This is a genomic window from Salinibacillus xinjiangensis, assembly GCF_009649735.1.
GTDB lineage: Bacteria > Bacillota > Bacilli > Bacillales > Alkalibacillaceae > Salinibacillus > Salinibacillus xinjiangensis.
The window spans coordinates 1-57,671 of the sequence record NZ_WJNH01000014.1; the positions used below are offsets into that span (position 1 = coordinate 1).

At 37.7% G+C, this 57,671-nt stretch carries 54 protein-coding genes, 2 tRNA genes, 1 other RNA gene and 1 other annotated feature; of the genes, 25 read left to right on the top strand and 32 right to left on the bottom strand.

All coding sequences use genetic code 11. The annotated features are described in order from the left end of the window. Nucleotides 1-411 precede the first annotated feature (411 nt). The 7 genes from GH754_RS16715 to tadA form a co-directional block, all read right to left on the bottom strand. Nucleotides 412-684, bottom strand: a complete 273-nt coding sequence (locus GH754_RS16715) for a pro-sigmaK processing inhibitor BofA family protein (protein WP_153729867.1) — start codon at nucleotides 682-684, stop codon at nucleotides 412-414. 60 nt (nucleotides 685-744) lie between these two features. Further along, complete coding sequence (locus tag GH754_RS16720) at nucleotides 745-960, bottom strand: YaaL family protein (protein ID WP_153729810.1); 216 nt, start codon at nucleotides 958-960, stop codon at nucleotides 745-747. Between the two features lie 13 nt (nucleotides 961-973). Continuing rightward, on the bottom strand, nucleotides 974-1,570 hold the full coding sequence (gene recR / locus GH754_RS16725; RefSeq protein WP_323742079.1) for a recombination mediator RecR: 597 nt from the start codon (nucleotides 1,568-1,570) through the stop codon (nucleotides 974-976). Nucleotides 1,571-1,581: 11 nt separating this feature from the next. Then, on the bottom strand, nucleotides 1,582-1,902 hold the full coding sequence (locus GH754_RS16730) for a YbaB/EbfC family nucleoid-associated protein (RefSeq protein WP_153729811.1): 321 nt from the start codon (nucleotides 1,900-1,902) through the stop codon (nucleotides 1,582-1,584). A 12-nt stretch (nucleotides 1,903-1,914) separates the two neighbouring features. Further along, a complete protein-coding gene (dnaX, locus tag GH754_RS16735) occupies nucleotides 1,915-3,612 on the bottom strand; it encodes a DNA polymerase III subunit gamma/tau (RefSeq protein ID WP_153729812.1) in 1,698 nt (565 codons plus the stop codon). Between the two features lie 169 nt (nucleotides 3,613-3,781). Next, an RNA gene (ffs, locus tag GH754_RS16740) (signal recognition particle sRNA large type) lies at nucleotides 3,782-4,047 on the bottom strand. A gap of 97 nt (nucleotides 4,048-4,144) precedes the next feature. Further along, the gene (tadA, locus tag GH754_RS16745) at nucleotides 4,145-4,609 is read right to left on the bottom strand and encodes a tRNA adenosine(34) deaminase TadA (protein WP_153729813.1); all 465 of its coding nucleotides are present in this window, start codon (nucleotides 4,607-4,609) and stop codon (nucleotides 4,145-4,147) included. A 151-nt stretch (nucleotides 4,610-4,760) separates the two neighbouring features. On the opposite strand from tadA, the gene GH754_RS16750 reads away from it, so the two are divergent. Further along, nucleotides 4,761-6,041 carry a LysM peptidoglycan-binding domain-containing protein gene (locus GH754_RS16750; protein WP_153729814.1) on the top strand — a complete coding sequence of 427 codons (1,281 nt, stop codon included), beginning with the start codon at nucleotides 4,761-4,763 and terminating at the stop codon, nucleotides 6,039-6,041. Nucleotides 6,042-6,078: 37 nt separating this feature from the next. Here the strand turns inward: GH754_RS16750 and GH754_RS16755 are convergent, their stop codons facing one another. The 10 genes from GH754_RS16755 to proC all read right to left on the bottom strand — a co-directional run bounded on the left by GH754_RS16755 (nucleotide 6,079) and on the right by proC (nucleotide 16,525). Further along, nucleotides 6,079-6,843 (bottom strand): DUF3891 family protein, encoded by a 765-nt coding sequence (locus GH754_RS16755; protein ID WP_153729815.1) that lies wholly within the window; start codon nucleotides 6,841-6,843, stop codon nucleotides 6,079-6,081. Between the two features lie 29 nt (nucleotides 6,844-6,872). Then, entirely contained in the window at nucleotides 6,873-8,189 is a 1,317-nt protein-coding gene (locus GH754_RS16760) for a purine/pyrimidine permease (RefSeq protein WP_228550294.1), read from the bottom strand. Nucleotides 8,190-8,419: 230 nt separating this feature from the next. Continuing rightward, nucleotides 8,420-10,132: an acetate--CoA ligase gene (gene acsA / locus GH754_RS16765; protein ID WP_153729816.1), complete on the bottom strand. Its 1,713-nt coding sequence runs from the start codon at nucleotides 10,130-10,132 to the stop codon at nucleotides 8,420-8,422. Nucleotides 10,133-10,317: 185 nt separating this feature from the next. Next, on the bottom strand, nucleotides 10,318-10,815 hold the full coding sequence (locus tag GH754_RS19505; RefSeq protein WP_194841392.1) for a phage holin family protein: 498 nt from the start codon (nucleotides 10,813-10,815) through the stop codon (nucleotides 10,318-10,320). 89 nt (nucleotides 10,816-10,904) lie between these two features. Further along, nucleotides 10,905-12,002, bottom strand: a complete 1,098-nt coding sequence (locus GH754_RS16775) for a Ger(x)C family spore germination protein (protein WP_153729817.1) — start codon at nucleotides 12,000-12,002, stop codon at nucleotides 10,905-10,907. Beyond that, on the bottom strand, nucleotides 11,999-13,093 hold the full coding sequence (locus GH754_RS16780) for a GerAB/ArcD/ProY family transporter (RefSeq protein ID WP_194841393.1): 1,095 nt from the start codon (nucleotides 13,091-13,093) through the stop codon (nucleotides 11,999-12,001). Before GH754_RS16780 ends, GH754_RS16775 begins: the two co-directional genes overlap by 4 nt. Nucleotides 13,094-13,109: 16 nt before the next feature. After that, on the bottom strand, nucleotides 13,110-14,459 hold the full coding sequence (locus GH754_RS16785; protein WP_153729819.1) for a spore germination protein: 1,350 nt from the start codon (nucleotides 14,457-14,459) through the stop codon (nucleotides 13,110-13,112). A 93-nt stretch (nucleotides 14,460-14,552) separates the two neighbouring features. Continuing rightward, on the bottom strand, nucleotides 14,553-15,368 hold the full coding sequence (locus tag GH754_RS16790; protein ID WP_153729820.1) for a Cof-type HAD-IIB family hydrolase: 816 nt from the start codon (nucleotides 15,366-15,368) through the stop codon (nucleotides 14,553-14,555). 151 nt (nucleotides 15,369-15,519) lie between these two features. Beyond that, nucleotides 15,520-15,592, bottom strand: a tRNA-Arg gene (locus GH754_RS16795). 99 nt (nucleotides 15,593-15,691) lie between these two features. Further along, nucleotides 15,692-16,525 (bottom strand): pyrroline-5-carboxylate reductase, encoded by an 834-nt coding sequence (gene proC / locus GH754_RS16800; protein ID WP_153729821.1) that lies wholly within the window; start codon nucleotides 16,523-16,525, stop codon nucleotides 15,692-15,694. A gap of 537 nt (nucleotides 16,526-17,062) precedes the next feature. Here proC and GH754_RS16805 point away from each other — a divergent pair. Together GH754_RS16805 and GH754_RS16810 are read left to right on the top strand one after the other, a co-directional pair. Then, the gene (locus tag GH754_RS16805) at nucleotides 17,063-17,704 is read left to right on the top strand and encodes a deoxynucleoside kinase (protein ID WP_153729822.1); all 642 of its coding nucleotides are present in this window, start codon (nucleotides 17,063-17,065) and stop codon (nucleotides 17,702-17,704) included. Continuing rightward, nucleotides 17,704-18,393 (top strand): deoxynucleoside kinase, encoded by a 690-nt coding sequence (locus GH754_RS16810; RefSeq protein ID WP_153729870.1) that lies wholly within the window; start codon nucleotides 17,704-17,706, stop codon nucleotides 18,391-18,393. Before GH754_RS16805 ends, GH754_RS16810 begins: the two co-directional genes overlap by 1 nt. Nucleotides 18,394-18,628: 235 nt before the next feature. On the opposite strand, the gene GH754_RS16815 is transcribed toward GH754_RS16810, so the two are convergent. The 6 genes from GH754_RS16815 to guaB all read right to left on the bottom strand — a co-directional run bounded on the left by GH754_RS16815 (nucleotide 18,629) and on the right by guaB (nucleotide 25,017). After that, nucleotides 18,629-18,721, bottom strand: a tRNA-Ser gene (locus GH754_RS16815). A gap of 128 nt (nucleotides 18,722-18,849) precedes the next feature. Next, complete coding sequence (serS, locus tag GH754_RS16820) at nucleotides 18,850-20,124, bottom strand: serine--tRNA ligase (protein ID WP_153729823.1); 1,275 nt, start codon at nucleotides 20,122-20,124, stop codon at nucleotides 18,850-18,852. A gap of 60 nt (nucleotides 20,125-20,184) precedes the next feature. After that, nucleotides 20,185-20,407, bottom strand: a binding site (T-box leader). 57 nt (nucleotides 20,408-20,464) lie between these two features. After that, complete coding sequence (gene pdxT, locus GH754_RS16825) at nucleotides 20,465-21,058, bottom strand: pyridoxal 5'-phosphate synthase glutaminase subunit PdxT (RefSeq protein ID WP_153729824.1); 594 nt, start codon at nucleotides 21,056-21,058, stop codon at nucleotides 20,465-20,467. A 13-nt stretch (nucleotides 21,059-21,071) separates the two neighbouring features. Beyond that, on the bottom strand, nucleotides 21,072-21,956 hold the full coding sequence (gene pdxS / locus GH754_RS16830; RefSeq protein WP_153729825.1) for a pyridoxal 5'-phosphate synthase lyase subunit PdxS: 885 nt from the start codon (nucleotides 21,954-21,956) through the stop codon (nucleotides 21,072-21,074). Nucleotides 21,957-22,047: 91 nt separating this feature from the next. Continuing rightward, on the bottom strand, nucleotides 22,048-23,388 hold the full coding sequence (locus tag GH754_RS16835; RefSeq protein WP_153729826.1) for a D-alanyl-D-alanine carboxypeptidase family protein: 1,341 nt from the start codon (nucleotides 23,386-23,388) through the stop codon (nucleotides 22,048-22,050). Between the two features lie 159 nt (nucleotides 23,389-23,547). Continuing rightward, nucleotides 23,548-25,017, bottom strand: a complete 1,470-nt coding sequence (gene guaB, locus GH754_RS16840; RefSeq protein ID WP_153729827.1) for an IMP dehydrogenase — start codon at nucleotides 25,015-25,017, stop codon at nucleotides 23,548-23,550. Nucleotides 25,018-25,166: 149 nt separating this feature from the next. On the opposite strand from guaB, the gene GH754_RS16845 reads away from it, so the two are divergent. Next, a complete protein-coding gene (locus GH754_RS16845) occupies nucleotides 25,167-26,153 on the top strand; it encodes a YaaC family protein (protein WP_153729828.1) in 987 nt (328 codons plus the stop codon). Here GH754_RS16845 and GH754_RS16850 read toward each other — a convergent pair. From GH754_RS16850 to dnaA, 8 genes are all read right to left on the bottom strand, one after another. After that, nucleotides 26,145-27,224, bottom strand: a complete 1,080-nt coding sequence (locus GH754_RS16850) for an HD-GYP domain-containing protein (RefSeq protein WP_194841394.1) — start codon at nucleotides 27,222-27,224, stop codon at nucleotides 26,145-26,147. The genes GH754_RS16845 and GH754_RS16850 overlap by 9 nt on opposite strands. A gap of 83 nt (nucleotides 27,225-27,307) precedes the next feature. Then, nucleotides 27,308-29,866: a DNA gyrase subunit A gene (gene gyrA / locus GH754_RS16855; protein WP_153729830.1), complete on the bottom strand. Its 2,559-nt coding sequence runs from the start codon at nucleotides 29,864-29,866 to the stop codon at nucleotides 27,308-27,310. A 96-nt stretch (nucleotides 29,867-29,962) separates the two neighbouring features. Then, nucleotides 29,963-31,879, bottom strand: coding sequence for a DNA topoisomerase (ATP-hydrolyzing) subunit B (gyrB, locus tag GH754_RS16860; RefSeq protein ID WP_153729871.1), 1,917 nt, complete (start codon nucleotides 31,877-31,879; stop codon nucleotides 29,963-29,965). 62 nt (nucleotides 31,880-31,941) lie between these two features. Then, the gene (gene remB, locus GH754_RS16865) at nucleotides 31,942-32,226 is read right to left on the bottom strand and encodes an extracellular matrix regulator RemB (protein WP_153729831.1); all 285 of its coding nucleotides are present in this window, start codon (nucleotides 32,224-32,226) and stop codon (nucleotides 31,942-31,944) included. An 8-nt stretch (nucleotides 32,227-32,234) separates the two neighbouring features. Further along, nucleotides 32,235-33,353 carry a DNA replication/repair protein RecF gene (gene recF / locus GH754_RS16870; RefSeq protein ID WP_153729832.1) on the bottom strand — a complete coding sequence of 373 codons (1,119 nt, stop codon included), beginning with the start codon at nucleotides 33,351-33,353 and terminating at the stop codon, nucleotides 32,235-32,237. 26 nt (nucleotides 33,354-33,379) lie between these two features. Further along, on the bottom strand, nucleotides 33,380-33,601 hold the full coding sequence (yaaA, locus tag GH754_RS16875; RefSeq protein ID WP_153729833.1) for a S4 domain-containing protein YaaA: 222 nt from the start codon (nucleotides 33,599-33,601) through the stop codon (nucleotides 33,380-33,382). 152 nt (nucleotides 33,602-33,753) lie between these two features. Beyond that, the gene (gene dnaN, locus GH754_RS16880) at nucleotides 33,754-34,899 is read right to left on the bottom strand and encodes a DNA polymerase III subunit beta (RefSeq protein WP_153729834.1); all 1,146 of its coding nucleotides are present in this window, start codon (nucleotides 34,897-34,899) and stop codon (nucleotides 33,754-33,756) included. Between the two features lie 177 nt (nucleotides 34,900-35,076). After that, the gene (gene dnaA / locus GH754_RS16885; protein WP_153729835.1) at nucleotides 35,077-36,423 is read right to left on the bottom strand and encodes a chromosomal replication initiator protein DnaA; all 1,347 of its coding nucleotides are present in this window, start codon (nucleotides 36,421-36,423) and stop codon (nucleotides 35,077-35,079) included. Between the two features lie 717 nt (nucleotides 36,424-37,140). Here dnaA and rpmH point away from each other — a divergent pair. The 11 genes from rpmH (at nucleotide 37,141) to GH754_RS16940 (ending at nucleotide 47,286) form a co-directional block, all read left to right on the top strand. Continuing rightward, nucleotides 37,141-37,275, top strand: a complete 135-nt coding sequence (gene rpmH, locus GH754_RS16890; RefSeq protein ID WP_153729836.1) for a 50S ribosomal protein L34 — start codon at nucleotides 37,141-37,143, stop codon at nucleotides 37,273-37,275. 139 nt (nucleotides 37,276-37,414) lie between these two features. After that, on the top strand, nucleotides 37,415-37,765 hold the full coding sequence (rnpA, locus tag GH754_RS16895; RefSeq protein ID WP_153729837.1) for a ribonuclease P protein component: 351 nt from the start codon (nucleotides 37,415-37,417) through the stop codon (nucleotides 37,763-37,765). 85 nt (nucleotides 37,766-37,850) lie between these two features. Further along, complete coding sequence (gene spoIIIJ, locus GH754_RS16900; RefSeq protein ID WP_153729838.1) at nucleotides 37,851-38,615, top strand: YidC family membrane integrase SpoIIIJ; 765 nt, start codon at nucleotides 37,851-37,853, stop codon at nucleotides 38,613-38,615. Beyond that, nucleotides 38,612-39,229 carry an RNA-binding cell elongation regulator Jag/EloR gene (gene jag, locus GH754_RS16905; protein WP_323742080.1) on the top strand — a complete coding sequence of 206 codons (618 nt, stop codon included), beginning with the start codon at nucleotides 38,612-38,614 and terminating at the stop codon, nucleotides 39,227-39,229. Before spoIIIJ ends, jag begins: the two co-directional genes overlap by 4 nt. Nucleotides 39,230-39,517: 288 nt before the next feature. Then, on the top strand, nucleotides 39,518-40,894 hold the full coding sequence (gene mnmE, locus GH754_RS16910) for a tRNA uridine-5-carboxymethylaminomethyl(34) synthesis GTPase MnmE (protein ID WP_323742081.1): 1,377 nt from the start codon (nucleotides 39,518-39,520) through the stop codon (nucleotides 40,892-40,894). Between the two features lie 24 nt (nucleotides 40,895-40,918). Continuing rightward, entirely contained in the window at nucleotides 40,919-42,805 is a 1,887-nt protein-coding gene (gene mnmG, locus GH754_RS16915) for a tRNA uridine-5-carboxymethylaminomethyl(34) synthesis enzyme MnmG (protein ID WP_153729839.1), read from the top strand. Nucleotides 42,806-42,820: 15 nt separating this feature from the next. After that, nucleotides 42,821-43,537, top strand: a complete 717-nt coding sequence (gene rsmG / locus GH754_RS16920) for a 16S rRNA (guanine(527)-N(7))-methyltransferase RsmG (RefSeq protein ID WP_153729840.1) — start codon at nucleotides 42,821-42,823, stop codon at nucleotides 43,535-43,537. Nucleotides 43,538-43,817: 280 nt separating this feature from the next. Continuing rightward, on the top strand, nucleotides 43,818-44,675 hold the full coding sequence (noc, locus tag GH754_RS16925) for a nucleoid occlusion protein (protein ID WP_153729841.1): 858 nt from the start codon (nucleotides 43,818-43,820) through the stop codon (nucleotides 44,673-44,675). A 121-nt stretch (nucleotides 44,676-44,796) separates the two neighbouring features. Next, the gene (locus GH754_RS16930) at nucleotides 44,797-45,570 is read left to right on the top strand and encodes a ParA family protein (protein ID WP_153729842.1); all 774 of its coding nucleotides are present in this window, start codon (nucleotides 44,797-44,799) and stop codon (nucleotides 45,568-45,570) included. Further along, nucleotides 45,551-46,399 carry a ParB/RepB/Spo0J family partition protein gene (locus tag GH754_RS16935; RefSeq protein ID WP_153729843.1) on the top strand — a complete coding sequence of 283 codons (849 nt, stop codon included), beginning with the start codon at nucleotides 45,551-45,553 and terminating at the stop codon, nucleotides 46,397-46,399. Before GH754_RS16930 ends, GH754_RS16935 begins: the two co-directional genes overlap by 20 nt. Nucleotides 46,400-46,578: 179 nt before the next feature. Further along, nucleotides 46,579-47,286 carry a DUF554 domain-containing protein gene (locus GH754_RS16940; RefSeq protein ID WP_153729844.1) on the top strand — a complete coding sequence of 236 codons (708 nt, stop codon included), beginning with the start codon at nucleotides 46,579-46,581 and terminating at the stop codon, nucleotides 47,284-47,286. Between the two features lie 72 nt (nucleotides 47,287-47,358). Here GH754_RS16940 and yyaC read toward each other — a convergent pair whose 3' ends face one another. Next, nucleotides 47,359-47,970 (bottom strand): spore protease YyaC, encoded by a 612-nt coding sequence (gene yyaC, locus GH754_RS16945; protein ID WP_153729845.1) that lies wholly within the window; start codon nucleotides 47,968-47,970, stop codon nucleotides 47,359-47,361. 113 nt (nucleotides 47,971-48,083) lie between these two features. Between yyaC and GH754_RS16950 the strand changes: the two genes are divergently transcribed. The 10 genes from GH754_RS16950 (at nucleotide 48,084) to dnaB (ending at nucleotide 57,521) form a co-directional block, all read left to right on the top strand. Next, nucleotides 48,084-49,112, top strand: a complete 1,029-nt coding sequence (locus tag GH754_RS16950) for a YkvI family membrane protein (protein WP_153729846.1) — start codon at nucleotides 48,084-48,086, stop codon at nucleotides 49,110-49,112. A 748-nt stretch (nucleotides 49,113-49,860) separates the two neighbouring features. Then, a complete protein-coding gene (locus tag GH754_RS16955) occupies nucleotides 49,861-50,061 on the top strand; it encodes a DUF951 domain-containing protein (RefSeq protein ID WP_153729847.1) in 201 nt (66 codons plus the stop codon). A gap of 215 nt (nucleotides 50,062-50,276) precedes the next feature. Next, a complete protein-coding gene (gene ychF / locus GH754_RS16960; protein ID WP_153729848.1) occupies nucleotides 50,277-51,377 on the top strand; it encodes a redox-regulated ATPase YchF in 1,101 nt (366 codons plus the stop codon). A gap of 120 nt (nucleotides 51,378-51,497) precedes the next feature. Next, complete coding sequence (gene rpsF, locus GH754_RS16965) at nucleotides 51,498-51,785, top strand: 30S ribosomal protein S6 (protein ID WP_153729849.1); 288 nt, start codon at nucleotides 51,498-51,500, stop codon at nucleotides 51,783-51,785. Nucleotides 51,786-51,800: 15 nt separating this feature from the next. Beyond that, the gene (gene ssb / locus GH754_RS16970; RefSeq protein ID WP_153729850.1) at nucleotides 51,801-52,268 is read left to right on the top strand and encodes a single-stranded DNA-binding protein; all 468 of its coding nucleotides are present in this window, start codon (nucleotides 51,801-51,803) and stop codon (nucleotides 52,266-52,268) included. A gap of 55 nt (nucleotides 52,269-52,323) precedes the next feature. Then, nucleotides 52,324-52,548: a 30S ribosomal protein S18 gene (gene rpsR / locus GH754_RS16975; RefSeq protein WP_153729851.1), complete on the top strand. Its 225-nt coding sequence runs from the start codon at nucleotides 52,324-52,326 to the stop codon at nucleotides 52,546-52,548. Between the two features lie 192 nt (nucleotides 52,549-52,740). Beyond that, a complete protein-coding gene (locus tag GH754_RS16980; RefSeq protein WP_153729852.1) occupies nucleotides 52,741-53,676 on the top strand; it encodes a YybS family protein in 936 nt (311 codons plus the stop codon). 31 nt (nucleotides 53,677-53,707) lie between these two features. Further along, a complete protein-coding gene (locus tag GH754_RS16985; RefSeq protein ID WP_153729853.1) occupies nucleotides 53,708-55,684 on the top strand; it encodes a DHH family phosphoesterase in 1,977 nt (658 codons plus the stop codon). Further along, nucleotides 55,681-56,127, top strand: coding sequence for a 50S ribosomal protein L9 (rplI, locus tag GH754_RS16990; RefSeq protein ID WP_153729854.1), 447 nt, complete (start codon nucleotides 55,681-55,683; stop codon nucleotides 56,125-56,127). Before GH754_RS16985 ends, rplI begins: the two co-directional genes overlap by 4 nt. Before the next feature lie 29 nt (nucleotides 56,128-56,156). Further along, nucleotides 56,157-57,521 (top strand): replicative DNA helicase, encoded by a 1,365-nt coding sequence (gene dnaB, locus GH754_RS16995; RefSeq protein ID WP_153729855.1) that lies wholly within the window; start codon nucleotides 56,157-56,159, stop codon nucleotides 57,519-57,521. Nucleotides 57,522-57,671: the final 150 nt, after the last annotated feature.

Sequence of the window (57,671 nt, forward strand, 5' to 3'; positions counted from 1 at the left end):
AGCGTTCGTCCTGAGCCAAGATCAAACTCTCCAAAATAGTATTGGATGTTTAAAATCCAAAAAGCTCATAATTAAATCAAATTGCTATTAAAATAGCGAATTGACGTACTGGTTGGTTTGTTCAGTTTTCAAGGTTCGAACGATGTCGCCTCTCAAAACAGCGACTTTATTAATATAACAAATTATCATTTGGAAGTCAATGACTTTTTTAAAAATTTGTTTGTTTGCGCATCGCTTTTGATAGCGACAAAAACCATCTTATCATGGCTGTATATTATTTTCAACAACCAATTACTGGATAAAACATTTATTTATTTGCTGTGTGAAACACTGCGTTTTCAACAGCCAAATAAATATATCATGGTACATTTACTTTTGCAATACAATTGGGCTACTTTAAAGCAGCCCAATTTATGGAAGTAATATGAAATGGATTGCAAATAATGAAGCAACACCTGGTATGCCTAAGAACCCAGATATTACGGTAGTGAATAAATTAATTGGAATGTGCAGCCCGAAGTTAGCTCCAAATATGTTGATAAAGAAAAGTATAAGAGCTCCTATTAATACTTTGACAATCCCCTGTGATAGATATTGAAGACCCCGCATAGGCAACCCTTTTATTAAAATAAGCAAAATAACTGCCAGAATAACGCCTATAATTATATACGAATTCACATCCATAACCCCTTTCGCTTGTCCTACTAGTTTCATATTATGACAGCGAAAGTAGATTTAGAACTATTAGTGCATTCCTTTAACCTGACGATACCTCGCTTCTTTTAATAGAAAAAAATATTTTCCTTTTAAACAGGATTGTTCAACATCTGCCTGATCACTTAAGTCAATACGATTCTTCAATAAATCACTCATCGTATTCCATTCATTCTTTAAAACGCCAATTTTATAGATTAGCTCTTTATCCAATTCCTTTTTCTTCACTCTTTTTTTGCGAAACATTCCAATCACCACCTCACAGTTCTCTTCTACCTTCTAATGCCTTTGATAAGGTTACTTCATCTGCATATTCAAGATCTCCACCAACCGGGAGACCATGCGCAATACGTGTAATTTTAATCCCCGCTGGTTTTACAAGTCTAGAAATATACATAGCTGTAGCTTCCCCTTCTATATTAGGGTTGGTTGCTAATATTAGTTCCTGGACATTTTCATCCTTTAAACGGTTGATTAACGAAGCTACATTAATATCTTCAGGTCCAATACCATCCATTGGAGAAATAGCTCCATGAAGGACGTGATATTTTCCAGTGAAGTCCTTCATCTTTTCCATTGCAATCACATCTTTAGGATCTTGGACTACACAAATAACTGATTCATCTCTATGCTCATCCTGGCAAATTGCGCATGGATCTTGGTCTGTAATGTGGCCACAGATGGAGCAGTGTGTTAACTCTCTTTTAGCATTGGCGAGAGATTTCGCAAAGTCCAAAACATCGTCTTCCTTCATATTTAAAACAAAAAAGGCCAGGCGTACCGCCGTTTTTGGCCCTATTCCTGGCAATTTTGTAAAGCTATCGATTAATTTTGATATAGGTTCAGGATAGTACACGAAAAATCCCCCTAGAATCCTGGGATGTTCATACCTTTAGTGAATTGTCCCATGGTTTGATTTGTTTCATCTTCCACTTGTTTAATTACATCATTTACAGCGGCTAACACTAAATCTTGTAGCATTTCTACATCATCAGGGTCAACTGCTTCTTCTTTAATTTCAATGTCTACAATTTCCTTCTTTCCATTCGCTACAACTTTAACCATTCCTCCACCAGAGGTTGCTTCAAAACTTCTTTCATGTAGTTCCTCTTGAGCCTGCATCATCTTTTTTTGCATCTTTTGCATTTGTTTCATCATATTATTCATATTACCCATTCCACCACGCATTGTGATTCCTCCTTAATTATCTTGTATTTCTAATAAGTCATCGCCAACTAGTTTTCTCGCCTCTGTAATCAAAGGATCATCTTCGTCCTGATTTTGCGAGGACTCACCCTCAGTGTCATCCTGTTGACGTTGTTTCTTCACGTACTCCTCTCTAAGCCCCTTCCAATCCTCTTCAGGAATCGGAATAATAGTCACTTGTTTCCCAAGATAGCTAGATAGTTGGGATTCAATAACATCCTGATTTTCTAACATGAGGGAGCAGTGAATTTCATATTTAAATGAAAGCACTAGCGCCTCTTCTGAAGCTGCCCTAGGTTTACTGTTAATTAACTTAGCATATGCAGGAGGGCTGTCTTTCTTTAGTGAATCCATAAAGGAAGCCCAATGATTCGCAATATTTTTCAATTCCGTTTTGGATGCTTGATCCAACACATTACGAATCCTTTCAAATGGTATTCGATATTTCCGTCCATTACTAGATCGTCTAGGTGACCGTGTCTCTGCCTTCTTTTGATCAGCCGGCTGAGAAACTCCTGACTGTTTTAAAGCCTTCAGTTCTTTCTCAAGCTGTTCGAGTTTTTGAGTGACTTGTGGCGTGATTTGTGCAGCTGGTTTACTTTCGCTTTTCGTATCCGCAATATTTAACATTGCAATTTCAATAAACACCTTTGGGCTATTCGTCCAGCGCATTTCCTGTTGGCATTCATTCAGTTGCCTAATGGCAGATTGTACCCACTCTGAGTCACAGCTTTCTGTTAGCTTTTTAAAACGTTCATCCGGAATGGCTCTTTCCAAAAACTCACCCATTTCATTGGATGACTGATACAACAATAGGTCTCTCAAATAGTAAATCAAATCAAAAACGAGTCGACCTGAATCCTTTCCTTCTTCCAGAAATTCATCAATTAATTGAAGTGCACTTTTAACATTTTTCTCAAAAAGGGACTCTAAAACCTCTCCTAGTTTACTTTGAGACACAGACCCCGTTACGGCAAGTACATCCTGGGTTGTAACATGATTTTCTTCACTGTATGAAATAGCTTGATCGAGAAGACTTAACGCATCTCTCATTCCACCTTCAGCGGCAAGAGCTACGGTTTGCAAGGCTTCTTTATCTACTTCTACATTCTCAGCGTCCATAATGTTTTGTAATCGATCGACAATTGCCGCTTGAGATATGCGTTTAAAATCAAAGCGCTGGCAACGTGATATAATTGTGAGCGGTATTTTATGAGGCTCAGTAGTAGCCAGAATAAAAATTACATGCTGCGGGGGTTCTTCTAACGTTTTTAACAATGCATTAAAAGCTCCTGTTGATAGCATGTGAACCTCATCCACAATATAAACCTTATACTTAATGGAACTTGGTGCATATTTCACTTTATCCCGTATATCTCGGATATCATCGACACCATTATTTGATGCGGCATCAATTTCAATAACATCTGAAATGGTTCCATCTTGGATTCCACGACATGCTGAGCATTCACCGCATGGTTCTTTAACTGGAGAACGTTCGCAGTTTACGGCTTTAGCAAAAATTTTAGCTGCACTCGTTTTCCCTGTTCCTCTTGGACCAGAGAATAAATAGGCATGCGAAAACTTTTCTTTATAAATAGCATTTTGTAACGTTCTTGTTATATGAGATTGTCCGACTACATCTTCAAATGTTTTCGGTCGCCATACCCTGTACAATGCTTGATAGCTCATATCCACGTTCTCCTCCTGCGGTTTCCTTCTTTCATTATAACCGATAGAAATCCACCATTCAAAAACTATATTCGTTTTGTTTAACTTTTTCTCTATTCAACACTTACTAATCGGATTAGACAATAAAAAAACTCACCCTAAATTGGATGAGTTGTCTTATTATGTAACGCCGTGCACCTATCGTCGATGAAACATTCCTAAGCGTTACGCAAGCTCATAGCTCGACCCAGGCTATCCCGCGGCACACAGGAATGACCGCTTACTGCTGCTTCCTTCCGGACCTGACAGGGTTCACGGGTTCCCGTTGCGCAGGACCCAGGTGTCAACACTATTCACTTGCGGCAGACCTTAAAAATGTCCACCTCGGATAGGGATTCAGCCTCGCTATAGCGGATTGCGAGTGACAAGGCACCGCTACCTCCCCACCTAGCACGGCAAATCTGTTAACAATTATGATGTGCACAACGAATGTGCACTACTTAGTATAGCTACTTTAGAACAAAAATGCAATGGTTTGTTACTTCCAATTTTTTCAAGACTTTCGTTTTTGGTCTCTTAAACGCCGAAAAAAATCACTCAACAAGTTGCCACACTCCTCTTCCAATACACCTGGAACAAGGTCAACATAATGATTAAAACGAGAATCCTGAACCAAATTTAGTAACGAGCCACAACTTCCGGCTTTCGGATCATAGGCCCCAAACACAACAGTTGGGATACGAGCCTGCATGATTGCACCTGCACACATCGGGCAAGGTTCAAGCGTCACATATAAAATACACTCTTCTAGTCTCCAGCTATTTAGATGCTCATTTGCTTGTTCTATAGCCAAAAATTCCGCATGAGCTTTTGCCTTTTGTGAGCTTTCTCGTACATTATACGCTTTTCCAATAATCTCGTCATTTTTTACGATTACGGCGCCTATTGGTACTTCGTGTATTGATTCAGCCTTTTTCGCCTCTTCAATGGCCATTTTCATATATTTTTCATGTGTCATTCAATCACTTCTTTTTTTCATCAGTGTGTGTATTTTAACACATTTCCAAACGAAAAAAGAGATTTAATCAAGCTTGGCCATAGAATACTTCTATTTTATTGCCATAAATATGTAAGAGAGCAAACTATGGAAAAGAAAGGATGTCATCTTATTGATTATTTATGTAGTTAAAGCAGGGGAATCATTGTTTGATATTGCCCAGCGCTTTCAAGTTCCAATGGATCAAATTATTAATTTAAATGAACTTGACCAGCCTAGTCAGCTCGTTGTTGGGCAGGCACTCGTTATTCCATCTAATCAGTATAGGGTTCAGCCTGGGGAATCGTTATATGTGATTGGTCAAAAGTTTAATATTCCATATCAGCAGCTGGCTGAAGCCAATCAAATTCCTTTGGATGGAACTCTCCAAATAGGTCAAACCATTACACTTCCACAGCAACCTAAAGTAAGTAAGGAGTTTAATGCCTACGTGGAACCAACTGGTGGTGAAGTAAGTCCAGAATTAGAACAATCAGCCAGGTCAAAGGCACAATACTTAACCTATTTAGCCCCATTTAGTTATCAAATTAATCGTGACGGTACATTAGTTCCTCCTCCACTTAACCAATTTCCTCAAATTGCTTCTGATAATGGGGCCTTGTTAATGATGGTTTTAACTAATTTAGAGGAAGGGGAATTTAGCGACGAATTAGGAAGGATCATTGTCACTGACGAAAATTTTCAAGATCAATTTTTAAGCAATGTAATTGAAACAGCCAATAACGTTGGTTTCGGGGACATTCATTTCGATTTTGAATTTTTACCACCTGAGGTCAGAGAGGACTACAACAATTTCTTGAGGAAGGCAAAACAAAGATTATCTGAAGCTGGATTACTTTTATCAACTGCACTGGCTCCAAAAACATCAGCTGAACAGGAAGGTGCCTGGTATACAGCACATGATTACGCCGCTCATGGGGAAATAGTCGATTTTGTGGTTCTGATGACATATGAGTGGGGCTACAGTGGAGGACCCGCCATGGCTGTTTCACCAATTGGACCAGTAAGAGATGTAGTAGAATACGCTTTGTCGGTTATGCCTTCTGAAAAAATCTTTCTCGGGCAGAATTTATATGGTTATGATTGGACACTGCCATATGAGCCTGGTGGAGACTACGCTGAGGCCTTAAGTCCACAAGCTGCCATTCAGCGAGCTAGGGAAAATAATACAGAAATTCAATTCGATGAAGAAGCACAGGCGCCTTTTTATTTTTATAATGACCAAGAAGGGAATCGACATGAGGTTTGGTTTGAAGATGCCAGGTCTATTCAAGCAAAATTTGACTTGGTAAAGGAATTAAATTTACGAGGGATTAGTTATTGGAAATTAGGGCTTGCGTTTCCACAGAACTGGGTCTTACTAGATAACCAATTTAACGTTGTGAAAAGATAGAAGAGAGACGCCCCTTTATAACACAGCAAAGGGGCGTTTATTTTGGTTGTATTTGTATGTTCAAAAGTTCCTGTTTTGTTTCTTTATAAGCCTTTTCTAAACCCTTCCCCATCACTTTATCCTTGGAAAGTCGTTTATATGGAATATCTACTTCAAATGAGGTTGTGAACGGAAAAGGAGAAACAACCACCACATATTCATTTTCCCAATGAGCATGCATTCCATCCTCTGCAAAATTAAATTTTTGCCTAAAGCCATCCCGAAACCACGCAATTTCCTCTTCCTTTGTAGCTCCAGGTTTATTCATACACAAATACAATGATAAATCATCACAAAATTGAAGTAGCTTAAAATGAAAATCAACCGTATGAGCATCTTGAACCGCCTGATTTCGACTTGCAATCTCATTTCTTCTGTCGATTTCCTGGGAAATAAATGACTTTGTATATATATCTGTCGAATCTGCTGAAAAGAAGAATGTGTAATGCTTACTACATAAATAGGCAGCGTAGACTGATGTTTGTTGAATATCATTAATTCCCTTTTGATAACTTTTCACCTTATCCTCTAAAGGGTAATCCATAAAGGAATACGGCTTACCCGTTTCCTTATTCCACAATGGCTTTTTATCGATATCAAACCAAGCATAATCATGATTGGTAATGGCAAATTCTACTTCCGTTCGTAGTTTTTTCCCTAAAAAGTTGCCTGCTTTAAGGTGATTAGCTATTGCCCCGGAAATCTTACCATGCTCATGTTGTTCAATCATACAAAAGTCATTTTTGCCTTCTACAACAATCATGAAACAATCCCCCTATGTAAGAAGTGTTTCTATTTATACTTTCCATCTTTCGCTTGATCTTCCTTCCAAAGTTGTTCTAGCAAAATAATCAAAATCGTACCCATTAACAAGCCATTTCCAACTACATTCTGAATAATGCTTGGCATCCCTTGAAAGGTTTCTGATGGCATAAACATTAACCCAATCCCAAGTAAAAAGGTGATTCCTAAAATAGTCATTTTTCGTTGATCTAAGGTTTGACTCGTAATGTTTCCTAAACCAATTCCCATCAATTGCACAAAGGTTGCCAATAAGGCCGCATTAGCCACAGGAGAAGGAATCATCGATACAAAGCTTACTATTGGTGGAAATAACGATACAAAAACAAGTAGCAAGGACGCAAACATAAACGGTGACTTTCTTCTTTGGCCGGTTAACTCCATAAAACCAGAAGATGACGCTAAGGTTACGACGGCTACACTTGAAAATAAAGCAGATAAACCATGATTTATACCTAGTGTATAGCTTCCTTTATTCATCTGCTGCGGACGAAATGACGGTTCGCCTTTCAATACATACCCTGCCGCTCCTAAAGAAGCAACGATGTTAGACAATAAAATAATGGCAATAAAAAAGGCGATAGGAAGAGTCCCTATATCCCATTTTGGTAAACCCCATGCAAAAATTTCAGGAAATTGTACAAGAGGCATCGACTGTTCAACCGTTTCACGGCCACGAATGATCCAGTCCAAAATCCAACCGATACCAATCCCAATTAAAACTGCGTAGTTTTTCAGTGGTCCCCTCCAAAAGGTTGAAAATCCTAATACAAAGAAAAAGACAAAAAAAGCGATAAAAGCCGCATCTAGCTGGGCTACATTTTCATCGCCACTCATCCCGAGCATTCCCTCTAAAAAAGTACCACTTAATTGAATGGTAAGCATAAATAAAAAGGCACCAGTAACAAGTGGGGTGAAAATGGTAATCAATTTTTGCGATAAACGAAATACACCGAATATAACCAAAAATAATCCTGTTAATAGCATAGCTGTTTCTAGCACTTGTAAAGTTTCTCGTAAACTACTCCCATGTTGAAGAGCTGTTATAGCATAGATTGTAAATGTACTTATCCAAATACCAGCTGGTCCATCTGCTATCGGTAAGCGGTGTCCCATTAACCCTTGTAAAAAACATGCTAAACCGACTACAAAAAAGGTTCGTTGCATTAAACCTGATATCTCTATGAATGATAGTTCATAAACAGATCCGATAACAATCGGAATGGCTACTGAACTTGCTAATAGAAAAATAAACCATTGTAGTGTTTCTAGAGATATTCTCTGAAATGATTGCAGTTGTTGATTCAAAATGGTTCCACCCACCTTAAAAGTTTTACTATTCACTAGATTAAACGAACAGTTATAAGGATACAACCAATTGAATCTTTCGGAGATTTTTATTAGAAAAACACGAATTTCGCCATAAATGGCGAAATTCGATGTCTTTTCTTATACTTTAATCCGACTAATCTTAGACTTTCTTAAAGTGCAAGAAAAAGGGGTAGGTCCGAGTTGGAACCCTATCCCCATTTCTCAATTTATTCTTCTAAAGTAGATGTATCCCCTGTAGGAAGGCCAAGCTCCCAGGATTTTAGTAAACGACGCATGATCTTTCCGCTTCGTGTTTTTGGAATCGTATCCTTAATTTCAATTTCTCTAGGTGCAGCATGTGCACTTAGTCCCTTTTTCACAAATAGACGAATTTCCTCAAGTAATTCATCTGATTGCGAGTAGCCTTCACGAAGGGTAATAAATGCTTTAATAATTTCCCCACGCTCTGGATCTGGCTTTCCAATAACTCCTGCTTCCGCAACGGCAGGATGCTCAATTAGTTTACTTTCAACCTCAAATGGCCCTACACGTTCACCAGATGTGTTAATCACATCGTCTAAACGTCCTTGGAACCAGAAGTAGCCATCCTCATCCATATAGGCACTGTCTCCTGATACATACCAACCATTAATAAAATAGCTTTCATATTTTTCAGGACGCTTCCAAATTTGACGCATCATAGATGGCCAACCCTTTTTAATGGCAAGGTTCCCCATTTGTTTTGGTGGTAGCACATTCCCTTCATTATCTACAATTGCTGCTTCCACTCCTGGAATTGGTTTACCCATTGAACCGGGTTTAATAGGTAGACTAGGGAAATTACTGATCAACTGCGCACCTGTTTCAGTCATCCACCAGTTATCATGAATTCGCTTATCAAATGCCTCTAATCCCCAATGCACAACCTCAGGATTTAACGGCTCCCCAACACTTAGAATATGGCGCAATGAAGATAGGTCAAATTTATTTGCTACCTCACTACCTGCACTTAGTAGTTTACGGAAGGCAGTAGGAGCAGAATACCAAACGGTCACTTTATATTTTTCAAGAGTTCCATACCAATCCTCAGGTGTAAATCGTCCACCACGAATGACATTGGTTACTCCGTTTAACCAAGGAGCAAATATCCCATAACTTGTACCAGTTACCCAGCCTGGGTCTGCTGTACACCAATATACATCATCCTCTTTCAAGTCTAATACCCAGCGACCTGTAGCATACTGCTGAATCATTGCATTATGGACATGATAAACCCCTTTAGGCTTCCCTGTAGAACCTGATGTATAGTGAATGACCATTCCATCCTCTAAATCTACCCATTCGATTTCCAATTCATCTGAAGCTTGTTTCATTTCTTGTTCGAAATCGATGTACTGGTTCCCTTCACGCATTCCGCCGACCAGAACAATTTGTTTTAAATGCGGGAGTTTATCTTGAGGTACTCGATCTAACAATTCAGGTGTTGTAACTAACATTTTGGCTTCACTATCTTCTAGACGATCATGAACTGCCTGCTCCATAAAGGCCTCAAATAGTGGGCCTGCAATGGCACCAACCTTTAAAATACCAAGGAAACTCATATAAAATTCCGGACTTCTTGGCATAAAAAGAAATACGCGATCTCCCTTTTCTACATTATGCTTTTTCAAAACGTTTGCAAACTGATTACTCTTTTCCTTTAACTGTGCAAAGGTTAAGCTTTCTTCACGATCTGGTGAAGAATACAAGAGGGCAACCTTATCCTTTTTATTAGGATCCTCCGCATGTCTGTCAACGGCCTCATAAGCAATGTTAACCTTCCCTGTCGTATCCCAGCTAAATTGGTTGTTTATTTCTTTCCAGTCAAAATTCTTATACACTTGTTCATAGTCTTTTAAATTATGGTTTCCTTCTCTAGCTGCTATAGGTTTCATATGCATATTTCCCCACCCCTTATTTGTAATCGTTTTCAACATTTGTGTACCTGTATGGTACTACAAACTTATGCAACAATCACTATTTTTATTAAAATTTATAATATTTGGTTAATTACTATTTTACCTAAAAATAGAACAAATTTAAAGTAGCTATATGATTAACTATAGACTCAAAAAAAGAGGCAGAACTATATGTCTGCCTCTCCACTTACTGGAAGCTCTCTATCTTGGTTGTTTGACTTATTTGAAGGGTTTTCCTCGTTATTTTGACTACCATTACTATTTCCGTTTTGATTGGAGTTGGTTTCATTAGGATTTGGATCCTGTGGCTCCACATTGTTTTGATTATTGCCATTTGATTTCTTTTTTCGTCCTTTTCCTCTGATTGTATCAACTAGTAGTTTAATTTCACTCATTAACTGGCTTTTTCCAGATTTATTTCTTCCCTCTCGTGAATACTTAACACCTGCAAGTGTACCCACACTGTATAAGGCGTATTTCAACCCCTGCATTAGTACATCAAAATTAAGTCCTTTTAGTTTAAAAGCGGCAAATCCAATTCCTAACACAACAGCTACCAATGGGATATAACGATTACTTACTCTACTGGCTCGGCGAATTGCATAAAGGAGAAAGGTAAGAGCGACATATCCAGTAAACTCAACATTCATCAATTGTTCAAGCACGCCATTCACCCTCTCTTAAAAGCAAAGGTCGCTTCCTTTACATTCAATGCAGAGAGGGTTGCTTATGTGTATGTCATAGCCTAAACATTTTATTCAATTACACCTGTGCCTGTTATATTTGCCTTCACGTTAACATCAAATCGAATTTGGTCATAAATGTTTTGCCATTCTTTTACCTTTACATTTTCATCTCCACTATGATTGGCTCTATATCTTAGTCCAAACCCGAGGGGGTCATAGTGTGAATCCTGCAGCTTTTTAAATAAAGCTTCCGTTCGCTTTTTTACTACTTGTTCAACCAATTGATTGTATTGATCCATCTTCTCTTCTTTAATTTCTACCATTGATTCTTCTATATTACCCTTTATATTTACTTTATATTTAATAACTGGTTTTTGAGAATCTGTCGATAGGATTTGGTAGCTACTGCTCAATTGATCAATAGATAGAATAAAATGCTGCTTCACTCCCTGAATCTTAATGCTCACTTTGTCATATCCCCTGTTTAACAAATTAAACAACTCGGTTTCATCATCCTTTAAGGGAAGTGGCTTTTCACCTTTCTTAACTAAACACATAGTCATAATTGAAAAAATATCATCTTTGACTTCAATAATAGGTAAATACCCATCAATGCCTCTTTCCTCTAAGTTACGGCGAAAGTGAAAGAGATAATTGGTTGTAACATAGGGAGATTCAGTTCCCGTTTCACCAAAAAATAAAAATAATTCGTTTGAAGGTAATCGTTCTCCCTTTGGCTCATGTGCCAACACTTCTCTAGCTGTTGGCTTTCCTACGCCTATAAAAGCAATTTGCTGAATATCACGTCTTCTCGTAAACCAGTCCATGGTTTGGCCAATATCTCTTTCTAAAATTTTCTCACCCAACACAATTATTTTCATATGCCCAAAATCTAACTCATTGCTTGTTTTGGCTTTTATTCGACTTACAGCCTCTGCAATGGTACGCCCTGTTTCCGTAGCTAATTGAAAGTTTTTTCCTTGTTCATTTGCTTCAGAGCTAGGAAAAGCAATTTTCAAAATGACCTCATAATTTTTCTCATTTTCCTGTGATTGATCAATTCCCATGCTAACGACAAAGGAACGCTTATCTATATCCTTAAAGCCGCAGCTAGACAGGACTACTAATGTACATATCAACATGCATGTTTGAAAGAGGGTCTTCATTTACTTTTTGACCTCCTAACCGCATAAAGCAGCACACTACAGGAGATGGCGCCTACCAATAATAACAAGCTAAAATAAAACTTTGAGAAATCAAAAATGTGTACCTGACTAAATAAATATGGACTAGATATTGTAAATACGGAGAAAACCAATAAGATCATACTTGGAACCATGGCGATTCCCTTCCACTTTTTCTTCGGTAAAATGCTTTTTAAGGTTTCCACTCCTACGTGGCAAGTAATCGTTGCTGTACTTATTGAAATTCCAATATAAAGGAGAAGAAAAATAAATAATACTCGCTCAATAAATCCAAATTCCATTCGAATGGAATCTGCAGTCGAAAACCAAGGATAAATATAGTTTTCTGAACCATCCACCCCATTAAAACCAATCGGAATTAAAAAAGATGTAAAAATATTGACCGTTGCTAAGATTCCAAGCAGTAAAAATGGAATAAGCTTGAGTTTATTTACTTTTGGCTTTAGTACACGGTTATAAATGGAGATAAAATAAAAGCCAATCATTGAATAGGATGCAGCACCGATTGTACTAATAGAAGGCTTCTCAAAAGAATGTATAAAAACAACTTTTATGGCATCCCAACTTAATAATTGATTAAAATAGGCTTTAAAGAATATCGCTATAATAAGCGGAAGACTGATTAGTAGAACGATCTCTAGTGCATATAAGGTTTTTTCTGTTTTCATTAAGGCTCCAAAACTTACTAGAGCAAGAAAAACAGCACCGATTAAAAATGAGGGCATCTCTGGATTTATAAAAATATTGGTAATATCAATAAAGGACACGAGAATAAACCAAGCAGAGCAAAAATACAAGATCGCCACGAAAAATAGATAGGTAAAGGCAAACCACTTAGGAGTATAGGTAAGGACAATTTCTGGTTGCCCTTTACCAGGAAACTTTAACATAGAATTGGTGAAAATATAGAAATAGAACATCGTCAGTACAATAGCTATGACCAGTGCCATTACAGTCCCATTTAAGCGGTCTTGAATGAGGATACGAGGAACAAGGGCAACAACATTCGCCAGCATATAGAGAACAACTAAGTAGTAGAAATAGCGGCTCACCCTACTTCCTCCTCCCTTACGATTGTTGTTTGCTTTCTCCATAAAATAGTTTTAGATAAGGATGTCCAACACTGTCTAATGACACCAAATAATAAATGAGAGCTATCGTTCCAATGACAAGTCCAATTAGCCCCGTAAACGTTGTGAGAGCTAACAAAATATACTTCATCACTCTCATCGCAAAGCTCATTTCGTTAATTGGGATAATAAAATTGGAAATGGCAACTGCCGCCACAATGATAATCATAATATTCGATACTAATCCCGCTTCTGTTGCTGCTTGTCCTAATATCAACCCACCAACAGTTGTAGCCGTAGAACCTATCGTTTTAGGTAAACGAATAGATGCCTCGGTAAGCATTTCCATCATGAGTAACATGAACAGAACCTCTAGATAGGAAGGATACGGAACTGGTACTCGGCTCCCAGCAATGGAAAAAGCTAATTGAATCCGCAGAACCTCTGGATTATAAGACGTTACCCCTACATAAGCAGATGGTAGAAATAAACTGATTCCTAAGCCAAGATAACGAAGTGAGAGCAAAAACTTAGACACCCAATATGGCTGATAAAAATCCTCCATAGAACTCATAAAATCAAAAAAGACAGTCGGAGCAATTAACACGAACGGCAAGCCCTCAATCATGATAATAATCTTGCCTTGGGACAGATTATATGCAATGCGATCCGGACGCTCCGTAACTAGCATCGTAGGAAATAGTCGTTTTTTCTTATTGGTTAGTGCGCGGTGAAGCTCTCCCGCTGATTGAACTATGGGACGATTGGCTTTGTCTAATTTCTTTTGTACTTCTTCCACTACCTTAGCATCCACTTTTTCAGCATCATAAACCACGGCCACCTCAATATTGGATTTACTACCTATATTGGGAGCATTCTCAATTTTTAAGCTCTTTTCATGATATCGATGACGAATTAAATTGATATTGGTATTAATATCTTCGCTTAAAGCTTTTTGCGGGCCAATAATTGTGGTTTCAACACTTGCATCTAATACGGCTGTGTTTTCTTGATGCCTTAACCCTACTAGGTGTACCTCATCTTGAATCAACAGTACAACTGTACCATGAAGCATTTCCTTAATGGTTTCTTGTTCATCTACAAAGCTTTTATAGTAAGGCAGACTTTGAACGTAGCTTTCAAACTTTTCTAGATTGGCATACTCAAAAAAAGGTCGATAAAACAAATCATGAATTTGAGATTGATCGACAATGGTAGAAATATAAATGATTTCTGCTTTTTCTTTACCTGTATTCAAGGTTTGAAAATTAACATCTTGAGTTGATTTAAAATTACTCTCAATTAATGGTTTTACTCTTTCTACATCACTTTTCTTTTTTTGGAACAATAGTCCATTCCCCTTTGAGTGTTATTCCACGAACTTCCTTACATATAAAGTTTTCACTAAAGAGGAATGGTTATACAATTTAGACCCGATAAATCAATCTGTTACTTTATGTTGATTCGTAATGAGTCCTTGACTGAATAAATCATGGATAGCCTCATAAACATGTCTCACTTCATGGGAGGCATGTTGTTTCACTTTGTCTTCAGCCTGTGGCATGACATAACTATGTGGTGTGAGGTCAAACATAGAGATATCATTAAATGAATCGCCAATACAAGCAATCTCATTCGGTTCAATATGTAGCGAATCTAGAATAGCCTGAACCCCATTTCCTTTATTAATATGTTTCGGCATAATATCTAAGCAATGTGGATCAGAAATAAAGGTATCGACTTGCTCTGTAAATGGCTGAAGCTGCTTCTGTACCTGTTTTAGCGTTTCATTCTCTGCGTTTAAGGATATTTTGGATATTTCAAGTCCATTGTTAACCTTTTCTAAAATATGAGGATCCGCTATGATTGGGAAAAACAAGCGTGCGTCATCAATAGCATTTAACATCGACTCATCTTGGACAATGGCCTGATTTTCTGAAAAAAGGGTAACTTTAATATCGTCTATTTCCGTTAAAAATTGATATACATCCCTTACGATATCTGCGGAAAATATTTTCCCCATAAGTCTTTCTCCATTATTGGAATATACATAGGCACCATTTTGGCTAATACGATGACCTTTGTAGCCAATAATATCGAGAACTTCTTTGATTTCAACATCCATACGACCACTAGCTATCCCAACATCAACCCCATAATCAATCGCTTTACGAATAGCCTGTTTGTCTTTTTCTATGATTTCTTTATGATGAGTTAAAAGTGTTCCATCTAAATCGCTTATAATCATTTTTATCATCAAAATTCCTCCTAGTAGTACGTATAAGCACTATTAATAGTCTAAATAGTATTCTTGTTTTCATGCAAAAAGGGTTTATGATAGAGGAAAATAAAAAGGCCCAACATTCTTGGGCGTGAATGTTGGGCTAGAAAGCTTAATCATAAACAAACGGCCCCGACAGGATTCGAACCTGTGACGCACGGTTTAGGAAACCGACGCTCTATCCCCTGAGCTACGGAGCCAATAGAAACATCAACTATTATACAAAATATTACTCAAGTTGAAAAGGGGGCTTTAACACTTTAAAGCGTGTGGGGACAGACCCCACTTACGCTAAAGTGTTAAAGGGATGGGTTTCGTTGGTATGGACGACCAAGCTCTTGGGAACGCTCTGTGGCGCTTTTTACGCATTCAATTAGCGCTTCTTGGTAATTGTATTTTTGTAGCGTTTCAAGCCCAGCTTGTGTAGTGCCCCCAGGACTTGTAATTTTTTTACGTAAGTCTTCAGGTCGCTCATTAGTTGTTTTTAGCATTTCTGCTGCTCCTACAAGGGTCTGAACAATCAGCTCTTTAGAAACCTTTTCCTGTAGCCCTGCTTGCTTTGCTGCCGTTTCCATTGCTTCCACAAGATAGTAGATATAGGCAGGACCACTCCCAGAAATCCCTGTTACTGCGTGGAGATCATCCTCGTCTACCACGGTTGTCGTTCCTATGTTTGTAAATAATTGCTTTGCGGCTTCAACATGCTGTGGATAGGCATATTCCCCAGCAGCAATCGCCGTGGCCGAAAAGCCAATTGTAGCAGATGTATTTGGCATCGCTCGAATCACAGGTACGTTTTTCCCTAATTCTGCCGTTATAAAATCAGTAGAAATTCCCGCCAATACAGATACGACTAACTGATTTTCCTTAATTTCGTTTTTTACAGATTCAATCCCTTCTTTCACATCCTTAGGTTTCATCGATAAAATCACGATATCGGCATTCTTTACAACCTCTTTTTTGTCGGATGAGGTTACAACATTGTAGACATCCCTTAACCTGCTTAACCGCTCTTGATTTTCTTTATTGGTTACGTAAATTTGCTTCGGCTGTAAAAACCCTTTCCCTATAACGCCTGTAATAATGGCCTCAGCCATGGACCCAGCACCAATAAAGGCTACTTTCTTAAACATGTCACTTGCCTCCTGTTTTCATTTTTTATCAAAACCAAATTATATCCAACATAAAAACCCATTCCGCCTCATGCAATGAGCATAAGGACGGAATGGGTTATCCCGCGGTACCACCTTGTATTGACATTAAACACCCAGAGGCAATTCTCTGAGTCGTATAAAGTCCTCTCTAGACCCGATAACGCACGGTTGGCGATCAGGTTGAACACCCTGATAGCTCCCAGGTAGGTTTCAATAATGCCGAAGTGATGGAACCTTTCAGCCGATGAGTTCCAATCTCTTTCACCCGATTCATTATCTACTGGCCTGTTCATAGCCGATTCATATTGTTTTTAGTATTATGCAAGGTATTCGCAAATATGTCAATAGCTAATTATCTTAAAATTCAATTAATACATATTATGCAGTTAGGAAATGCTAATGTTTAAAAAAGAATTAACATTTTATTCTTATGACGTAATCTTGCTCGATGTGATAAAATATAACCTGTCTATTTTTTGTTAAAACTGTTACATGTTCTCGAAGGGAGCTTAAGTCATGGGACACATACCTTTCATCGCAGTTGAAGGTCCAATTGGTGTAGGAAAAACCTCGTTGGCAAAAGAAATAAATGCCCACTTCAACTTTCACCTTCTCAAAGAAATTGTTGAAGAAAATCCTTTCCTTGGAAAATTCTACGATAACATCGAGGAATGGAGCTTTCAAACGGAAATGTTTTTTCTATGTAATCGATATAAACAGCTTGAAGATATAGATACAAAATATTTACAGTACGGCATGCCTGTTGTTTCCGATTATCACATATCTAAAAATATGATATTTGCGAAACGAACCTTAAAGGACGACCAATATAAAAAGTATAGTCAAATTTATCAAATTCTGACAGAGGATATGCCAAAACCCAATGTCATGATTTACTTGCATGCCAGCTTAGATACTCTACTCAAAAGAATTGAGATTCGTGGTCGGGAATTAGAACAAAATATACAAGCCTCATATTTACAGCAGCTATCCCATGATTATGAATCCTTTATGCACCAATTTGAACTAGATCATCCCAATATTCCTGTCATTCGTTTTAATGGGGATGAACTTGATTTTGTAAATAATAAGGACGACTTACAATACGTCATCAAGAAAGTGGAAAATTCACTAAAAGAGGGGGAAGTCGTACGATGATGACATCGAGTACTAAACATACGATCCCAAATGATGCGGTAATTACCATAGCAGGTACAGTTGGAGTGGGGAAATCCACGATGACCAAAGCTTTAGCCAATGCGCTAAACTTTAAGACCTCCTTTGAAAAGGTAGATACCAATCCATATTTAGATCGATTTTATAATGATTTTGAACGTTGGAGCTTTCATCTTCAAATTTATTTCTTAGCAGAGCGTTTTAAAGAGCAAAAACGAATTTTTGAATATGGTGGAGGTTTTATTCAAGACCGCTCCATTTATGAGGATACGGGCATTTTTGCTAAGATGCACTACGAAAAAGGAACCATGTCAGAGGTAGACTATCAAACCTATAAAAGCTTGTTTGACTCGATGGTCATGACACCGTATTTCCCACATCCTGATTTACTTATTTATTTGGATGGGTCCTTTGATCATATATTAGAACGAATTCAAAAAAGAGGACGACCAATGGAAAAACAAACACCAATAGATTATTGGAAAGAAATGTATGACCGTTACCAAAACTGGATTAACAACTTTAATGCTTGTCCAGTCATGCGGATTAATATTGCGGATTATGACATTATTAATGATGAGTCCTCGATTGATCCAATTTTAGAAAGAATTGATCAGTTTATTCATCATTCAAGGAAGTTTACGACAAACCGTACACCGTCGCATTTATAAAGTTATGAAAAAAGCTGCCTAATTGGGCAGCTTTTTTGATGGGATGAATTTGTCGGGTTCTGGTGAGAGAGAGCAATTTGGGCTTTCTAGGTGCAATTAACAGATTTAATCGTCTAGGCCCCCTAATCTGGCCACAAAATAAAAATCCCTACAAACATAAAAAAATCGCTACATTGTCTGTAACGATTTTCCTTAAAGTCCGGTATATCTCCAATTTTTATACGCTGATATTATATGGCGGAGGAGGAGGGATTCGAACCCCCGCGGGCTTTGACACCCCTGTCGGTTTTCAAGACCGATCCCTTCAGCCAGACTTGGGTACTCCTCCTTGACTGACACTTGAATAATATAACACATGAATTTTTGATGTGCAAGCCATCATGGAAATGTTTAAGTTTTCTTACACTTATGTGGAGAAAGAGGAGGATAGACAATTCCCCCTCTAAAAGACCACATTTACTTAATGACCTCACGATTGCCCATATATGGACGTAACGCCTCAGGTACAACAATAGATCCGTCCTCTTGCTGATAGTTCTCAATAATAGCTGCCACGGTTCTACCAATCGCTAAACCAGACCCATTTAACGTATGAACATATTCTGGTTTCCCTTTAGCTTCACGACGGAAACGAATCTTAGCACGACGAGCCTGGAAATCCTCAAAGTTTGAACAAGAAGAGATTTCACGGTACGTATTTGAGCTTGGAATCCAAACTTCAATATCATACTTCTTTGCTGCCGTAAAACCGAGATCTCCTGTACACATGCTCATAACACGATAAGGTAATTTAAGGAGTTGAAGGACCTTTTCAGCATGGCCTGTTAGCTCTTCTAATACATCATAAGAATCCTCAGGTCTAACAAGCTGTACAAGCTCAATCTTGTTAAACTGGTGCTGACGGATTAATCCTCTCGTATCTCGTCCAGCAGAACCAGCCTCAGACCGGAAATTAGCACTAAAAGCAGCAAATTTTTTCGGTAAATCTTCCTCTGATAAAATTTCATCACGATGATAGTTGGTAACAGGAACCTCTGCTGTTGGAATTAAATAGTAATCCCAATCGGCAATTTTGAATAAATCCTCTTCAAACTTAGGTAGCTGTCCAGTACCAATAAGGCTATCCCGGTTCACCATGTATGGTGGCATTGCCTCTTCATAGCCATGTTCATCCACCTGTAGGTCCATCATAAAGTTTAATAATGCACGTTCTAATCTAGCTCCAAGCCCTTTATAAAAGGCAAAACGACTACCTGTAATCTTAGATGCTCGTTCAAAATCAATCATGCCTAAATCAACAGCAATATCCCAATGTGGCTTTGGTTCATGATCAAATTGTGGAACATCTCCCCACGTACGAACCTCCACATTGTCATCTTCACTTTCCCCAACTGGTACACTCTCATGAGGAATGTTCGGAATGGATAATAATAGTGTTTGTAAATTGTCTTCGATATCTTTTAACTCATTATCTAGACTTTTAATGCGTTCGCCCACTTGACGCATTTCTTGAATCATATGGTCTGCATCTTTTTTCTCTTTTTTTAATACGGAAATTTGCTTTGATACATCATTACGTTTTGCTTTTAATTCTTCACTTTCTGTAATGAGCTCACGACGACGTTTGTCCCATTCTTCAAATTTGCCTAAATCAGTTAAGTCTTCTCCGCGATACTTTAGCTTATCTTTCAGTTCAGCAAAATGCTCGCGTAAATATTTCATGTCTAACATATCTGTTTCCTCCTTAAAAGACTTTATTTAAGTACGAAAAAAACTCCCGTCCCTTTAACATAAAGGGACGAGAGTTATACTTTACCCGCGATACCACCCTAATTGAAGACAAATTTGTCCTCCAACTCGGTTACGATAACGGTGTAAACCGGACATACCTACTTAAAAGTGGTTCAGTATATCTGCTCAAGGATGGATTCACAGTAGGCTAACATCGGTTCCCAGCGTACACCGACTCTCTTTAGATAGCTTTCCTGCTACTAGTTCCTATCATAGCTTTATTCGATCTTGCTTGATTATGTCAAAGTCAATTTAGTTGATTTATAATATACCCTTTTTTCTATAAGGATGCAAGTTTTTTCTGACTTTGCTTCACCATATCCACAAAATGCTGGGTGAAACGATGGTCATCCGTTAGTTCTGGATGGAATGCACATGCTAAATAATGGTCCTGTTGAGCCGCTACAATTTTATCATAATACGTAGCTAATATCTCAACATCATCACCAGTTTCTAGAATATATGGTGCCCGAATAAAGACAGCATTAAACCCTTCTGCAATTCCTTTTAAGTCAATGTCTGCTTCAAAGCTTTCACGTTGACGGCCAAAAGCATTTCGTTCTGCTTTTATATCCATTAATTCTAAGTGACCTGTTGATATGCTACCAATTTCCTTAGCTAATAAAATTAAGCCTGCACATGTACCAAACATCGGTTTTCCAGATTGTCCAAAGTTTTTTAGGGCATCGAGAAAATCATATTTATCAATGAGACGTCTCATCGTTGTACTTTCTCCACCAGGTAATATCAGACCCTCTACTTCTTCTAGTTGTTCCTTCCGTTTGATCACAACGGCTTCTGCTCCACATGCCTCTAACGAACGCACATGTTCACGAACAGCTCCTTGTAAGCCAAGTACTCCAATTTTCGTCATGATGTAGGACCCCTTATTTGCTTCGGTCTTGCATGCGATCTGCTGGAGTTAGGGTAGACATTTCAATCCCCTTCATCGCTGTACCAAGACCTTTTGATAGTTCACCAATAAGCTTATAGTCATCATAGTGTGTAGTCGCTTCTACAATTGAACGGGCAAATTTAGCAGGATTTTCAGATTTAAAGATTCCTGATCCAACAAATACACCATCTGCACCTAATTGCATCATTAATGCAGCGTCTGATGGGGTTGCAATTCCACCTGCTGCAAAGTTTACGACAGGGAGGCGACCTTCTGATTTAATTTCCTTTAATAGCTCAAATGGTGCACCTGTTTCTTTTGCATAAACCATTAATTCATCCTCTGAAAGTCCAACGATTTCACGAATTTGGGATTGAACCTTACGCATGTGACGAACAGCTTCCACAATGTTACCTGTACCAGGCTCACCTTTTGTACGTAGCATAGAAGCACCTTCACCAATACGGCGAACAGCTTCTCCAATATCACGGCATCCACAAACAAATGGAACCGTGTAATCCGTTTTGTTAATATGGTAAATTTCATCAGCAGGTGTTAAAACTTCACTTTCGTCAATATAGTCTACACCTAATGATTCTAATACTCTTGCTTCAACGATATGGCCAATACGAGCCTTTGCCATCACTGGAATGGATACAGCATTCATAACTTCCTCTACAATAGTAGGGTCAGCCATTCTTGCTACTCCACCGGCTGCGCGAATATCCGATGGAACTCTTTCAAGTGCCATAACCGCTACAGCACCTGCTTCTTCAGCAATTTTCGCTTGCTCAGCATTGACAACGTCCATAATGACGCCGCCTTTTTGCATTTCAGCCATACCACGTTTTACTCGATCTGTACCTGTTTTAGACATGATGATTTCCTCCCCTAGTGTTATTACTATATTACAGTACTTAGTTCTATTTTAACGTACTTGCGTCAAAATTCCTACTTTTCCTATAAGATTAAAATAAACCTGTGAACCAATCAGCTACACTTGAAAAAATTCCAGAAAAGAAGTCACCGATAGCTCTGAAGGTTAAGACAAACCAGTTCGCTTTTTCAACACCACTTTGGGTAACGATTTTTGCTGTTGTCTGGCCTTCTGCTAAGTCATCTGTGATATAACCGAAGTTTTCTTCACCTGTATAGGTGATTTTTGCTGTACCAACAGACTCGCCTTTTTTAATCGGAGCTGTTAATTCACCATCATCATTTAACTTTGATTCATCAATTTCAAAACTTATATCATATGGCTTTTCTTCGCCTGATTTCACAACTGCACGGATTGGTTCATCTGTTGCAAGCTCAACTGTATCCTCTTTCCCTTTTGCTACATTAAGCGTAGACTCGCCTTCAACTTGATGTCCTGCAGAGAAAATCTCTTGTACTTTAAATTGATTAAAGCCGTAATCTAGTAGCTTTCTTGTTTCCTCAAAACGAGCTGACTCCGAATCAGTCTGCATCACAACAGAAATCAATCTTTGGCCATTACGTTCGGCAGTACCTGTAAAACAGTAGCCTGCCATATCCGTCCAGCCTGTTTTCATTCCGTCTACTCCCTCATAGCCAAACTGTTCTAAGTAGCCTGGCATATTCGGTAGCATCCAGTTCCAGTTTTGATTATTTTGTCCCTCTAACTCATACTCCTTTATACTGGAGTAATCAAGAGCTTCTGGGTAATCATTGACTAGATGAAAGGCTAATAGGGCTGCAGACTTTGCTGATAAATAGTTGTCTGCGTCAGGGCTTGTCCCTTCTGGGTAGTTCTCACCTAAGTCACTATTTCCTAATCCCGTTGAGTTTACAAATTCCGCATCAGGAAGGCCCATTTCTTTTGCCTTCTGATTCATCATTTTAACAAACTCGCCTTCTGATCCTGCTACGATTTCCGCTAAGGCAACCGTAGTAGCGTTATCAGAGTTTACCGCCATTGCGGTATATAATTGTTCAACTGTGTAATCTTTATTTTTTTCTAAGAAATATCCAGAAAAGGCTTCATTTTGTGATAAAGAGTGGGCATAGTCACTTATTTGAAACGTATCATCCCAGCTAATATCACCGTTTGAAATTGCCTCTAATACCAAGTATTCAGTCATCATTTTCGTCATACTGGCTGGAGGCAATGCTAAATCGGCTTCTTTTTCATATAATATTTTACCCGTTTCTGCATCCACTAATATTGCTGATTTTGCTTTAATGTCCGATGGTGCTGCGTGTGTTGTCATAGGTGCTGGAAACAGCGAAACGATTGTTACAAGCATGGCCAGTGTAACCATATATATTGCTTGAATTGACTTTTTCATTCTAAATTTACCTCCACCATTTTTATTTATACCTTAGCAATTTTATCATATAGAAATCATTTAGAAAACTTGATATTTTCCTAGTTGTCTTATCAATATAAACCGAAAAAAATAGACAGTGACGAGTCACTGTCTATTTTATCGAATAGGTAAAAAGGACTAAACAGAATAATTGGGAGCTTCTTTTGTAATTTGGACATCATGTGGGTGACTTTCTCTTAACCCAGCATTTGTAATACGGATAAATTTAGAATCCTCTCTCAGTGAGGATAGAGTGCCTGTTCCACAGTATCCCATTCCTGACCGTAGACCACCTATTAGCTGATGGATGGTGTCAGCTAATGGACCTTTATAGGGGACACGTCCTTCTATGCCTTCTGGGACTAATTTTTTCGTATCAGATTCTGATTGGAAATAGCGATCCTTTGAACCGGCCTTCATGGCACCAACGGACCCCATACCACGGTATACTTTAAACTGCCTTCCTTGATAGATTTCCGTTTCACCAGGACTCTCTGATACACCAGCAAAAAGACTTCCCAGCATGACTGCATGTCCACCGGCTGCAAGGGACTTAACAATCTCACCAGAATATTTAATACCACCATCTGCAATAATGCTTACCCCATGTTTCTCTGCCTCATTGGCACAATCAAAGACAGCTGTAATCTGTGGTACACCAATACCAGACACAACTCTTGTTGTACAAATGGAACCTGGACCAATTCCAACTTTCACAATATTGGCCCCAGCCTCAATTAAAGCCCTTGTTCCCTCAGGTGTTGCCACATTACCTGCAATCAAATCTAAATCAGGATAGGTATCTCGAATAACACGAACTTGATCGAGTACACCTTTTGAATGTCCATGTGCTGTATCAATCACAATCACATCAACGCCCGCTTCTATAAGCTTTTCGATTCGAAGCATAGTATCTGATGTAACTCCTACGGCTGCACCAACTAACAAACGTCCTTGCTCATCCTTTGCCGCATTTGGGAATTCAATCACTTTTTCAATATCCTTAATCGTAATAAGCCCTTTAAGGTGGTTTTGATCGTCTACTAATGGTAGTTTTTCAATTTTATATGTTTCCAACAGATATCCTGCATCTTCAACGGTTGTCCCAACTGGAGCCGTAACCAAATTCTCAGATGTCATAACGTCTGCAATTTGAATGGAATAATCGTGAATAAACCGTAAGTCACGGTTGGTAATGATGCCTACCAACTTTTGGTCTTCCTCATTATTGACAATTGGGACACCTGAGATTCGATATTTTCCCATCAAATGCTCAGCATCATAAACCTGGTGCTCAGGTGTTAAGAAAAACGGGTTTGTAATAACACCATTTTCTGACCTTTTCACTCGATCTACTTGTTCAGCCTGCTCTTCAATGGACATATTTTTATGAATAATCCCTAATCCACCTTGTCTAGCAATAGAAATAGCCATTTCAGCCTCTGTTACCGTGTCCATACCTGCACTGATTAATGGAATATTCAGCTTTAGTTTTGAAGACAATGTAGTGGACACATCTACATCTCTTGGTAAAACCTCAGATTCTGCTGGCAATAAAAGAACATCATCAAACGTTAAACCTTCCTTTGCAAACTTGTCCTCCCGCATAATTAGCCCCCTCATTTATGATTTCAAATCATTCTGGTTACACTATGTTTTACGATAGATATTAAAGCGCAAACTCAAGATTTTTAATATACAATACGCTAATTTTTGCTTTTTTTCAAGGAGTTCTTACAGGTGAGGAGAATTTTTGTATGGTAAATCGTCAAGAGATTACAGCTTTTTTTCATCAGCTTAAATCCATTCCCTTTGTCCAAACCTATTTACAAAATTGCTACTTAAAACATGAATATCAAGATAGTGAACGGCTTAGCTTTGAAAATGCTGATCGGTTTATTTACTACTTAGAACATGCAGAAACCTATTTACAGCAAGCTAAAAATGTTCCGATTTCCATTCAACCAGTTTTGTTATTTTATGGAATGACACAATTAATCAAAACCTGTCTACTAACGGTAAGACCTCATTATCCCGAAAATACAAGTTTACTAGCACATGGAGTTTCAACACGTAAACGAAAAAAACAATCCTATCTCTTCTTACAGGACGAGGTAAAAATCCAGCAAAATGGACTGTTTCCTTACTTTACCAATCATCTCTTTGACATTCAGCAATTGCCTAAGGATAAGTTTTCAATGAATTCACTTTATAAAAGAATACCGGAAATGAACGACCTGTTTCAGGTTGATAGTAAGGAAAATGAACAGTTTAAAATTGGACATTATCAAGAAGGAAAGCTGCAAATTCCAGAGGAAATCTTAAATGAATGGCATATCTCTGAAAGCCGATTTATTCAAAAAATAAACATGTTGATACCACAAGCGACTGAGGTTAACCTTAAATCCGAGAAATTTTCAATAGATTTAAGTTATCCCCTTTATCCATTTGAAAGTAATACATTGTATTTAAATATGGACGATCAGCATTATTATTTAATGAAAAATCGCCAGTACACCTATCCATTTCATGAAGTAATGGCACATTTTCTACTGCTATATAATTTAAGTATGATTTGTAGATATGAAACAGAATGGTGGGGGGAATTGCTCCATACTTATGGGAGCAATGACTATCCGTTCATTCTTCACTTTTTAAATATTACTGCTAAAAAAACACCGATTATGCTTGGCTATTATTTATACAATCAAAATGAAAAGCATAATCGGTACAGCTTACAATAAGATGTCCTCAATATGTAGTTGTGGATTTTGTTTTAAAACCATCATTTCATCATTATGGCCTAAACGAACAATAGGTCGAGTTGGTTCTTTTTTATCCATAAATACAATTTCACCTTCACGTCCGTCAGACAAACGAACTCTAGTGCCATTGGAAAAACTCGATAAACTTTGAACAAGTTTATTGACGACTTCAAAATCAAGCTTTCCTGCTTGGTCAATTTGAATATCTTCAGCAACCTTAAAGGGAGATTGCTTTTGTTTATATAAACGTTCTGACGTAATAGCATGGAATACGTCACTAACAGCAATAATTTTAGAATACAGATGAATCTGAGGCTGTTTTAGCCCCAAAGGATAGCCACTTCCATCTAATCGTTCATGATGCTGTAGAATAGCTATTTTGGCATCATATTTTAAGGCCTTGATATTTTCAACTTTACGGTAGGAGTAAACAGGGTGGTTTTTCACCTGTTTAAATTCATCTTCTGTTAACCTTGCATTCTTATATAGCAATTGTTCATCAAGATAAGCCATACCTACATCACTTAGGTAAGCTGCGAGTGCAATCTGTATTCTTTCCCCTTGGGAGTAGTTTAATTTTTGAGCAAGAAAGGCAGATATTAATGCCTTCGCTACAAAATGATGATAAAAGTAATCCTCTTTTTCAACAAGATGATGTAATGAGAAAATGATTTTAGGATTGCCTTCTGCCTTTAAGACGATAGGGATAAGTAATTCACGAATCCTTGTATAATCGATAGGGCTCCGTTCCTGCCACAATTTAAACATTTGTTTCGTTTCTAAAACACAAGTTTCATACTCCTCTATAAAGGAAGTTTGTGGAGGTTGATTCTCGTCAACATTTTGTTGTTCCATTAATTCTGGTTTAAATTCTTCACCATCTTCAAATGTGTTGGCAACTTCAATTTCCTTAATTTGAAAATGTTTTAATACATTTATATGAATAGGTTTAATCACGGTATCCTTGGGCAAAATAGGTTTCATCGTCTTTCCAACTACATTTTTCATTACTACACAGCCTGGCTTTAATTGATTTGGTTCAACACGCAACTTCCTCAGCCCCATCCCTTCAATAATTGTGTAAAAAAGAGGACAGCAACCATATTAGTTGTGTCCTCTCATATGATGGCAAATTACTCCGTAGACTCTCCATCTTCTGTTTCATCTACTTCTGTATTTGACTCTTGCTCTTTTTCGTCATTTACCTCTTCAGTGGAATCTTGTATTTCCTCATCTTCCACATCTTCTTCTTCATCATCTTCATTTTCAATTCTAGCTACTGTGGCAACCTCTTCGCCATCATCAAGACGAATCAGCTTGACACCTTGTGTGTTCCGTCCTGTTTCAGATATTCCCTCTACAGACATACGAATAAGCATTCCACTTTCAGTTATAAGAATTAAATCCTCATCACCAGTAACAGCTTTGACTGCCACCACATGGCCATTTTTATCTGTTAAATTACACGTAATAATCCCTTTACCACCACGGTTCGTAATTCGATAGTCATCCGCATTTGTACGTTTACCGAACCCTTTACTCGTAACGGTTAGTACCTGGGAGTCTTCCTCTAAGATTTCCATGGAAACAACTTTGTCATCCTCATCCCTTAACGTTATACCCTTAACACCAGCAGCTGTTCTTCCCATTGGTCGAACATCCTGCTCTTCAAAACGGATAAGGTAGCCTTGTTTTGTTCCAATCATAATGTGCTTAGATCCATCGGTTAAGCGTACAGAAATAAGCTCATCCTCGTCTCTTAGGTTAATAGCCCGAAGTCCACCCTTACGAATATTAGCAAACTGTGATAAGGAGGTTCGCTTTGAAATTCCGTATTGGGTTGTAAAGAATAGATACCAGTCTTCCGAAAATTCTTCAATCGCAATAACGGCATTAATCCATTCTCCCTTTTCTACTTCAAGTACATTAACAATTGGGATTCCCTTCGCTGTTCGTCCAAATTCAGGGATCTCATAGCCCTTCGTTTTATAAACCTTCCCTTTATTAGAGAAGAACAATACCGTGTTATGGGTGGAAGTTGAAATTAAATGCTCAACAAAATCATCTTCATTGGTTCCCATACCCTGAACACCGCGACCACCTCGTCGTTGTGTTCGATAGGTTGAGGCAGGTAGACGCTTAATATATCCTTTGTGAGTTAAGGTAATCACAATTGTTTCCTCAGGGATTAAGTCCTCATCCTCAATGAAATCGGTTTGACCAACAACGATTTCTGATCTTCTTTCATCATTGAAGCGCTCTTTAATTTCTAGTAATTCTTCACGAATGATTTCTAATACCTTTTCCTCATCCGCTAGAATGGCTTTTAATTCAGCAATTAAGTCAACAAGCTCTTTATATTCATTTTCAATCTTTTCACGTTCAAGTCCTGTCAGACGTTGCAGACGCATATCTAAAATGGCTTGTGCTTGCTTATCAGACAGTTCAAAATTTGTCATTAAACCTTCTTTAGCTATATCTGTCGTCTCTGAATTACGGATTAGAGAAATAACCTCATCAAGATGATCTAGAGCAACTCTTAATCCTTCTAGGATATGTGCTCTAGCTTCAGCCTTTCGTAATTCATAGGCTGTTCTACGTTTAATGACTTCCCTTTGGTGGTCTAAGTAATAGACAAGGGTTTGTTTTAAATTCAATACCTTAGGTTCACCATTAACTAAGGCTAACGTATTGATTCCAAAGCTGGTTTGTAACGCCGTTTGCTTATACAGGTTATTTAACACCACATTTGGCGTTACATCCCGGCGAAGCTCAATAACAATCCGCATACCTTCACGATCAGATTCATCACGTAAATCGGTAATACCGTCTATTCTCTTATCACGGACCAACTCCGCAATTTTCTCAATTAATCTAGCTTTGTTTACCTGGAATGGAAGCTCTGAGACAATTATGGATGACTTCCCATTAGCCATCTCATTAATCTCAGCTTTGGCTCGAATAGTAATGGAGCCTTTACCTGTTTCATAAGCCTTTCGAATACCACTGCGTCCTAAAATTTGACCACCTGTTGGAAAGTCTGGACCATAGATATAATCATCCATTAATTCTTGAATTGTAATATCAGGATTTTTACTGACGGCTAAAACAGCATCAATCACTTCTCCCAACTGATGTGGAGGAATATTGGTCGCCATTCCAACTGCAATTCCTGATGCGCCATTTACTAATAAATTAGGAAATTTTGCCGGAAGTACAACGGGTTCTCTTTCAGTCCCATCATAGTTATCAGCATAATCAATGGTATCTTTATTGATATCTTTCAAAATTTCCATTGAAATCTTGGACATTCGAGCCTCTGTATAACGCATGGCAGCTGCGGAGTCCCCATCTACAGAACCAAAGTTTCCATGTCCATCTACAAGCATATAACGATAGTTAAAATCTTGTGCCATTCTTACCATGGCCTCATAAACGGCTGAGTCCCCGTGTGGATGATACTTACCAATGACCTCACCCACGATACGAGCTGACTTTTTATAAGCCTTATCCGCATGCATACCTAAGTCATGCATGGCATATAATATTCTACGATGTACAGGCTTTAATCCATCACGAACATCCGGAAGAGCACGAGCAACAATAACACTCATAGCATAATCTAAAAATGAAGTTCGCATTTCTTTATTAATGTTTATTTCTTGAACCTGTGGACGTTGCTGATCCACCATTGAAATTCCTCCTTCATAGAAAAGCGTAGGCGACTGGGTAGCCGAAGCTAGACAACTTTGAAAAGTTTAGGCGACTGTTCCCTTTGACTTTAGAATCTAAATATCTAAGTTCTTCACATAACGGGCATTTTCTTGAATAAAGTCACGACGTGGTTCAACTTTATCTCCCATTAAGATTTCAAAAGTCTCGTCAGCTCCCATTGCATCCTCTAAGTTCACTTGAAGTAGAGTCCGTGATTCAGGAGCCATCGTCGTTTCCCAAAGCTGAGTCGGGTTCATTTCCCCTAGACCCTTATAACGCTGTAAACCTGGTTTAGGCGTTTTCGATAACTCGCCTAATTTAGCTTCCATCTCGTTATCGCTATAGGCATAATAAACTGCTTTACCCTGTTGAATTTTATATAATGGCGGTTGTGCAATATATATATATCCCTTTTCAACTAAGGGCCTCATATAGCGATAGAAAAAGGTGAGAAGTAGGGTTCTGATGTGAGCACCATCGACATCCGCATCTGTCATAATAATGACTTTATGATAACGAGCCTTTTCAATATCAAAGTCCTCACCAATCCCTGTACCTAGGGCCGTAATCATCGCTCGAACTTCATTATTGGATAAAATTTTATCTAATCGCGCTTTTTCCACGTTTATAATTTTTCCACGGAGAGGTAAAATCGCTTGAAAGTGACGATCTCGACCTTGTTTAGCTGATCCACCCGCTGAATCCCCCTCAACGATATATAATTCACTAATGGTTGCATCCTTAGAGGAACAGTCCGCAAGCTTACCAGGTAAATTAGACACTTCCAAAGCACTTTTTCTTCGCGTGAGCTCACGCGCCTTTTTAGCAGCTGCTCTTGCACGAGAGGCCATAAGTCCCTTTTCTACAATTTTCTTAGCGACATCAGGGTTTTCAAATAAAAATTTTGAAAAGTTCTCACTAAAAAGAGAATCCGTAACTGTTCGAACTTCACTGTTTCCTAGTTTTGTTTTGGTTTGTCCTTCAAACTGAGGGTCTTCATGTTTAATCGATACAATAGCTGTTAGACCTTCTCGAACATCATCACCAGTTAAATTTGGGTCATTTTCTTTAAACATTTGATTTTTACGAGCGTAGTCGTTAATGACACGTGTTAACCCAGTTTTAAAGCCTGATTCATGAGTTCCTCCTTCGTATGTGTGAATATTATTGGCGAAGGAGTATATATTACTAGCGAACCCATCGTTATATTGGAGGGCAATTTCAACGGAGATATTATCCATTTCACTCTCTGTATAAAATGGTTCATGAATAGTCTCACGAGTACGGTTTAAGTGTTCCACATAGGAGGATATTCCACCTTCATAGTGGAAAGCCTGTGGTTCTCTATCTCCACGTTTATCTTCAATCGAAATGGTAATTCCTTTGTTTAGAAAAGCCAATTCCCGAACACGCTGAGCCAATGTATCGTATTGGTACTCGGTAGTTTCATTGAAAATTTCGGGATCTGGTGTGAAGTGAATGCGTGTACCCGTTATTTCTGTATCTCCAATAATCTTTAAATCCTCTGCAGGAATACCGCGATTAAATTTCTGATAATGAATTTTTCCATCACGGTGTACAAAAACCTCTAACTCTGTGGATAAGGCATTCACCACTGAGGCACCTACACCATGTAAACCACCAGAAACCTTATAGCCGCCACCGCCAAATTTTCCACCAGCGTGTAATACCGTTAAGATGACTTCAACAGCTGGTCGACCTTGTTTTTCGTGCATACCAACTGGAATACCACGACCATTATCAATGACGGTAATGCTATTATCTTTTTCGATAATAATTTGGATATGGTCACAATAGCCTGCAAGTGCCTCATCAATACTGTTATCAACAATTTCCCATACTAAATGATGGAGTCCTTTTTCGTTTGTTGAACCAATATACATACCAGGTCGTTTTCGTACAGCCTCTAGACCTTCAAGTACTTGTATTTGATTTTCATCATATGCTTGTTCGTTTAATTTATCTTCCATCGTCATCAGGTTCACACCTTCGTTTCTTAGTTTCATCCAAAATTTCTTAACATGAGTATGCGTTACTCTTCATACTCATCAGAAAAATCCTCTAATTTATCCAAAGTAGAGGTCAAACTTGATCGTTTTTTCAGTGTTGTAACGGATAACGTACTAAAATAAATAAATTCCGTTGTTACTACAATGGACTTAGCTTGATCGTAGGAGGAATCAATCACTTTTTGATTCCTTTTTTGATTCATAATCATCTCATCAACAATTGAAGACGATGTTAATAAGTCACAATCTATAATGGCCACAACGTCCTTAGATTGAATCACATGCTCTTCCCCAATATGTATAAACATACTGAACCTCACCCTTCTTTTAAAGCTGCTCCCTGCTGGACATAAAACATTTCTGCTTGTTTTAACGTTTCATGTTCAATTCCATCAACACTAGTTGTAGATACAAAGGTCTGCACTTTACCTTGAATTGTATTCAAAAGATGCGATTGTCTATGATCATCTAATTCACTTAATACATCATCTAATAATAGAACTGGATATTCCCCGACTTCCTTATGAATAAGTTCTATTTCAGCCAACTTCAATGATAAAGCAGTGGTTCTTTGTTGTCCCTGTGAGCCATATCTTTGTACTTCTTTTTCGTTTACATAGAAAATCAAATCATCACGGTGAGGACCAACTAACGTTGAACCTCTTTCTATCTCTCTTGTTTCAATAGCTTGAAACTGTTGTTCTAATACTTTTACTATTTTTGACAAATCCATATCTTCTGATACATCCACGCTAACATCGTAAGCAATCTCTAGCTGTTCTAAGTCACGACTAATCCCTTGATGTATTGGCTTTGCCCAGCTCCTTAATAGCCTTAGGAACTGAAATCTCTTCTCAATAATAATTGCCGCATGTTCAATTAACTGTTCGGTTAAAACACGCAGCATGGTTCGATCCATCTCTATTTTTCTTTGATAGTCTTTTAATAGGGCATTTCGTTGCTTTAAAACCTTCTGGAACTGTCCGAGATGATATACATATATGGGTTGTATTTGTCCAATTTCCATATCAATAAATCGGCGTCGTTCTTGTGGACTTCCTTTCACTAAATTTAAATCCTCTGGCGCAAACATCACAACATTAAAAGCACCAATATAATTACTTAGCTTTTTCTGTTCGATGTGATTAAACTTAGCTTTTTTCCCTTTATTCGATAAAATCACTTCAAGAGGAAAGGAGCGATTTCGTTTCACAATACTACCCTCTATTTTAGCATAATCTTCATCCCATTTTATCAATTCTTTATCTCGAGCCGTTCGATGAGATTTGGTAAATGCTAAAACATAGATGGATTCCATCAAGTTGGTTTTTCCTTGAGCATTTTCGCCGATAATGACATTGATTTTATGATCAAAGTTTAAGTGTAACTTTTCATAATTACGATAATTGGTTAGCGATATTTCGTTAATATGCATACAAATCTCCCTTTAAGGCGAAGGATTTACTCATCTTCAACCACTTCGAAAGAGCCAATCCCTTCAACTTTGACCACATCACCAATTTTTAATTTTTTTCCTCTACGGTCCTCTAATTCATCGTTTACGAACACGTCAAATTCCTGCAAAAACCATTTCGCCATACCGCCTGACTCAATGACATTAGCAAGCTTTAAAAACTGACCTAATGCAATGGTATCTGTAGAAATTTCAATAGGTTCACTCATTGATATCACCTAATCTTCCGTTCTAACTATTTCCTACTCAATGATAACATAATTGGGGGGTATAAGGATAATCTTTGTTAAGAAAAGCTTTAGGCGTCTTCAAAACAATAAGAAAGCAAGGGGTTACCTTGCTTTCCATAAAATTCATATTCTTAATAAGTCCTCACTGGTAGGATCAGCTGTAAAATTTCATCTTCATGTTCTGCCGGCTTGATAATAAATGGGCGCATAGCTCCTGTAAATGAGATGTTCACTTTTTCTGAATTTATGGCTTTTAAGGCATCCATCATATATTTTGCACTAAAAGATATTTTTAATTCTTCTCCTTCGATGGTATCTGCTGTAACCTCTTCAAAAACTTTTCCTACCTCTGGTGAATTACTTGAAATTTCAATAGATGTATTCTCTTTAGTAGTCAATTTTACGACATTATTCCGACTCTCTTTGGCTAGTAAGCTAGCGCGATCAATCGAGTGCAATAATTCTTTAGAATCAATCATAACATTGGTTTTGCTTTGTTCAGGAATGAGTCTAGATGTTTCAGGATAATTACCATCCAATAGTCGAGAAAGGAAATTTAAGTGCTTGGTTCTAAATAGAATTTGGTTTTCTGTAACACTAATTTCAATCTTTTCTTGGGTATCATCTAAAATTTTGTTAAGTTCATTCAAGCTTTTACCAGGAATGACAATATTTGAAAAGAGCTCCTTGTTTGCTGAATCCTCTAATGGAATACTTCTACCTGCTAAACGATGACTATCCGTTGCAACAAACTGTAGCTTTTGATCCTTAATGGACATGTTTACACCTGTTAATATCGGTCTTGTTTCTGATGTGGAAACGGCGAATACTGTTTGGCGAATTAAATCTTTTAAAAGGTCCACAGATAATTCAAAACTATTTTCTGTATGGAGCTTTGGTAGCTGTGGATATTCCTGTGCATCTTGTCCATTTAGATTAAATTCTGCGCTTCCAGATCTAATGGTTACATTGAATTGTTCATCGGATTCTATTTCAACAGTTTGTTCGGGGAGTTTACGAACAATTTCAGGAAAATACTTAGCTTGTAATACAATACTTCCAGGTTCAATGTTTTCTACATAAACAATTCCTTCTTCCTCTGCTGGAACAAAGGATTCAATTGAAATATCAGAATCACTTCCTGTTAATTTAACTCCTTCTTCTGTTACGTCAATTTTCATGCCACTTAAAATGGGTATAGCTGTTTTAGATGAAATAGCCTTCATTACATCTTGTACACTTTCCATCAATTGATTTCGTTGGACGTTAAATTTCATTTTCAAAATTCCTCCTAAGAAGGTATATATATTATTATTTTTTATAAAAAAGATAGTAATAGAACTAATAGGGACTGTGGATTTGTGTATAACTCATCAACTTGCAGGTAAATAAAGTCTATCCACATGTGGATAGACTGTGTATAGATGTGTAATAGTTATTCACAATATCCAGAGTTATCTTTGTTTAATTTTTTCTTTCACTTCTTCAATTTCTCTATTAAGTTGTTGATCATCAGCTATCATTTTAGCAATTTTTTCGTGTGCATGGATGACAGTCGTATGATCTCTACCTCCAAATTCCTCTCCTATCTTAGGGAGAGAGAAGTCTGTCATTTCCCGTGCTAAGTACATGGCAATTTGTCTAGGAAAGGCAATAGATTTTGTACGCTTTTTGGCTGCAAAATCCTCTAATTTAACATTATAAATATCCCCAACCGTCTCCTGAATTGATTGAATGGTGATGGTTTTAGGTTTAGAGCTTGGAATAATGTCTTTAAGTGCATCTGCTGCAACTGAAGCATCTATATCCTGGTTAATCAACGAAGAATATGCAACAACACGGATTAAGGCACCTTCAAGCTCTCGTATATTGGTATCAATCTGATTTGCAATATAAAGCATCACTTCATTCGGGATGTCGAGACCATCTGCTTTTGCCTTTTTTCTCAAGATTGCAATTCTCGTTTCTAAGTCAGGAGGGGTAATATCAGTAATTAACCCCCACTCAAAACGAGAGCGTAGGCGATCTTCTAAGGTTGGTATTTCCTTAGGTGGTCGATCACTAGAAATGACAATTTGTTTATTTTCTTCATGTAAGGAATTAAACGTATGGAAAAATTCCTCTTGTGTCGATTCTTTTCCAGCTAAAAATTGGATATCATCAATTAAAAGAACATCAACATTTCGATATTTATTACGAAAATCGACGGCTTTATTATCACGAATGGAATTAATAAATTCATTTGTAAATTTTTCAGATGAAAGGTAAACCACCTTTGCTTGTGAATTATGCTCCAAAACATAGTGCCCAATGGCATGCATAAGGTGAGTTTTACCTAAGCCAACTCCACCATAAATAAAAAGTGGGTTATAGGCTTTCGCTGGGGCTTCTGCTACTGCCAATGAAGCGGCATGGGCAAAACGGTTTCCAGAGCCGATTACAAATGTATCAAAAACATATTTAGAATTGAGCATACTTTTGATCGAACCATTTGAATCATTACTGACATTAGGTTTTGGTTGAACACTCTTTTTTGGTTCTTCTTCTTTTTCTGTATCTGGAATAATGAATTTAGGTTTTAATGCCGTTCCAGTTACTTCTTGTAAAGTGTTTGATATTAACTCAGAATAACTATTTTCCAACCAATCTCGAGCAAATTCATTCGGAGCTGCAATTACAATCATGTTATTTTCTAACGACTTTGCTTCCGTTGATTTAAGCCAAGTATCAAAGCTTGGTTTACTTATTTTCTGTTCAATATTTTCAAGAGTTTTAGTCCACAACTCCTCAATATTCTCCAATACTGCTCACCTCTCTCCTTGAGGGGATAATTTCAAGATAAATGGCTATCTGAATCATATATAACTATTGGCACACATATATTGGTTAATATGTTGACTCTACTAGCTAATTTTTTCTTAAACACGAAAAAAGCCTTGTGGATAGTAAAACAAGGTCCTTAAAATGATTTAGACATTTATCGACATTATCCACAAAAATGTTAATAGTTTCGTAAACATGGTTGTGTATGAATGTCCACACACTATCCACAGTCTGTGGATAGAATAAACAATATGATCTTTTATGAATGAGTTAAACACAAATATAATACCAAATAAATCCTTTAGTTTCAATGGGTTTTGAATAGTTATCCACAAATCCAAGTTATTGTAGATAATTTTTATCAACAACACTATATTTTGTGTATGATTTGTCGATAATTGTTGTGGATAGTCTAAAATGGGAAAAAATATCGTTAACATGTGATGTGGATAATTGAGAAAAGCAGTTTGAACGACACAAATCATCTTGAGAATGAACCTATTATATAACAGTTGTGGACAAGCTATTGTTTTTAAATAGGATTTGACATTTATTTATAAATTTGAGTATAATTAATTGGATTGTCTTACACTTTTCCGTATTGTTAATATGGATAAGGGTTAAAAAAGATTACCATTAAGGTAATGATGTTATTCCTAGACTAAATACAACTTTCCTCAGGAGGTGTATATATAATGAAACGCACTTATCAACCTAAAAAACGTAAGCGTAGTAAAGTTCATGGTTTTAGATCTCGTATGAGTTCAAAAAATGGCCGTAAAGTTTTAGCTCGTCGTCGTCGTAAAGGAAGAAAGAACCTATCTGCATAGGCCGCTGACATTTTCAGTGGTCTTTTTTTTACTATTAGATAGGCTAAAACTTACAAGGTATAATTTAGTTCAATAGAGGTTATGTTGATTATTTGAAAAGGGAATAATAGCTTTATCTCTAGCTGGAGTGGTTTTACTAATGAGAAAAGCATATAGAATAAAGAAGAATGAAGAATTTCAGGCTGTGTTTAAAAAAGGTAAATCTTTCGCTAATCGGCAGTTTGTCCTTTATTTCTATCCTAAGCCAAATCAGACACATTTTCGTATTGGTTTATCAGTAGGTAAAAGGATTGGGAATGCTGTTGTAAGAAATCAAGTGAAAAGATACTTGAGACAGGCCTTTTTAGAGCTTGAGGATTGTATAAAACAAGACTTTGATTATGTTGTTATTGCTAGAAACCCAGCAAAGGATCTTAGCTTTTTTGAAGTTAAGAAAAGCTTAACTCACATTTTCCGAAAATCGAAATTATTTTCAAAGGTGAAATGCTAACTTTTCATATAGATTTGTATATGGGTACAGTGGTAAAATACAAATAGCATGTACATAGTAGGTGAGCAGTTAAGGAGGAAATATGTTGCGAAAAAAGATATGGATCATTGCAATTCTTATTGGAATGGTGTTTTTCTTATCCGGTTGTATGGATGTGAATACACCGATCAATAAAGAAACGGAAGGTATTTGGGCTAATTATTTTGTATGGCCACTACATCAATTAATTGTTTATATTTCGGATGTATTCAATGGTAGTCATGGGCTTGGGATTATTGTCGTTACCATTCTCATACGTCTCGTGTTACTTCCATTAAACATAAAACAATTGAAGTCTTCGAAAGCCATGCAGGAAATCCAACCAGAAATGAAGGCTTTAAGAGAAAAGTACAGTTCTAAAGATGCAACAACACAACAAAAATTACAACAAGAAACGATGCAGCTTTTCCAAAAGCATGGGGTTAATCCAATGGCAGGGTGTTTGCCAATTATTGTACAAATGCCGATATTAATTGCCTTTTACCATGCTATCTATCGTTCTGAAGTCATTAAAGAAGGTACATTTTTATGGTTTGAATTAGGAACACCAGATCCGATTCTGCCAATTATTGCAGCAGCAACAACGTTCTTACAACAAAAGCTTATGATGATGGGAAATCCTACGTCAAATAATCCGCAAATGCAAATGATGCTTTATGTAATGCCGATTATGATTGGTGTATTTGCATTTTTCTTCCCAGCTGCACTTGCTTTATACTGGGTAATCGGTAACTTATTTATGGTTGGACAAACTTTCTTCATACATCGTCCATTAAAAAAAGATGATAACGATGGGGGAGCGAAAAAGTGAGACAAGTAACTGCTACTGGCCAAACCGTTGAGGAAGCCATTCAATCTGCCTTAGAAAAACTCGAAACAACCAAGGAACGAGTTGAGGTTGATATTATTGATGAAGGAAAAAAAGGCGTTTTTGGTCTTTTTGGTTCAAAACCAGCCATCGTAAAAGTAAGTCTTTTGGCTGATAAATCAAAAGAGGGCGAGGAGTACCTTCGCCAGATAGCAGAAAAAATGGGGATCGAAGTAGATCTGAATGTCATCAAAAATGATAAAGAGATTCAATATGAGCTTTCAGGGGATAAAATTGCCATGTTAATTGGAAAACGTGGTCAAACATTAAATGCGTTGCAGTATTTAACGCAGCTAGTGGTGAATAAAAACATAGATCGTTATAAGACCGTTATCGTCGATGCTGAAGGGTATCGTGGCAGACGAAATGACACACTTAAACAGCTAGCAGATCGTTTAGCCCAAAAGGCTGTACGTATTCAAAAGGAAGTTTTATTAGAGCCTATGCCTTCATATGAACGCAAAGTTATTCATACGGCTCTACAAAATTATCAAAAGGTTTCTACTTACTCAGATGGAGTAGAACCGAATCGACGCGTTGTTATTAAACCTGAATAATTATGATTTAGTTTATGGACACCTTCCGTCATTGGGAGGTGTTTTTCTTTGCTTTTGGTATTCCCGGCGAATAGAATGTACAAAATAAGAGTATTGACTAGAAGTGAAGTGTGTGAAAGTTATTCACATGTGGATAAAAGTGAAAGGATAGCTTCAAAAAAACTTATCCACACAGAGCGTATATTTTTCAAATGACTCCATTATGTGGTAATCTAATAAGTTAGTGACCATAAAAATAATCTTTTCTTAAAACATATATATTTTAAAATCATGTGAGGTGAAAGGGTAGTGGATACAGATACAATTTCGGCTATATCTACCCCAATTGGTGAAGGTGCTATAGCAATTGTTCGGTTAAGTGGAGAAAATGCAGTTTCCATTGCTAATCAAGTATTTCAGGGCAAGGATCTCGAGGAATTATCTTCACATACCATTCATTATGGGAAATTAATTGATCCTGAAACTGATGAGCTTGTGGAAGAAGTTATGGTAACGGTTATGCGAGGTCCCAAAACCTTTACTCGAGAGGATATTGTGGAAATCAACTGTCATGGAGGGCTCGTATCTGTTAATCGGGTTTTGGAGCTTGTGCTATCAAATGGGGCAAGGTTAGCTGAGCCTGGTGAATTTACAAAAAGAGCTTTTCTAAATGGACGAATTGATTTATCTCAAGCAGAAGCTGTTATGGATCTCATTCGTGCGAAAACAGATCGTGCAATGAATATAGCTCTTAAGCAAATGGATGGACGTTTATCAATGCTGATTCAAACTCTCCGCCAAGAATTGTTGGAAACTGTTGCGCATGTTGAAGTGAACATTGATTATCCTGAATATGATGATGTTGAAGAAATGACCAACAGAATACTGATAGAAAAATCCAAGAAGGTACTAGAGCAAATTGAACAATTACTAGAAACTGCAAAACAAGGGAAGATATTACGAGAAGGGATTGCAACCGCGATTATTGGGAGACCGAATGTGGGGAAATCCTCTTTATTGAATGCATTAGCTCATGAAAATAAAGCTATTGTTACGGAAATCCCAGGTACCACAAGGGATGTTATTGAGGAATATGTCAATGTACGTGGTGTACCCCTTAGATTAGTGGATACAGCAGGAATTCGTGATACAGAAGATATTGTAGAGAAAATAGGTGTGGAACGCTCACGCCAGGTTTTAAAAGAGGCAGACTTAATCTTACTTGTTTTAAACTATGGTGATGAGTTTACAGAAGAAGACAAACGCTTATTTGAGGCTGCCAAAGGTATGGATAAGGTGGTCATTATTAATAAAACAGACCTTCCGCAAAAATTAGATTTAGAAGAGGTTAGACAAGTAGCTGGTGATGTCCCGATTATTCAATCAGCCATCATTAAGGAAAAGGGAATTGACGAAATTGAAGCCGCTATTGCCAATTTATTTTTCGAAGGGGATTTAAATACGGCAGATTTAACCTATGTTTCAAATGCTCGTCACATTCAACTTCTAAAAAGTGCAAGAAATGCTTTACAAGAGGCGATGGACGGTATGGAAGCAGGATTACCGATTGATATTGTACAAATTGATGTAACCAGAACGTGGGAGATTTTAGGTGAAATTATCGGAGACACTGTACAAGAAAGTTTGATTGATCAGTTGTTTTCACAATTCTGCTTAGGTAAATAACAGTCAGTAAGGAGCGAAAATAATATGTATGAAGCGGGAAATTATGACGTTATCGTTATTGGCGCAGGGCATGCTGGTGTAGAAGCAGGTATTGCTGCCGCCAAACGGGGCGCTAACACCTTAATGTTAACGTTAAATTTAGATTTGATTGCCTTTATGCCATGTAACCCATCAATTGGTGGACCGGCAAAGGGAGTAGTGGTTAGAGAGATTGATGCACTTGGAGGACAAATGGGGAAAAATATTGATAAGACCCATATCCAAATGCGTTTGTTAAACACGAGTAAAGGACCAGCAGTAAGAGCACTCAGAGCTCAAGCTGATAAAGTGCTATACCAATCTGAAATGAAAAAAACACTGGAAAACCAAGAGAATTTAACACTTAGACAGGGAATGGTTGAAAAAATACTTGTTGAAGATGGAGTTTGCCAAGGCGTAGTGACTGAAACAAAGGCCGTTTACCGTGCCAAAACCGTGATTGTGACAACAGGAACATTTATGCGAGGGAAGGTTCTTATTGGGGATATATCTTATGCGAGTGGACCTAATAATCAGCGCCCAACCATTACTTTATCAGAACAATTAGAGGAGCTTGGCTTTGATATTGTTCGTTTTAAAACAGGGACCCCTCCACGAGTAAACAGTCATACGATTGATTATTCTAAAACGGAAATTCAACCTGGTGAAGATGAACCAAGAGCCTTTTCATATGAAACAACAGAGTTTATTACTGATCAACTGCCTTGTTGGTTAACGTATACAGGTGAATTTACTCATCAGATTATTGATGATAATTTGAATCGCTCTGCTATGTATTCAGGGGCGGTTAAAGGAACGGGGCCAAGGTATTGTCCATCTATTGAAGATAAAATCGTTCGTTTTCATGATAAACCGCGACACCAAATTTTCCTTGAACCCGAGGGAAGAAACACAGAGGAGGTTTATGTCCAAGGTTTATCTACTTCATTACCAGAAGACGTACAAAAGAAAATGTTAGAAACAATCCCAGGGCTTGAGAAAGCAGAAATTATGCGAGCGGGTTATGCAATTGAGTATGATGCTATTGTGCCTACTCAATTATGGCCTACACTAGAAACCAAGAAAATTGAAGGATTATTTACTGCGGGACAAATTAACGGAACATCTGGTTATGAAGAGGCAGCAGCTCAAGGGATTATGGCTGGTATTAATGCCGCTGCAAAAGCATTGGATAAAGAAACTCTCATTTTGGATCGTTCACAGGCATATATCGGGGTTCTAATTGATGATTTAGTAACAAAAGGCACCAATGAGCCCTATCGTTTACTAACTTCACGGGCGGAATATCGTTTGATTTTACGTCATGATAATGCTGATTTAAGATTAACGGAAATCGGCTATAAATTAGGGACAATATCAGATGAACGCTATCAAAAGTTCATAGCCAAAAAACGATTAATTGAAGAGGAAAAGAAAAGATTACGAAAGGTAATTATAAAGCCTTCAGAAGCCGTTCAAAGTGTCATTAGAGAATCTGGAGGTAAAGAACTAAGGGAAGCGGTCAGTGCTGCAGATCTGTTAAAACGTCCTGAAATCACGTATCAAGTTATTAAAGGGCTAACAGAACCTGAAGAAGCTTTACCTGTTGATGTGGAAGAACAAGTCGAGATTCAAATAAAGTATGAAGGATATATTGCAAAATCACGTCAACAAATTGAAAAAATGCAAAAGATGGATAATAAAACCATTCCAGAAAATATTGATTACGATGCCATTCAAGGTATTGCTACAGAAGCAAAGGAAAAGCTTAAAGAGGTAAGACCATTATCGGTAGGGCAAGCATCAAGAATTTCTGGAGTTAATCCTTCAGATATATCGATTTTACTTGTATATATCGAGCAAGGAAAAGTGGCACGGGTTTCAAATGATTAAGAGGAGTTTATTTATATGGATAAACAAACATTTCGGCAATCATTACTAGAAAAAGGAATCGAAGTAAGCGAACAACAAATGGAACAATTTTCCATATACTATCATACACTCGTGGAATGGAATGAAAAAATGAATTTAACCTCCATTACAGATGAAGAAGAGGTGTATTTAAAGCATTTCTATGACTCCATTTCAGCAGCTTTTTACTTTGATTTTCAAAAAGTGACAACATTATGCGATGTAGGAGCGGGGGCAGGTTTTCCTTCCCTACCGATTAAAATTATATTTCCTCATTTAGAGGTGACGATTGTTGATTCTTTAAATAAGCGTATTACTTTTCTTGAACATTTAGCCAATCAGTTAAAGCTAGATAAAGTCACTTTTTATCACGACCGAGCTGAGATCTTTGGGAGAAATAAGCAGCATCGTGAGCAATATGATGTGGTCTCTGCCCGTGCCGTTGCCAGAATGTCAGTGTTGAGTGAATTATGTCTCCCACTTACAAAAGTGGGAGGAACCTTTTTAGCCATGAAAGGGGCTAAATTTAAAGAGGAAGAGCGAGAGTCGAAGAAGGCAGTTCAAATTTTAGGAGGGGAATGGAAAGATGTTTTTTCCTTTCAATTGCCCGAGGAAGATAGTATGAGATACATGGCCATCATCGATAAAATGAAATCAACACCCAAGGCTTATCCGCGAAAACCAGGGACACCGAATAAAAATCCTATTGTTTAATTTTCACAATCCCTGTTATCCTGTTTATTATATGGTAAAATGAAAGTACTGAGATATTTTATGAATCACTTCTTTCCTTAGGATCATCAACATTTGCAGAGGCTAAAGCTTATGAAGACGGCGTTTTTTACTTGATCATCTGAGCACTTATATCATGGTTTATTCAACGCCTTGAGACTGGTCGAGCCAAAATGTTTCACGTGAAACATCTGCAGGAATCAATGAGTAAAATCACGAAGTCTTTTTAATAGGGATTGTCAAAAGAAGGTGGTGTAAGGGGATGCATCCGTTTAATCGTTTTTTTGGTGTGAGTGAAAAACAAACAGCCGAAAAAAAGGGACAAGCTACTCATCAGGATGAGGTTATTCAAATACCAGTTGTGGAAATACAACCCAACCAGTATCAACCTCGGTCCATTTTTAGTGATGAGAAAATTGAAGAACTGGCTCAAACGATTCGAACCCATGGTATGATTCAGCCTATCGTGGTCCGAAAATCGGAAAACCCTAGTGTAAAGTATGAATTAATTGCCGGAGAAAGAAGATGGAGAGCCGCACAGCATTTAAATTGGGAACACATACCTGCCATTATTAAGGAAATGACCGATACGGAAACAGCCTCCGTCGCGTTAATTGAGAATTTACAAAGAGAAGAATTAACGGTGATTGAAGAAGCGATTGCCTATGCACAGCTCCTTGAAATGCATGAATTAACTCAAGAAGCTTTGGCCCAGAGGTTGGGGAAAAGTCAATCGACCGTTGCTAATAAGCTCAGATTGTTAAAGCTACCTGAGCCCATTCAACAAGCTGTGTTAAATAAACAAATTACAGAACGTCATGCACGGGCTTTAATCGGTCTAAAGGATGCTGGAAAGCAGGTTAAACTACTAGAAGAAATACTAGAAAAAGAATTAAATGTGAAACAAACGGAAATGCGTGTTGAACAAATTGAAAATCCAAAACCGAAAAAACGTGCAAAGCCGAAAATTAGAGGCTTTAATAAAGATGTTCGAATTGCCATGAACACAATTCGCCAATCCATACATATGGTGAACGATTCTGGTATTAACTTAGAAACAGATGAAGAAGAATTGGACGATTACTACCAATTAACAATTAAAATTCCTAAAAAGAAGTGATAGAATAATAGATAGACCCCATCTACAGTAGGTGGGCGTTTTTTCTACGTTTTAAAGAAATAGGTAAAATGAATCATTGAGTCAAGAGAGGACTTAATGAAAAATAGAGGTAGGTGGCATCATGGGAAAAGTCATTTCAGTAGCAAACCAAAAGGGCGGTGTTGGGAAAACCACAACAGCGGTTAACTTAAGTGCCTCATTAGCTGAATTAGGACATAAAGTCCTGCTTGTTGACACTGACCCCCAAGGCAATGCTACGAGTGGCGTTGGTATTGATAAGGCTGATATGGATCAATGCATCTATAATGTCTTAATAGAAGATTTGCAGGCGGAAGAGGTCTGTGTTCCAACGAATGCAGAAAACTTATCCTGTATTCCCGCGACGATACAGTTAGCGGGAGCAGAGGTAGAATTAGTTCCAACCATTTCTCGGGAAGTTCGTTTGAAGAAAGCGTTGGATCCCATCAAAGATCAATATGACTATGTTGTGATTGATTGCCCACCATCATTAGGCTTACTCACAATCAATGCTTTAACCGCATCTGATGCAGTCTTAATTCCAGTACAATGTGAGTACTACGCTTTGGAGGGACTTAGCCAGCTGTTAAATACAGTAAGGTTAGTACAAAAGCATTTAAATAAAACCTTAATGATCGAAGGTGTCTTGTTAACCATGCTCGATGCAAGAACTAATTTAGGTCTCCAGGTTATTGAAGAAGTGAAGAAGTATTTTCAGGATAAAGTCTTTCAATCTATCATTCCCCGTAATGTTCGATTGGGAGAGGCACCTAGTCATGGTGAACCGATTACGAAATATGATCCGAAATCACGAGGTGCAGAAGTTTATTATGAACTAGCGAAGGAAGTGATGGCCAATGGCGCGAGGGTTGGGTAAAGGACTTGGTTCGTTTTTTCCGGAAGTAGATGTAGACCTTAATGATGAGTCTGTGAAAGAAATTCCTATACAACAATGTCGTCCCAATCCCTATCAGCCTCGTAAAACATTTCAGGCGGATGCCATTGAAGAACTGAAGGAATCGATTGTACAGCATGGAATCTTGCAACCTATTATTTTACGTACAAGTATTAAAGGATACGAGATTGTTGTAGGGGAACGCCGTTTTCGAGCTGCAAAAGAAGCAGGTCTTGAAACCATTCCAGCTGTCATTCGTGACTTAAGTGATGAGCAGATGATGGAATTAGCCTTGCTTGAAAATTTGCAAAGGGAAGATTTAACGCCGATAGAAGAGGCCCAAGCTTATGATCGCTTAATGAATGAGCTCGGCATCACACAGGAAACGTTAGCTCAACGCCTAGGGAAAAGTAGGCCACATATTGCAAACCTTGTTCGTTTATTATCTCTTCCTGAAAGTGTGACAGCTTTGATTAACAATCGGGAGCTATCGATGGGACATGGGAGAGCTTTATTGGGCTTAAAGGATCAAGAAAAACTGCCTTTAATTGTGAACAAAATTCGCAAGGAGAACTTGAATGTCCGCCAAGTCGAGATGCTCATTTCAAATTTAAACGAAAAAGTAATCAAAAATAAACCGAAAAAAGAAAAAAAGGATATATTTATTCAAGCGAAGGAATCGGAATTACGAGAACACTTCGGGACCAATGTTTCGATTCAAAAAGGAAAGCGTAAAGGGAAAATAGAAATTGAATTTTTTAATCAGGAAGATTTAGATCGTATTATGATGCTTTTAAAGAACAATTCATAACGATAGGTGAGCTGGTTGATGAAATAAATCAGCCAGCTTTTTTATTTTCATTGAAATAAGATCGGAAAGTCACATTTTTGGATGATGCAAAATCAAGAGCCTTTGACTTAAGGATAAAAGTTGAAGCCATTGTTTCACGTGAAACATTAAGGTTCAATGCATGAGAGAGAGGGAATGAAATGGTTTTATTCGGTACACTTATGAATGGACTCGGAATCTTAATCGGATCCCTAATCGGCTTATTTTTCACTAAAATTCCCGAACGAATCAAGGAAACCATTATGAGTGGGATTGGTTTAACGGTCATTATTATTGGTTTAGATATGGGATTTACCTCTGACCGCATTATTGTCGTCCTTCTCAGCTTATTGACAGGTGCAATCATAGGGGAATGGCTGAGACTAGAAGATAAATTGAACGCTCTTGGTGGATGGATTGAATCGAAAGTTCAAAAGCCCACAAATCAGTCCTTAGTGGCCCAAGGATTTGTAACAGCATCTCTAATATTTGTTATTGGTGCCATGTCCGTAATTGGAGCATTAGATAGTGGACTGAGAGATGACCATGAAATACTATTGACCAAGTCGATGATTGATGGTTTTGTTGCCTTAGTCTTAACAACGACATTAGGGTTTGGTGTTGTATTTTCCATCATTCCAGTCGTCCTTTATGAGGGATTGATCGCATTATTTGCTACACAAATTGAAAGCTGGCTACCTGAGGCCTTTTTAAATACGTTTATTGAAGATATGACAGCTACAGGTGGACTTATGATCTTAGCCATTGGACTAAATCTATTAAATGTTACAAACATTCGTGTAGCTAATCTATTACCAATTATTATTACGGTTGGATTGATATCAGCTGTATATTCGTTAATAGTTTAATAGATTGAAGAGAGCATATGTGTTCAATATAAACGCATATGCTTTTTTGAGCTTAGATAGAGAAAGTAATCATTAGTGATTTTCTTCTGTTTCTTTATACTCTGCTTTTACTTCCTTAATCATAAAATGGTCAAGGTAACGCAGCGATTGAGCGATTTGTTTGGCCATGTTCATAACAATCGATAGACGGGTGTTTTGAAGAACGAAATATTCCATGTATCCACTCATATTGACCACGCCACTTATGTATATGTCACCAATATCAGGCAGATGCTTTTGGACTGCTGCACCAGGCTTCATTGAACCAATCCCGGTAATGATAGATCCTATGGACGACTGTTTACCTAAACACGCATCAATCGCAATGATAAAGGGATTTTGATGACTCTCTTGAATCTTGTTCACGTGCTCAGTTAAATTTTTTGCATGCACAGGTGAATCAAGGGTTCCATATATTTTGATGTAATGAAGGCTTTTTGCCTGTTCCGTTAATAATGTTCCTACCAAAGGACCGAGTGAATCACCTGTGGAGCGATCTGTGCCAATACAAACAATAATAAGCTCTTGGCGGTTATGGGGAATCCATTCATAAAGTGTTTTGGCCATCCGGAAAGCTGACGATTTTTCCGCATAATAAAACCTTTTTTCTTGTTTTTTTGGAAAAAGGATGTCTTTTAGATTCATAGCCAGTCCTCCGCAATCATAATGGTATTAGTATACGGAAAACTTTTGATATCTATACGTAAAGTTAGAGGAAAAAATAAATCATTAGGGTTGGAACAAATGGGGGCAAAGATATGATTAAATCTGGGTTTAAATGGATGTTTTTAATTATCGGAACTATGGTTGGAGCCGGCTATGCTTCAGGTCGAGAGCTTTGGCAATTTTTTGGCCATGAAAGTGGACTAGCCATTTTATTGTTTTCCATTATGTTTGGGGTTTGTTGCCATGTCATTTTATCGATTAGCTATGAACAACAAACAGCTCATTATCTACCTGTTTTACGTATCATTGTAGGGAAGCATTTAACCTCTTTATATGATATTTTAATTCTATTTTATTTGTTTACCACTACCGTCATTATGATGGCGGGAAGTGGGGCAACCTGGCAAGCCTTTCATTTCTCCTACTGGTGGGGGATTGCGATATTGTGTATTCCATTAATTTTAGCATTTGTATGGGATATTAAAGGTATATTGTCTATGAATAGTTTGATTTTACCTCTTCTAATAGGTGGACTTCTTTTTGTATTAGTTTTATTTACACTTGAACAAGAACTGTCTTTATTATCTCATATACACGAGCAAACGAACTGGGCATCCGCCTTTCCGTTTACAGCTCTTAATATATTACCTCTTGTGGCCGTTTTAGGGGCTGTAGGGAAGCATGTTAGGCACAAAGGGGAGATATGGGTTGCCAGTATCGGAAGTGCTGCTGTACTGGGCGTTATTTCCTTTATATACAATAGTAGCTTAATCCACATTTCAGAGGAGATCCTTCTTTATGAAATTCCGTTATTTGCTATTCTGAAGCATTACCCGTATAAAATGTTTATTTTTATTTCATTTTTACTATGGGTCGCCTTATTTACAACAGCTTTATCGAGTGTTTTGGGTCTCGTGTCTCGAATACAAGAAAAGGTTAGGATGCCTTTATGGCTATTAGCTTTGATTATCATTGGGGTTACCATACCATTTACTAGTTTTGGGTTCGCGACTCTAATTGAATATTTATATCCTTTATATGGATTGCTGAATCTATATGTTTTATCCGCTATTTTACTCTATCCAATTGCGAATCGATATAAGCACGATTTGCGTTATTGAAAAATAACGATCGCTTAAACAATATATTACTTTTTGACTAAAAAGATATATACAGCGATGTAATTATTACTATTAAAGTGTTGCTTAAATTGTTCTGATGAATATTGAGTGCATGCATACCATTCCGGCAGAATACTCCGCTTTCCATGGGCACGGCCTCAGCCTCCTCAGAAGCAAAACCGCTTCTTGCGGGGGCTTCACCACGTTTCCTCCCATAGGAGTCTCCGTATTGTGCCTCAACTATAGGAGTGTTCTGATGAATGCATAGTTAAAAGCTATGGACATATAAACTGTTTCTCCTCCAAAATGAACAATACTGTTTTTAGCGGAGGAAATTCACTAAGTCTCCTGTGGGAGCAACTGCAGCGAGGGTACTACTTTGTATTGACTCCATTGCTCCCTTGCGCCGAGAAAGCCCAATTCGAAGCAATACGAGGGGACGCAGGCGTACACGCTTTTCGAGGATGCTCACCGCTCGCCCGCGGCAAAGAAGACACTACGAAAACGACCTAAGGGAGTTTGAGTAGATGTCGAACTTGTGCCCTTGGGTGAAAGCGAAGTGTAGATGATTGTGCACTCATCTTAAAGATCAAGTCACGCTAGAGTTATGCCGCATTTTTTATCTACTCCTAAGTATAAAAGCAACAACGAATAAGAAAACAACAAAAACAAACACGATATTTCCATTTTACGAAGGAATATTGTATCCTTAGGGTAGAGAATGGTAGGGTTAAGGAGTGAATGGCAGATGGAGGCTAAAAAGCAGTTTGGATTACATGATCTTGTCGAGATGAAAAAACCTCACCCTTGTGGTACAAATCAGTGGAAAATTATTCGAATGGGTATGGACATTCGGATTAAGTGTGAGGGGTGCCAACATAGTGTCCTTATTCCGAGAAAAACCTTTGAAAAGAAAGTAAAAAAAATCATCGCTAAAGCAGAAGAATAAAAAAGTGTTTCACGTGAAACATTGCGAAATTTACATAATGATGATTTAAAATGAGACAAAATTAAATTTCCATGTTTGGAAAAGGTAAAAACAGTGCTTAATCATACTGTTTTTACCTTTTTTGCAGGGGTTGTCTTTTAAGAAACGACTCTCTATAATTGGATTATCAACATAGAAAGTATTTGGGACGGATATAAAAGGAGTGGACTAGAACAATGGCCTTAACAGCAGGAATCGTTGGACTACCCAACGTAGGAAAATCAACTTTATTCAATGCAATTACTCAAGCAGGGGCAGAAGCAGCCAATTACCCATTTGCGACCATTGATCCCAATGTTGGGATTGTAGAAGTACCAGATGATCGTCTTCAAAAGCTAACAGAATTAGTGAATCCTAAAAAGACTGTACCGACAGCTTTTGAATTCACCGATATTGCCGGTATTGTGAAAGGTGCAAGTAAGGGTGAAGGATTAGGGAACCAATTTTTGTCACATATTCGTCAAGTAGATGCGATTTGTCACGTTGTTCGTTGTTTTCAGGATGACAATATTACACACGTATCCGGTCAAGTAGATCCGATTGATGATATTGAAACCATTAACTTGGAATTAATCCTAGCTGACTTAGAAACCGTAACAAAAAGATTTCAACGTGTAGAGAAAATGGCTAAACAAAAAGATAAAAGTGCCATGGCTGAATATGAAGTTTTAAAGAAATTGAAGGAATCCTTTGAGGAAGAAACCCCTGCGAGAGCCATTGATTTCACAAAAGAGGAAATGGAGGTCATCAAATCCTTTCACTTGTTAACGATAAAACCTGTTCTTTACGTAGCAAATGTAGGGGAAGATGAAATTCAGAATCCAGATGAGAATCAAAACCTTCAAGCAGTAAAAGAATATGCAGCTAAAGAGGGTTCTGATGTAATTACCGTTTGTGCGAAAGTGGAATCGGAAATTGCTGAACTTGATGGAGAAGAAAAGGAAATGTTTTTAGAGGAACTAGGCATTACTGAATCAGGTCTTGATCAATTAATTAAAGCATCCTATCATATGCTTGGACTTGCTACTTATTTTACAGCAGGTGAAAAAGAAGTTCGTGCCTGGACATTTAAAAAAGGAATGAAGGCACCACAAGCTGCTGGTGTCATTCACAGTGACTTTGAGAGAGGATTTATCCGTGCAGAAACGGTTGCCTATGATGACCTAGTAGCTGCTGGATCTATGACAGCCGCGAAGGAACAAGGGAAAGTAAGATCAGAAGGTAAAGAATACATTGTTCAAGATGGAGATGTCATTCTATTTAGATTTAATGTATAATCTATCTTTGCTATTGTGAAAGACAAGATTTTTTGCTATAATACATCATTGTGAGTAATTACGTAAATTACTCCTTGCTCCTATTGAGGAGCCGTTAAGTCCAAAAGGAGGTGAAGACGGATGAATAAATACGAAATCATGTACATCATCCGCCCAGACGTTGATGAGGAGACTCAAAAGGCAGTTGCTGAGCGCTTCAACACTGTGCTAACAGACAATGGTGCGGAGATCGAAAAAGTAAATGAAATCGGTAAGCGTCGTTTAGCTTATGAAATTAACGATTATCGTGAAGGTTTTTACGTTGTTGTTAACTTCTCAAGCGATGCTACTGCTATTAATGAATTTGAACGTCAAGCTAAGTATTCTGACGATATAATTCGCCATATGGCTATTCGTGAAGAAGATTAATAAGGAGTGATTCTGATGATGAATCGTGTCGTTCTTGTAGGAAGATTAACTAAGGATCCTGAATTGCGATATACACCGAATGGGGTTGCTGTAGCAAATTTCACAGTTGCTTGTAACCGTCCTTTCTCAAATCAACAAGGAAATCGTGAAGCTGATTTCATCAATTGTGTGGTTTGGAGAAGAACAGCGGAAAACCTTGCCAACTTTATGAAAAAAGGGAGCCTTATTGGTGTAGATGGTCGCATTCAAACAAGGAGCTTTGACAACCAAGAAGGAAGAAGAATCTTTATGACGGAAGTCTTAGCGGAAAACATACAGTTTTTAGAATCTAAGGGATCTTCACAGGGTGGCAGTGGTTCATCAGGTTTCCAAACTAGACAGAATCCTCCGCAGGAACAAAATCGTCCTAACGATTATGAGGATAACCCATTTGAAAATAGTGGGGAACCTATTGACCTATCAGACGATGATCTACCATTTTAAAATTATAAATGTCTAGCTACAACGCCCAACGCATTTCTAATAAGGAGGGATAAGCATGGCTCGTCGTGGACGTAAGCGTAAAAAGGTGTGTTATTTTACAGCGAACGGAATTACACACATTGATTACAAAGATGTAGACTTACTAAAGAAATTCATTTCTGAGCGTGGTAAAATTCTACCTCGTCGTGTAACTGGTACATCTGCTAAGTATCAACGTAAATTAACGATTGCAATCAAACGTGCTCGCCAAATGGCACTTTTACCATATGTGAACGATTAAGTTAAAGAGGCATAATGGAAGAATTTTTTTCTTCCATTATGCTTTTTTTACACTAACAGTATTTTTAAAATTTTATTGGTCTATAGTTAATAGGTAGAGTGGTACGCTAGAACAAGTAATCATTTTTTACATGAAGCTGTGGTACTGATAATATATAATAATAATCGTTATATTTGCGAATGAGGTGCAAGAATGAAAAAGTCGAATGTAATAACAGAAGGGGCACTCTTTTCTGGGATATTTATAGTACTATTACTGTTAACCTTATTTGTTCCAGTAATAGGTTTTTTCTCTATGTTTTTAACTCCCATACCTTTTATGGTCTTTACCTATAAAAATGGTATTAAACCTGGCTTAATGATGGCAGTTGTTTCTATTTTGTTGGCAACCATATTAGCTACTGTACTTTCCTTGCCTTTAGCCCTTATGGCAGCATTTGGAGGTATAACCATTGGTGCCAGTCTTTACTTGAAAAAATCAACTTATGAAACATGGGCACTAGGGTCAGTCGCGTTTGGTATTGGTTTTATGGCAGTCGTGTTTCTTGGCCAGTGGTTATTTGAATTAAATATGGTTCAGGAGATTAATCTTCTTGTAGAGCAGTCGCTTCAAACAAGTAAGCAACTCATGGAGCAATTTGATAACACAGAAGAAAGTATACAGCTTCTTGAAGAACAAATGGATCAAATCATATACTTAATCCCAACTTTGATTGGATTTCTTGGTATATTTTATGCCTTTATAACAATATGGATTGGCTTTAAAATGATAAATAGGTTAGAGAAGCGTTCTTTATCATTTCCTCCATTTCGAAAATTTAGCTTACCAATCTCTGCTGTATGGGTTTATCTAATTGCTATGGTCTTGACATGGGTATTTCCTGAAGAGGGGAGTGTAATGAATCAAGCATTCATTAACATTTTAACCTTAACGGGCTATCTGTTCGTCATTCAAGGTCTAGCCTTTATTTTTTATTATGTTCATGTTAAAAACAAATCAAAAGGTATCGCTATTGCAGCTATTATTGTTGCAATCTTATTGCCGTTTTTCCTTTATCCATTACGAATTTTAGGTATAATTGATTTAGGCTTTAATTTACGTGAGCGATTAACCCCGAATAAAGAGTAGCGTGAATGGAAGGGTTAGGAGATGACTTTATATGTCTAATCTGTTTAAAAAGACATCAATAAACAACCACATATGGGCAATTTATGGTCTGTCCCTCATATTTTTAGGTTTTATTTTTTACTTTAACTGGATAATTGGGGCTGTAATGACCATTTTATTGGCTATTACGCTTTATAACAGTGTTCGAACTGAAAAACAATTACAAAACGACGCTGAAGAGTATATTGCCACCTTATCTTATCGAGTAAAAAAGGTAGGGGAAGAGGCACTTAACGAAATGCCAATTGGAATCGTTCTGTTCAGTGAGGAATATGAAATTGAGTGGGCAAATCCATACGTAAACCTATTCTCAGCCGAAGATACAATCGTAGGCAACGACCTAAGTCAAATTTCAAGTAAATTAATAACAGGTATTAAAGAAAATAAGAGTGAGATTTGGTTTGATTATTATGATCGCAGCTTTAAAGCTATCGTTAAAAAAGAAGAACGACTCATTTATTTCTTTGATAAAACAGAGCAGGTTGAAATTGAAACTTTATATGAAAATGATCAAACGGTCTTAGCTATTATCTTTTTAGATAACTATGAAGAAATTACACAAGCAATGGATGATACGACGAAAAGTCATTTGAACTCGAAAATGACGTCCATTTTAAATGAATGGTCAAGTCAGTATGATATCTATCTAAAACGAACTTCTCAGGAGCGCTTTTTAGCTGTCATGAATCAAGAAATTCTAGAGCAGTTAGAAAAAATGAAATTTGAAGTGCTTGATGAGGTTAGAGAGCTTATCTCCGAAAAAAATGTTCCTTTAACATTGAGTATTGGAATTGGTAAAGGGCCAAATTCAACCCTTCGTGAACTAGGAGATTTAGCACAATCTAGTTTAGATCTCGCCCTAGGACGTGGTGGGGACCAGGTTGCAATTAAAGATGAAAGTGGAAAGGTTAACTTCTATGGAGGTAAAACCAATCCAATGGAAAAACGAACAAGGGTCCGTGCCAGAGTTATTTCTCATGCACTAAAGGAATTAGTTAAAGAAAGTGAAAAAGTCATTATCATGGGTCATAAAAACCCGGATATGGATTCCTTAGGAGCGTGTATTGGGATATTAAAGGTCGCACAGGCCAATGACAAGGATGGCTTTGTTGTTTTTGATCCGAATGGCGAAAATACAGGTGTTCAAAAGCTTATTGAAGCCATTCAAGATGATGAGTCATTACCTCAATGGCTGATCTCTCCAGATGATGCAATGGATATTGTGACGAAAAACACCCTTGTAGTCGTGGTAGATACTCATAAGCCTTCCCTTGTGATGGATGACAGGCTGTTAACGAAAACAGACCATGTTGTGGTGATTGACCATCACAGAAGGGCAGAGGAGTTTATTAAAGACCCTACCTTGGTTTATATGGAACCTTATGCTTCATCAACGGCAGAATTGGTTACAGAGCTCTTAGAATATCAACCAAGTAGTTTGAAATTAAATATGATTGAAGCAACAGCTTTACTTGCTGGGATTATTGTAGACACGAAATACTTCACATTAAGAACGGGATCTCGTACATTTGATGCAGCCTCCTATTTACGCTCTAAGGGTGCAGACACAGTCGTTGTACAAAAACTGATGAAGGAAGATTTAGATGTTTACGTGAAGCGCAGTAAGCTGATTGAGAATGCTAGAGTTTACCGAGATGGCATTGCAATAGTGAAGGCTCATGAGGGTGAATTCTATGGTCCAATTTTAATTGCTCAGGCAGCGGATACCTTATTAACAATGAGTGGTATTAAAGCATCATTCGTTATTTCAGCCAGAGATGATGGTAAAATTGGAGTTAGTGCCCGTTCCTTAGGTGATATTAACGTGCAAGTTATTATGGAAAATATGAATGGCGGTGGACATTTAACAAATGCCGCAACTCAGCTTGAAGATACAAATGTTCATGAGGTTGAAGAGCAACTAAAAGAAATTATAGATGAATATATGGAAGGGAGAGCTGAACAATGAAGGTCATTTTTAACAAAGATGTAAAAGGAAAAGGGAAAAAAGGTGAAGTAAAAGATGTCGCTGAAGGATATGCCCGTAATTATTTGTTAAAAAATAACTTAGCCGTAGAGGCAACAAAAGCAAATTTAAGTGCATTAGAGGGCAAGAAGAACAAAGAAAAGAAGCTTGAGCAGGAAGAGTTGGACGAAGCCAAAAAGCTTAAAGAAACGTTAGCTAACCTCACCGTAGAATTGAAGGCAAAAGCAGGTGAAGGTGGTCGTTTATTTGGGTCTATTACGAGTAAGCAAATTGGAGATCAGCTAAAAAAGGCTCATAATATAAAAATTGATAAGCGTAAAATTGAACTTGATCAACCAATTCGTGCTTTAGGGTATACGAATGTACCGGTTAAACTACATCCTGAAGTCACAGGAACCATTAAAGTACACGTTGGGGAGAAATAGATGACCTCATCTGAAAGGGGAAACTTGTTTTGAGTGAGCTATGGAATGATCGTACACCACCACATAATATTGAAGCAGAACAAGCTGTCATTGGTGCGATCTTTTTGGAACCACAGGCGATCGTTACAGCTTCGGAAATATTAGTACCTGAAGATTTCTATCGAGCGAGTCACCATAAAATCTTTGAAATGATGCTACATCTATCAGATAAGGGTGACCCAATTGATTTAGTCACCATTACAACATTATTATCAAATAAGAAGCTATTAGATGATGTTGGTGGTGTTTCTTATTTAAGTGATTTGGCCAATTCAGTACCAACGGCAGCAAATATTGAGTACTATGCTAGAATTGTAGAAGAGAAATCAACATTAAGACGGCTGATTTCAACGGCAACTAATATTGTACAAACAAGTTTTTCTGAGGAAGAAGAAGTAACAAGCATTTTAGATGATGCTGAAAAGAATATTTTAGAAGTTTCACAACAGAAGAATTCTGGTAAATTTAAAAATATAAAAGATGTTTTAATTGATGTTTATGATAATATTGAACAACTGCACCATCAGGATGCAGAGGTAACAGGTGTAGCCACAGGTTTTAAGGAACTTGATAAAATCACTTCAGGATTCCAAAAGAATGACTTAATTATCATTGCTGCACGTCCTTCTGTAGGGAAAACGGCTTTTGCCCTAAATATTGCGCAAAATGTGTCCATTCATACCCAAGAGAATGTTGCGATCTTTAGTTTAGAGATGGGTGCAGACCAGCTTGTGATGCGTATGCTATGTGCGGAGGGAAATATCGATGCTCAACGGCTAAGAACGGGAAGTATGACCCCTGAAGATTGGGGAAAGCTTACAATGGCCATGGGAAGTCTATCAAATGCAGGAATCTATATTGATGATACACCAGGTATAAAGGTGAATGAAATACGTTCTAAATGCCGCCGTTTAAAGCAAGAAAGCGGACTTGGAATGATTTTAATAGATTATTTACAGCTTATTCAAGGAAATAGTAGAAGTGGTGAAAACCGCCAACAGGAAGTTTCAGAGATTTCAAGACAGCTAAAGGCTCTTGCTAGAGAACTAGAAGTGCCGCTTATTGCCTTATCTCAGCTTTCACGTGGTGTAGAATCTCGTCAGGATAAACGACCAATTATGTCCGATATCCGTGAATCAGGAAGTATTGAGCAGGATGCAGACGTCATTGGCTTCCTTTATCGTGATGATTACTATAATCGTGAGGATTCAGAGAAGGAAAATATTATTGAAATTATTTTGGCTAAACAGCGGAATGGTCCAGTTGGTACGGTTGAACTGGCTTTTGTGAAGGAATATAACAAGTTTGTTAATTTAGACCATAAGTATAGCCAAGAGGAAATACCACCCGCATAAGAAACCCAAATCAGAGATGATTTGGGTTCTTTTTTTATATAATTGGGCAGAGCTATAAATAGGAATATCTGGTCAATTCGAACGAATTTAATATTATGAACAATAATGTTCGGTTTGAGCTTGACTATGTTTTTGTTCCATTGGTAAAAT

Excerpts from the sequence above, each read along its gene's own strand:
- GH754_RS16715 (WP_153729867.1), bottom strand. The coding sequence starts at position 684 with ATGGATGTGAATTCGTATATAATTATAGGCGTTATTCTGGCAGTTATT.
- GH754_RS16940 (WP_153729844.1), top strand. The coding sequence starts at position 46,579 with ATGGTTTTATTCGGTACACTTATGAATGGACTCGGAATCTTAATCGGA.
- GH754_RS16730 (WP_153729811.1), bottom strand. The coding sequence starts at position 1,902 with ATGCGTGGTGGAATGGGTAATATGAATAATATGATGAAACAAATGCAA.
- yyaC (WP_153729845.1), bottom strand. The coding sequence starts at position 47,970 with ATGAATCTAAAAGACATCCTTTTTCCAAAAAAACAAGAAAAAAGGTTT.
- mnmG (WP_153729839.1), top strand. The coding sequence starts at position 40,919 with ATGTATGAAGCGGGAAATTATGACGTTATCGTTATTGGCGCAGGGCAT.
- GH754_RS16935 (WP_153729843.1), top strand. The coding sequence starts at position 45,551 with ATGGCGCGAGGGTTGGGTAAAGGACTTGGTTCGTTTTTTCCGGAAGTA.
- recF (WP_153729832.1), bottom strand. The coding sequence starts at position 33,353 with ATGCATATTAACGAAATATCGCTAACCAATTATCGTAATTATGAAAAG.
- GH754_RS16930 (WP_153729842.1), top strand. The coding sequence starts at position 44,797 with ATGGGAAAAGTCATTTCAGTAGCAAACCAAAAGGGCGGTGTTGGGAAA.
- rpsR (WP_153729851.1), top strand. The coding sequence starts at position 52,324 with ATGGCTCGTCGTGGACGTAAGCGTAAAAAGGTGTGTTATTTTACAGCG.
- GH754_RS16805 (WP_153729822.1), top strand. The coding sequence starts at position 17,063 with ATGGGACACATACCTTTCATCGCAGTTGAAGGTCCAATTGGTGTAGGA.
- proC (WP_153729821.1), bottom strand. The coding sequence starts at position 16,525 with ATGTTTAAGAAAGTAGCCTTTATTGGTGCTGGGTCCATGGCTGAGGCC.
- yaaA (WP_153729833.1), bottom strand. The coding sequence starts at position 33,601 with ATGAGTGAACCTATTGAAATTTCTACAGATACCATTGCATTAGGTCAG.
- rplI (WP_153729854.1), top strand. The coding sequence starts at position 55,681 with ATGAAGGTCATTTTTAACAAAGATGTAAAAGGAAAAGGGAAAAAAGGT.
- GH754_RS16835 (WP_153729826.1), bottom strand. The coding sequence starts at position 23,388 with ATGAAAAAGTCAATTCAAGCAATATATATGGTTACACTGGCCATGCTT.
- remB (WP_153729831.1), bottom strand. The coding sequence starts at position 32,226 with ATGTTTATACATATTGGGGAAGAGCATGTGATTCAATCTAAGGACGTT.
- acsA (WP_153729816.1), bottom strand. The coding sequence starts at position 10,132 with ATGCATATGAAACCTATAGCAGCTAGAGAAGGAAACCATAATTTAAAA.
- GH754_RS16980 (WP_153729852.1), top strand. The coding sequence starts at position 52,741 with ATGAAAAAGTCGAATGTAATAACAGAAGGGGCACTCTTTTCTGGGATA.
- guaB (WP_153729827.1), bottom strand. The coding sequence starts at position 25,017 with ATGCGGGAGGACAAGTTTGCAAAGGAAGGTTTAACGTTTGATGATGTT.
- GH754_RS16775 (WP_153729817.1), bottom strand. The coding sequence starts at position 12,002 with ATGAAGACCCTCTTTCAAACATGCATGTTGATATGTACATTAGTAGTC.
- rsmG (WP_153729840.1), top strand. The coding sequence starts at position 42,821 with ATGGATAAACAAACATTTCGGCAATCATTACTAGAAAAAGGAATCGAA.
- GH754_RS16790 (WP_153729820.1), bottom strand. The coding sequence starts at position 15,368 with ATGATAAAAATGATTATAAGCGATTTAGATGGAACACTTTTAACTCAT.
- ssb (WP_153729850.1), top strand. The coding sequence starts at position 51,801 with ATGATGAATCGTGTCGTTCTTGTAGGAAGATTAACTAAGGATCCTGAA.
- GH754_RS16950 (WP_153729846.1), top strand. The coding sequence starts at position 48,084 with ATGATTAAATCTGGGTTTAAATGGATGTTTTTAATTATCGGAACTATG.
- rpsF (WP_153729849.1), top strand. The coding sequence starts at position 51,498 with ATGAATAAATACGAAATCATGTACATCATCCGCCCAGACGTTGATGAG.
- gyrB (WP_153729871.1), bottom strand. The coding sequence starts at position 31,879 with ATGGAAGATAAATTAAACGAACAAGCATATGATGAAAATCAAATACAA.
- tadA (WP_153729813.1), bottom strand. The coding sequence starts at position 4,609 with ATGACACATGAAAAATATATGAAAATGGCCATTGAAGAGGCGAAAAAG.
- pdxT (WP_153729824.1), bottom strand. The coding sequence starts at position 21,058 with ATGACGAAAATTGGAGTACTTGGCTTACAAGGAGCTGTTCGTGAACAT.
- rpmH (WP_153729836.1), top strand. The coding sequence starts at position 37,141 with ATGAAACGCACTTATCAACCTAAAAAACGTAAGCGTAGTAAAGTTCAT.
- noc (WP_153729841.1), top strand. The coding sequence starts at position 43,818 with ATGCATCCGTTTAATCGTTTTTTTGGTGTGAGTGAAAAACAAACAGCC.
- GH754_RS16810 (WP_153729870.1), top strand. The coding sequence starts at position 17,704 with ATGACATCGAGTACTAAACATACGATCCCAAATGATGCGGTAATTACC.
- pdxS (WP_153729825.1), bottom strand. The coding sequence starts at position 21,956 with ATGTCTAAAACAGGTACAGATCGAGTAAAACGTGGTATGGCTGAAATG.
- GH754_RS16955 (WP_153729847.1), top strand. The coding sequence starts at position 49,861 with ATGGAGGCTAAAAAGCAGTTTGGATTACATGATCTTGTCGAGATGAAA.
- dnaN (WP_153729834.1), bottom strand. The coding sequence starts at position 34,899 with ATGAAATTTAACGTCCAACGAAATCAATTGATGGAAAGTGTACAAGAT.
- GH754_RS16755 (WP_153729815.1), bottom strand. The coding sequence starts at position 6,843 with ATGATTGTTGTAGAAGGCAAAAATGACTTTTGTATGATTGAACAACAT.
- rnpA (WP_153729837.1), top strand. The coding sequence starts at position 37,415 with ATGAGAAAAGCATATAGAATAAAGAAGAATGAAGAATTTCAGGCTGTG.
- dnaX (WP_153729812.1), bottom strand. The coding sequence starts at position 3,612 with ATGAGCTATCAAGCATTGTACAGGGTATGGCGACCGAAAACATTTGAA.
- GH754_RS16985 (WP_153729853.1), top strand. The coding sequence starts at position 53,708 with ATGTCTAATCTGTTTAAAAAGACATCAATAAACAACCACATATGGGCA.
- ychF (WP_153729848.1), top strand. The coding sequence starts at position 50,277 with ATGGCCTTAACAGCAGGAATCGTTGGACTACCCAACGTAGGAAAATCA.
- GH754_RS16845 (WP_153729828.1), top strand. The coding sequence starts at position 25,167 with ATGGTAAATCGTCAAGAGATTACAGCTTTTTTTCATCAGCTTAAATCC.
- gyrA (WP_153729830.1), bottom strand. The coding sequence starts at position 29,866 with ATGGTGGATCAGCAACGTCCACAGGTTCAAGAAATAAACATTAATAAA.
- GH754_RS16720 (WP_153729810.1), bottom strand. The coding sequence starts at position 960 with ATGTTTCGCAAAAAAAGAGTGAAGAAAAAGGAATTGGATAAAGAGCTA.
- serS (WP_153729823.1), bottom strand. The coding sequence starts at position 20,124 with ATGTTAGACATGAAATATTTACGCGAGCATTTTGCTGAACTGAAAGAT.